Origin of the sequence: Paractinoplanes rishiriensis (assembly GCF_016862375.1) — a bacterium.
Classification (GTDB): domain Bacteria; phylum Actinomycetota; class Actinomycetes; order Mycobacteriales; family Micromonosporaceae; genus Actinoplanes; species Actinoplanes rishiriensis.
The window spans coordinates 112,377-167,232 of the sequence record NZ_BOMV01000071.1; the positions used below are offsets into that span (position 1 = coordinate 112,377).

Genomic DNA, 54,856 nt, shown 5'->3' on the forward strand with positions numbered 1-54,856 from the left:
GCGTCGGCGACCTTGGCGAGCTCGACGGCCTGCTCGAGGGTCTCGGCCACCGGCTTCTCGGTGTAGATGTGCTTGCCGGCCTCGATGGCCATCTGCAACGCCTTGACGCGGGCCGAGGTCACCTGCGCGTCGAAATATATCTGCATGTCCGGCCGCGCCAGTGCGGCTGGAAGATCAGTGGTCCACTCGGTGAGACCGTTCTTCTCCGCGATGTCGCGGAGCTTCGCCTCGCTGCGGCCGACCAGCAGCGGCTCGGGCCACAGTACTGACCCGTCCCGCAGCGGCAGGCCGCCGTCCTGGCGGATGGCGAGCACCGAACGAAGCAGATGTTGCCGTAGCCCCATCCGCCCGGTGACGCCATTCATCACGATCCCGATCGTTGTCCTGCCCATGCTGGTTAGGTCCTCCCACGAAAGCCTTGAGGTAAGCGCTTTCCTAGACCGTAATGGGCGTGCCGCCATCCGGGCAAGAGCGGCAGCGGTATCCTGCCCGGGCAAGGTGCGGCAAGAGGTGCCGCCAACTGACGGGAGGGCGGCGACCGATGGCCACCTTGGCGGATGTCGCGCGCCACGCGGGGGTCTCCACCGCGACCGCATCCAGGATCATCAATGGGAGTTCCAAACCGGTCGCCGAGGCCCTCCGGCAGCGTGTCCTGGCCGCCGTCGCCGAGCTCAAATACGTGCCCAACGCGCACGCCCAGATGCTCGCCCGCTCGCACCGCAGCGCCGTCGGCGTGATCGTCCACGACGTCTCCGACCCGTACTTCGCCGAGATCACCCGGGGCCTGCAGCGGGTCGCCGAGGCCGACGGCCGCCTCGCGATCATCTGCAACAGCTACCGCCAGCCGGACCGCGAAATGGAGTACATCGATCTCCTGCACGCGCACCAGGTGGCCGCCATCGTGATCGCCGGCTCCGGCTACGCCGACGAGGCCACCGCCGCCAGACTCGACGACCGGCTGCGCGCCTTCGAGTCGTCCGGCGGCCGCATCGCCGTGATCGGCCGCCACGAACACACCGGCGACGCGGTCCTGCCGGACAACGAGGGCGGCGCCTTCCTGGCCGCCTCCCACCTGTTCGATCTCGGACACACCGAGATCGCGGTGATCGCCGGCCCGCCCGCCCTGACCACGACGATCGACCGCCTCGACGGCATCGGCCGCGCTATCCGCAAGTACCGGGCAAAAGTTCCAAAATCGCGAATTATGCACTCTGACTTCACCCGCGACGGCGGCGCCGCCGCCACCACCCAGTTGTTCACCGACTTCCCCGAGGTCACCGCGATCGCCGCCCTGAACGACTCGATGGCCGTCGGCGCCCTGGCCGCCCTGCGCAACGCCGGCCGCCGCCTCAACGTGATCGGCTTCGACGACATGCCGATCGCCCGCGACGTGACCCCGTCCCTGACCTCGGTCCGCCTCCCCCTCACCGAACTGGGCGAACGCGCCATGCGCCTGGCCCTGGACACCTCGAGCGAGGGCCCCCGCACCGAGCGGGTGAGCGCCGAACTGGTCCCCCGCGAAAGCACCTGGGCGATTTAGGCTCGTCGACGCCGCACGATCAAGAGCATTACCCCGAGCGCGTACGCGAGCAGCACCGCCAAGCCGGCCCACCACGGCAGCGGGAAATAGCCGGCCGACGGGGCGTAGTGCGCGATCACCTGCGGATACTCGACCTGCGTCTGCTTGATCGCGAAACCGGCGGCCGGGGTCAGCCGCAGCAGCCACTCGGAGACCGGGTCGGGCAGCAGCGGGAACGCGGTCACGGCGTACGGCAGCACGATCAGCGACAACCCGGCCAGGATCGCCAGCCAGCCGCGGCGCAGCCAGGCGCCGAGCCCGAAAGCGACGACCGCGCTGAGGGCGTACACCACGGCCACCCCGCCGATCACCCGCGCGCCGGTCAGCGCCGGCACCGGCTGGACCGGTATGCCGTTGCCCTTCATGATCGCGAGGCCCACCGGGACGACCACCCCGACGGCGACCAGGCCGGTGACAAATCCGGCCGCCGCGACCACCGCCGGGCCGCGGCCGGCGCCGGTGCCGTAGCGGGCCGCGACCACGACCACCACGATCAGCCCGATCACCAGGCCGGTCAGGAGAAGTTCGACGCTGCGGAGGCCGTCCTCGCCGACCGGTCCGATGTCGCCGGTGCCGCTGACCGTGACGACGCCGTCCTCTTCCTCGGCGCCGGAGGGCTGGTGGTACTTCTCCCAGTCGGTGTGGTTCATCTCGCCGACCGAGTCGCTGCGCCACGGGCCGGCGCCGCCGCCGGTCACGGCCACGTTGTCGAACACGCCCACCGCCTGGGTGAACCGGACCTGCTCGATCGCGCCGCCCAGGCCGACCTCGCGCAGCGTGAGGTCGCCCGGCGAGGTGGCGAACATCCCGACCTGCACGGTGTCCGGCAGGCCGGCCAGCTCGGCCGTCCCGGCGGTGTGCCACTGCCGGCCGTCGGCCGACTCGGCGCCGGTGATCGTGTCGCCCGAGCGGGTCAGGCGCAGCCAGCGCGGGGACTGTGCCGCCACGCTGCCCGGCCGGCCGGCGACGTCGTGCCGGTAGTCGTGCTGGAACCGCACCCCGTGGCTGCCGGTCATCATCAGGGCCGCGTACGACGAGCCGGGCCGCACGCCGTCCTTCACGATGATCCCGGTCTTCGCCCACGGCACCAGCCCGGCAACGATCTCGTCGTGGTCCGGCGGCGGATAGGTGATCGTCCCGGTCATCGCCGTCAGCCGTACCGTGATGCTGCCCTCGCGGCCGAGGTCCCGGTGCCAGAACCAGAACCGGTCGCTCACCACCGAGCCGTCGGCGGCGACCGGTATCACCGGGCACGGACCGTCGCAGGACGAGCGGCTGCCGAAGGCGGGCAGCAGACCCAGCGCGATGACGGCGAGCGCGGCCACGGCCATGGCGATCAGGCGGCCGGGACGGCGGAACGCGGTCCACTCCCGGCGCAGGGATTCGATGGTCGACATGCCGCCGGTTCTACCGAGCCGCCGGTAACACCGCGCCAACCGTGGCCGTCATGCCGCTGTTAGGCCGGTCCCGCCGGTCGCGCCGCACCCTTCGTGACCGGCAGGACCGGCCCCGGGTCGCCGCCGGGTATTGACGGGACCCGATCTCCCGCCTAACTTCCGCAGGAAAGGCCTTACCTAAGGGAGTTCCGAATGCACCGTCGCAAGTTCCTCGAGTTGGCCGGCGGGTCGGCTGCCGGTGTTCTCGTTGCCGCCGGCGGTGCCGCACCGGCCGCCGCCGCCCCAGGCCGGCGGCCGTTCGCCGTGGTCGCCGCGGACGGCAGCGGTGATTTCGCCACCGTGCAGGCGGCCGTCGACGCGGTCCCGGCCGGCAACACCGAACGGCTGACCATCGCGATCCGCCCCGGCACGTACCTGGGGCAGGTCATCGTTTCCTCGACCAAGCCGTTCATCACGCTGCTGGGCACCGGGCGCAACCCCGAGCACGTGGTGGTCGCCGACAACCGGGCCAACGGCACCCCGAAGCCGGACGGCAGCGGCACCTGGGGCACTTCCGGCAGCGCCTCGGTCACCGTGGACGGCGCCGGTTTCACGGCCCGCAACCTGACCTTCGCCAACACCTTCGACGAGGTGGCCAACCCCGACCTCAGCGGCAAGCAGGCGGTCGCCATCCTCACCCGCGCCGACAAGCTGGAGTTCGAGCGGGTCCGCTTCATCGGCAACCAGGACACGCTGTACGTGAACAGCAGCGCGGCCGGAGTGATCGCGCGGGCGTACTTCCGGGACTGCTACGTCGAGGGCGACGTCGACTTCATCTTCGGCCGCGGCACCGGCGTCTTCGACCGCTGCCGCATCCACTCGCTCAACCGCAACACCACCCCGGCCGGGTACGTGACCGCGCCCAGCACCGACATCGCCAACCCGCACGGCCTGCTGTTCAACCGCTGCACGCTCAGCTCGGACGCCCCGGCCGGCTCCGTCTTCCTGGGCCGCCCGTGGCACCCGAGCAACGACCCGAACGCGATCGGCCAGACGATCATCCGGGAGTCGTGGCTCGGTGAGCACATCGGCGCCACGCCGTGGAGCAACTTCGGCACCTGGCCGTGGCAGGACGCCCGGTTCGGCGAGTTCCACAACCGGGGCCCGGGCGCCCTGGTCACCGCCGACCGCCCCCAGCTGACCGACGAGCAGGCCGCCACCGCCACCGTGGCCGACTTCCTGCGCGGCACCGACAACTGGCGCCCGGAGTCATGCCGCTAGATCCTCGATCCGGTCGGCCCACCTCCTGATCAGGACGGCGTCGTGCGACACCAGCAGGACGCCGAGGCCCGCGGTCTCCCTGATCACCTTCGCGACGTGCGCCTGCGTCGAGGCGTCCAGCATCGTGGTCGCCTCGTCGCAGAGCAGGTAGCGCGGCCGGTGCGCCACGGCGCGGGCCAGGCAGGCGCGCGCCACCAGCCCGTCGAAGATCAGCGACGCACCGTCGGTCCCGTACCCCAGCACCGGGTTGAGCGTGTCCGGCTCCCCCGACGTGGCCACCACGAACGTGTCCGCGTCATCGCGCGCGGGCGTCTGCCCACATCCCGCCAATGAGCAGACGGGCAAACGGCATCCCTGCGACACCTCACTATCTAGGAGGTCCGGTAGCCGCCATGCTTACCTAATTGCCATTAGTTTGCAATAAGGTCTCCTGCATGGAATTCTCCGACGTCCTGCGCGGCCGCCGCATGGTCCGCAACTACCGCACCGACCCCATCCCCGACGCCACCGTCGACCGCATCGTGCGGATGGTGCACCGGGCGCCCAGCGCGGGTTTCGCCCAGGGCCACCGCATCGTCGTGGTTACCGATCCGGCCCGGCGTGCCGCCTTGGCCGCGGTGGCCGAACCCTGGTATCTGGAACACGGCTTCGAGCCCTGGATCTCCCGCGCCCCCGTGCAGCTGGTGCTGGGCGTACGCGAGGCGAGCTACCACGAGCGCTACCAGGAGCCGGATAAATTGGACGCTGGCGAGGAGATCCCGTGGCCGGTCCCGTTCTGGTGGTTCGACGCCGGCGCCCTGCTGGTCCTGCTCCAGCTGGCCGCCGCCGAGGAAGGCCTGGCCACGGGTTTCTACAGTCCCGCCGCGCCCGCTGAACTGGCGTCCCTGGCCGAGATCGCCGGTCTTCCCGCCGACGTGGCCGTGACCGGCGTGCTCACCGTGGGCCACCCGGCCGACGACCCGAGGCACGACCCCGCAAAACTGGCCGGCCGCCGCAAACCCACCACCGACCTGGTGACCTGGCTCCACTGACGGGAACGCCCCGGCGGCGCTGGATCATCGCGTGCCGGGGCATCCTCCGTTGCGGGTTGTCGACGCCCGTCCGGACCGGAGCCGGGCAGGACCACGCCTGACCAGCACCGCCCGCCCATGCTCCCCTAATTGCAAACTCCTGGCAACAACGGCGCCCTCGAACCGCCGTCCCGGATTTCGGAACCCATCACCGCATATCGAGCCGCGATCCCGAATCGTGGTCACCTTCCCGTTTCATGGAAGCCCGTTCCAAATCCAGTCTCCCTGGCCACCGTGGGACCGGCTATCAAGGCGGGTTGGGAACCCGAACCGGCCGACATGCCCCGAGGCGCCGCACAGATCCGAACGCACCATCGCCAGTCGGTCGATTTACCGGGCAGGCGGGTGCCGACGTTGTCGAGTTACCGTCCGCCCGGAACTGTCCGCCTGGAACAGCGGCTACTCAAGATCTGCGCCGGCGCTCGCAAGGAGGCCCCGCGAGGGGCCCCATACCCTTCCCCGCGCCCATCACCGCAGCGGCTACGCACTCACGCCGAGATCTACAGTGAGTCCCTCGGCGAAGGCGGCGCGACGGCGGGCGCGCGTGCGCGGGACAGACCCGCCGCATTTCCGGGCGACCTCGACCCGCCAACCACCGGCCAGCCAGCAGCCCCCAGCCACAATGTCGCCACCGCCCACCGCCCACCGCGCGCCGCCAGCCGCCCACCGCGCGCCGCCAGCCGCCAGCCGCCCGGCGGGAGATCTTGACGCCGACACCACCCAAGGAGTCTTCTTCACGGCGCGGTGGCCCCGCGGTGTCAGTCCGCCCGGCCATACGTCGCTCATCCAGCCCTTTTGCCGCAAACGTCCCCGCTGGCGCTCCTCCGCTACGCGATGTTGTCGAGCCGCTGTTCCGGAATGGCCGCAGATCGCCAAGATCCAAGGCGAGCGGCCTATCACCGTCGGGTTAAAGCATTATCTATCGGATATATCGCCGACGGGCTGCCGCATCAAGGGACGCCAGGGCCGGGATGGGGTCCGCCATCGGCAACGGATTCGGGTCCCGCCACAAGCAGGCGTCACCGTCTCGATAGCGCCCGCTCAGACCGGCCTGCCGTTCTGTCCAGTTCGCGGCATCGGCCCCGCTATCGGCAGGTGGCCCTCCGGCGCCGCGAGCAGGCTCCTCGGCGAGTCGACCTGATGCCTTCCGTTCAGCGGAATGACAATTATCTGGAAGCGGACGAACACCCGTCCCGGACCAACCCGCCATCGCCCATTGATCAGGTGCGGAAACCGGCCGCCGCGCCGAGCCGTCCATCCACGACACCAGTGCCGGACATGCCGGTCGTGACCACCATAAACAGCCTGTGGCACGGACCACGACCACCCGCCGGCAAACCACAGCAAATCCCCCGGAGCAGCAGAGAAGACCGCCGGCCTGGCAGCGGGGCCACGGCGTGCCAAAGAAGACCCACGCCGGTAACCGCGCTGCAAAAAACCTGCGTTGTCACACCCATTGACTGCATTCGACAAGCATGTGAACGTAGCCAGGCAAGCGCTTTCCTGGTGCTAACGACGACTCAGCCCAAGTCGTCTGAGGAGATATACAGCTATGCCCGCAGCTTCCACCACCGCCGCAGCCGTCCTCATCGCCGTCGCCACGCTGGGGATAGCCGGCCCGCCGCAGGCCGCCACGGCCAGCGCCGCTCCCCCGGCGGGTGCACCCGCACCCGCCGGGGTGACCGCGGAATCGCTGCAGGCCAAAGGCCAAGGCCCGTCCGCGGCGGCCCTCCGGATGGCACGCCAGACGCTCCCGGCCGGTGACGGTTGGGCGGCCGAAGGGACCGGCACCACCGGCGGTTCCGCGGCCGACGACGCGCACGTCTTCGTGGCGCGCAACCGCTCGGAACTGATCGCCGCGCTCGGCGGCGACGCCCTCACCAACGGCACCAACGCCACTCCGAAGATTGTCTTCGTGAGCGGCAAGATCGACATGAGCTCGGACGCCGGCAACAAGCCGATCGGCTGTGACGCGTACGCCGACCCGGCCTACTCGCTCGACGAGTTCCTGGCCACCTACGACCCGGCGGTCTGGGGTCGCGCGGCGAAGCCCTCCGGACCGCTCGAGGACGCCCGGGTCCGCTCGGCCAAGAACCAGGGCGACAACATCAAGCTCAACATCGGCAGCAACACCACGCTGATCGGCATCAACAACGGCCGGATCACGCACGGCAGCCTGATCCTCTCCGCGGTGAACAACGTGATCATCCGGAACCTGGAGATCACCGACGCGGCCGACTGCTTCCCGGCCTGGGACCCGACCGACGGCTCGGCCGGCAACTGGAACTCGCTGTACGACCTGGTGTCGCTCACCTTCGCCAGCACGAACGTGTGGATCGACCACAACACGTTCAGCGACGGCAACAACCACGACGCCGACCAGCCGGTCTACTTCGGCCGGCCGTACCAGGTGCACGACGGCGCCACCGACTTCATCCGCGGCTCCGACCTGATCACGGTGTCCTGGAACGACTACTACGACCACGACAAGACCATGCTGATCGGCTCGACTGACACCCCGGGCGTGGACGTCGGCAAGCTTCGCGTGACGATCCACCACAACCGGTTCGGCAACGTCATCCAGCGCGCGCCGCGGGTCCGCTTCGGCCAGGTCGACGTCTACAACAACCTGTACGTGGCCACCGACGAGGAGACCTACCAGTACTCGCTGGGCGTCGGCGTCGACTCGGCCATCTACGCCGAGAACAACTACTTCCGGCTCAGCGCCGACGTCCCGGCGTCGAACATCACGAAGTACTGGAAGGGCACCAGGATGACCTCCACCGGCAACCTGGCGCAGACCTCCGGGCGCCCGCCGGTGCCGGTCGACCTGGTCGCCGCGCACAACGAGGCCTACGACCCCGACCTCGCCCCGGACGCCGGCTGGACCCCCACCCTGCGCACCCGGGTCGACCAGGCCCGCGCCGTCCCCGCCGTGGTCGCGTCCGGCGTCGGAATCCGCCGCCTGGGCCTCTGAAAATCTGAACGCACGATCTGACGCATAGATAACGCGGCCCCCAACCGAAAGGTTGGGGGCCGTGCCTGTCAAACCCCTCAGAACACGTTCGTCCAACCGTCCCGGGTTCCCGTGTACGCCACCCCGTCCGCCTTGATCCCGCGCGCGTCCAGCAGGGTGATCGTCCCGCCGCTGTTGCCGAGCTGGACCGGAACCGCCACCGGAACCCGGACCGCCGCACCGGCCGCATCCGCTCGCGGTGGAAGAGGTGCGCGAATTCGTCGGCCGCCAGGTACAGCAGGTCCGGCGACTCTGCTGGGACCGCACCTGCCACCCGCGATAACAACTGCCACAATCCGGCCGTTCCGGCTTCCCCCCGCGACCCGGCCGGGCACGCTGGACCCATGCACATCGGCGTCATCGGAGCAGGACGGCTCGGCGCGACCCTCGCCGAGTGGTGTGTCGAAAGCGGCCACGACGTGGCCGTCACCTCCCGTCACCCGGAGCGGCTGACCCCGCTGGTCGAGCGGCTGGGCGGCGACCACGTGACCGCGATGCCCGTCGCCGACGCTGCGGCGTACGCGGATGCCGTGCTTTTTGCCCCTGCCTGGTCCTCCGCCCGGGAAGCCGTGGATCTCGCCGCCGGCGGCCTGGACGGCAAGGTCGTCATCGACGCCACCAACCCGCCCGAGGCCGTCCCGCACGGACTGAGCGGGCTGGAGACGCTGATGGGCTGGGCACCGGAGGCGCAGTGGGTGAAAGCGTTCAACACCCTGCCGGCCACCGTGCTCTCCCGGCGCCGCGGGCACGATCCGCTGCTGGCCGAGTTCGTCTGCACCGACCTGACCGACGCCCGGCGGACCGCGTCCCGGCTGATCGCGGACCTCGGGTTCGCGCCGTTCTACGCCGGTGGCGCCGAGACGGCCCGCCTCACCGAGACCGGCGGGCCGTTGCAGATGACCGAGGTCAGCGTGCAGGACGCCACCCAGATGCTGGCGTACGCCCTGGCCGAGCGGTAGTCGTCAGACCGCCGCGGTCACGTACTTCTTCCCGGCGAAGTTTGTCACCTGCACCGCGGTGACCTGCGCCGGGTCGAGCAGCGCGCTGCCGTTCAGGGTCGTCCCCGCGCTCTCCCCGGCCGGCGACACCAGCCAGCTGCCGGCCAGCACGACCTCGCCGTTGCGGCCGACCACCTCGAGGCGGCACTTCTCCCCGGCCGGGATGCCGTTGACCGTGGCGGTGACCCGGACCCAGCCGACCGCGGGCGTGACCGTCGCGTTCAGCCGGACATTTGTCAGCGGGTCGACGGCCGCGGCGGTCCTGGTGCCGGGCGCCGTCGAGACCTGGGCCGAAGCCTGGGCCTGCGGGGTGCCGCCGGTGGAGGGTGCGGTGCCGCGGCCGAGCAGCACGCCGCCGCCGACCGCCACCGCGAGCACCGCGGCCGCGGCCGTGGTGAGCACCGCGAGGCGGCGCAGCCGGCCGCCGGACGACTCCTGCCGCACCTGCCGAAGGGTGCGCTGGAGCAGCAGGTCGGCGTCCTCGGGCGGGCCGTCGAGCAACATCTCGTCGGGGATCTCGCGCAGGGCGGACGACCACTCCTGGAGCGATTCGATCTCGTCGCGGCAGGCGGCGCAGGCCGTCAGGTGGCCGTCCGCCCGGCGCTTCTCGTCGGGGGTGAGCATCTCCATCAGGTAACCGGCCATGTCGACGTGGTCGTTGGTCGGGTTCTGGCTCTCCGGCGTACTCATGATGCCAACCGTTCTCTTCCGGCCTCGCGTAGGGCCCGTAACGCATAGTAGGACCGGGACTTCACCGTTCCCGGCGGGATGCCGAGCGCCTCGGCTGCCTCGTTGACCGTGCTGCCGTGCAGATAGACCTGTTCGAGCACGGCGCGATGCTCAGCGGAGAGTGTGCTCAACGCGTCGACCACGACGATCGAGTTCACCACGCGCTCGGCGTGATCACCTTCGACCGCGGCGTCCGGCGGGCTTTCCCGCACTTCGGGGGGCCGTCTGTTGCGGGCCCGGATCTGGTCCAGCACGATGTTGCGCACCACGGTGAGCAACCATCCGCGGACCGAGCCCCTGGAGCTGTCCAGGCTTTCGGGATGCCGCCAGGCCCGGACGAGTGCCTCCTGCACCACGTCCTCGGCGGCGGCGCGGTCCCGAGTCAGCTGCGTGGCATACGCAAGCATGGCCCGGCCGTGTTCCTGGAACAACGATCTGACCAGTGCTTCATCGGCCACCTCCCGGCGCGGTCTGGTCCCTGTCGACGGCATCACAACTCTCCCCGCGGCACTCATCGTGCCGCTCCGGTCCGGGTCCGGTCCCGCCCAGGGGGCACGGACTCGCCGAAGGCGACATCGATGAACGTACTGTGCCGCAGCTACCAGAGATACGTGCAGGTCGCCCACCTGGATCAAAGATCTTGGCAAGTTGGCACTCCGGAGTGAACCACCCTTGCGCGCGCGGCGTGTGGACGTCATAACCGGCAGAAGGAGCAGCCATGACGACGCGACGCAGGACCATCACCATCGTGCTGACCGCAGCCGCCCTGGTGGGCCTGACCGCGTGCGGCACCCGCGAGAATCCGCCCTCGTTGGACAGTATCCCGCTGCCGGTGGCACAGACCCGCTCGGCCGATCCGTCCCCGACCCCCACGAAGGACACCCCGCCGGAGCAGCAACCCGTCCCCGAGCCCACCGTGGCCAAGAAGCAGAAGTGGGTCAAGATCTTCAGCGGACCGTCGGCCAAGGACATCGTGCCCAACGGCGACAAGCGCAAGGGCAGCAACAAGGTCGAGCTCAACGCCGTCGAGAATGAGCAGATCGGCACGTATGTCACCGACGGCGCCGGCCGCACCCTCTACCGCTTCGACAAGGACAAGGCCAACCCGCCCAAGTCCAACTGCAACGGTGACTGTGCCAAGGCCTGGCCGCCGCTGCTGATCAAGTCGCCCGGCAAGATCTATCCCAAGGGGATCGACCCCAAGCTGATCGGTTACGTCGAGCGCAAGGACGGCACCTGCCAGGTGACCATCGACGGCTGGCCGGTCTACTACTTCATCTCCGACAACGAGCCCGGCGACCTCAACGGCCAAGGCGTCAACGGCGCCTGGTTCGCCATCGCGCCCAACGGCGACCGCACCAAGCCGATCCCCGGATTCCCCAACAACTAAAAGCTTTGGAGGTACGGGCGGCGGCCGGTCCACGGTGCGCCGGACGGCTGGGCGCGGGGTCACTCTCCGCGCCCAGCCGTCCGGGCTGTGCCCGTCGGGTCGCGGTCAGATCTTTCCGGTGCCGGCGCCCGCCGTCACCGTGGCCTTCACCTTGTTGTTGGCCTCCGGCGTGTACGCGTACGGGATCGCCGCGACGCTGGCGCCGTTGCGAACCTGCTCGGTACCCGAGTTCACCTTGTAGTTGTTGAGGACCTTCAGGTTGCCCGCGGCCGACTCACCGGTCGACGTCACGGTCGGCTTCGCGACGTTCTCGAAGTAGTTCCGCTCGACGAAGACGCCGGCGTTCATGGTCGAGGCCACCCCGTACGAGCCGATGTTGCGGTAGTAGTTGTTCAGCACGTGCACCGGGTTGGCGAACCGCACCCGGGGGTGCCGCTGGCCGGTGCCCTCGAACCAGTTGTGCACATAGGTCACCCGGAGCTTGCCGGTGTCCTGCGAGGCGTTCGCGTCGTCGTGGCCGAGCAGCATCGACTTGTCGTGGTTGTGCAGCTTGTTCCACGACACCGTGATGAAGTCCGAGCCGCGCTTGATGTCGATCAGCCCGTCGTAGCCGCTGGCCAGGTCGTTGTGGTCGACCCAGACGTGGGTGGTCCCGTCCTGGATGTTGATCGAGTCGTCGCTCGCGTTCCGGAACACCATGTTGCGGATGCGCACGTTCTTGACGCCGGACAGGTTCAGGCCCCCGCCGGTGATGCCGGACCCGGATCCGACGCCGATGATGGTCTTGTTGGACGCCACCTTCAGCATCCCGGACACCGAGATGAGGCCGGACACCCGGACGGTCTGCGAGGTGCCCGAGCTGATCGCCGACGCGAGCGCGGACGACGACGTGACCGTGACGACCGTGCTGGCCGAACCGCCCGGCGTGCCGCCGTTCATGCTGGCGTAGCCGACCGGGCTGGTCTCGGCGGCCGAGGCACCCATCTGGGTGACGGCCAGCGTCGAACCCACGACCGCCGCACTGGCGACGGTGGCGACGGCGATGACCGCCCGGCGGCGACGACGGGAACGTGTTTCAGACATGTGGGTCTACTCCCCTTGTGGAGCGGGTGGAGCCGCCCGTGGGCGGCAGTGGGCGGAAGTGCATTCGGCGAGCGCTCGTCCCGGAGACGAACACAACGCCGGCAGTGCATTCCGGCCGACGCCGACCCCGTGCAAGGAGGCGTGCCGGTGATGCGCCACGGCCAACGCCTGCCCCGTGCATAGCAGACGCCGGTTTTCAAGCCCGGCCGTCGCCCACCCCGTGCAAAGCGGACGACCCGGTGGTGCACCGTCAACCTTCGACGGCCGGCGCCGGAGCCCCGCGCCTGCCCGGTGGATGGGAGGCGAGGAGGCGGCGCCGTTCCGGAAAGCGCCGACCGTGCGGCCCGATGACCTCGCGGTAAGCGCTTAACCGATGCCGAACCTAAGCCAGGTATCGGTAACTGTCAATCTTGTCGAATTCAACCGCAAAGGTTTGCAGGTAAGCGCTTGCCAGGGGTCCGGCGCCGGCCCGGCGCGGCCACAGTGGATCCCCCCGGGTTGACACATCGGCGTTTCTGGATTGGTCTGGGGTCCGGAAGGTCACAACGACGTCGCCGGCCGCCGGGAGGGGTCATGCGCCGAGCCCTGGGAACCATCGCCACCGCACTAGCCGCCACACTCTGCGTCCCACCGGGCCCCGCAATCGCCGCCCCGGTCGCACCGGTGGCCGGCCACCTCACCACCGCCGGCAGCGCCCCCAGCGCCGCCGGCAGCGCCCCCAGCACCCTCGCGCAAACCGGCCACGATCACACCGCCGGCGCCGCCCTCCCACCCGGCGGCCACCACCCCCATCACCCGGTCGTGCGGACCGACCGGGGGCTCGTGCGAGGTCTCCGGGATGGTGGCGTCGACAGCTTCCTCGGGATTCGGTATGCGGCGGCGCCGGTCGGTGAGCTGCGATGGCGGGCGCCGCGACCGGCCCAGCGGTGGGACGGGGTTGCGGACGCCACCGCGTACGGGGACCGGTGTGCCGCCACCGCCAGCGGGAACGGGCCCCGCACCGAGGCCGAGGACTGCCTCTTCGTCAACGTGCAGCGGCCGGCGCGCGGCAGCGGGACGTTGCCGGTCTACGTGTTCATCCACGGGGGCGGGCTCACCAACGGCAGCTCCAACCAGGCCGACATGGCGGCGATCGTGCGGCAGACCGGTGTGGTCGGCGTGTCGTTCAACTACCGGCTGGGGGTGCTCGGCTTCCTCGGGCATCCGGGGCTCACCGCGGAGAGCGGCGAGTCGGGCAACTACGGGTTCCAGGACCAGCAGGCCGCGCTCGGGTGGGTGCGGCGCAACATCGCGGCGTTCGGGGGCGATCCGCAGCGGGTCACCGTGGGCGGCGAGTCGGCCGGCGGCTGGTCGGTATGCGGGCATCTGGTCGCACCGGGCTCGCAACGCCTGTTCGCGCGGGCGATGATGCAGAGCGGCTCGTGCCTCACCCGTACCCTCGCCGCGGCCGAAACCGCCGGACAAGCGCTGGCCGCCGCAGTGAGCTGCACCGACGTCGCGTGCCTGCGGCAGTTGCCGGCCGGCACGCTGATCGACGCGCCGTCCGGACAGGTGGCCGTGGTACGCGGCACGCCCACGCTGCCGCCCGACCCGCGGCAGGCGGTGGCCGCCGGACAGTTCGCGCGGGTGCCGATCGTGGTGGGTGCGACCCGGGACGAGGGCCGGACGTTTGCGCAGGGCTTCATCGGCGCGACCCGGCAGACCTACGAGGCCTGGGTCGGCGACGAGAGGGTTCTCGCCCGCTATCCGTGGCCGGCGGAGAGCGACCAGTTCACCGCCGCCTACCTGGCCGGCGCCGTGATGACCGACTCGGGGATGATCGCCGGCATCGGCGGATGCGCGCAGCGCCTGCTCACCCGGGACTTCGCGCGGTGGACGCCGACCTGGGCCTACGAGTTCGCGCACCGCACCGGACCGGGCCTCACGCCGATCCCGGGCTACGTCTGGGGCGCGGGACACGCGGCGGAACTCGCCTACCTCTTCCCGAGCTTCGACAACGGCACGCCGATCGCGCCCACCTTCGACGCCGGTGAGCGCCGGCTGGCCCGGGACATGAAGAACCACTGGGCGTCGTTCGTGCGCGGACAGGCACCGTGGCCGCGCGGCGGGATTCTCTCGCTGCGCGCGGGCGGGCAGAGCCGGATGATCACCGATGCGCGGTACGCGGCGCAGCACCAGTGCGGGTTCTGGACGCCTTGAGTATCAGGGCTCAGGTCCACCGCGCCGGGGACCGGAAGGATGTGCCCATGACACTCGTTCGCGCCATCGTTCTCGCCGCCGCCACCGTGGCCACCTGGGCGGCGTGGTTGTCCTGGGAGACCGGCTACCGGACCGACGCCGACGGAGCGGTCAGCGGCCCCTACTCGTGGTGGCAGGTCGCCGGCTGCGTGCTCACCCTGGCCGTGGTGACCGCCGTGGCCGGCCGCTTCCTCCCGCTGCTCGTGGTGGTGCCGGTGGTGGCGATCTCGTTCACCGCCGCCTGGTCGGTGCAGGCCGCCTCGGCCGACGAGAGCGGTCTCTGGCCGGTCGGGGCGTTCCTGGTGCTGCTCGGCACGGCGGTGGGCGCGGCCGTGGTGGCGGGGGCGGTGAAACTGGTGACCGGCCGGGGTTTCGCGTCCTGAGCGCGGTCACTAACCTGAGCTGAATTCACCTTTGCTGGGAGGTTCGCTCGTGGGTGCGCTGCCTGAGTTTCCGGCCGGCTTCGTCGTGGGGGTGTCGACCGCCGCCTATCAGATCGAGGGCGCGGTCGACGCCGGCGGACGCGGGGCCTCGATCTGGGACACCTTCTCGCACACACCGGGACGCACCCGCGACGGCGACACCGGCGACGTGGCCTGCGACCACTACCACCGCTGGGCGGAGGACCTGGCGCTGATGGCGGAACTCGGCGTGGACGCGTACCGCTTCTCCGTCGCCTGGCCACGCATCCAGCCGGACGGCACCGGCAAGCCCAACCCGGACGGCCTCGCGTTCTACGACCGCCTGGTGGACGGCCTGCTCGCCCGGGGCATCGCGCCGGTGCCCACGCTGTTCCACTGGGACCTGCCGCAGGCCCTCGAGGACCGGGGCGGCTGGCTGGCGCGGGAGACCGCGGAGCGCTTCGCCGAGTACGCGGGACACGTGGCCGCCCGGCTCGGCGACCGGGTGCGCCGCTGGATCACGCTCAACGAACCGGTCGTGCACATGGCGCAGGGGTACGCCTGGGGCACCCACGCGCCGGGCCGGCAACTGCTGCTGGACGCGCTGCCGGTCGCGCACCACCAACTGCTCGGGCACGGGCTGGCCGTCCGGGCCCTGCGCGAGCACGGCGCCGCCGAGGTGATGATCACCAACAACTGCACGCCGGTGCTGCCGGCCTCCGACGACGAGGCCGACCAGGCGGCGGCCGCGGTCTACGACGCGTTCCACAACCGGCTCTTCAACGATCCGGTGCTGCTCGGCACCTACCCCGACTTCCTTTCCGCCGGCCTGGGCGACGTGCTCCGGGACGGCGATCTTCAGGTGATCAGCACGCCGCTGGACGCGCTCGGCATCAACTACTACAACCCCACGAAGGTCGGCGCTCCCCCGGCCGGCGCCGACCTGCCGTTCGAGATGCGGACGATCGAGGGCGTGCCGACCACCGCGTTCGGCTGGCCGGTGGTGCCGGACGGCCTGCACGACCTGCTCACCGGGCTGCGCGAGACCTACGGCGGGGCGCTGCCGCCGATCTACATCACCGAGAACGGGTGCTCGACCGCGGACGGCACCGCGGATCAGTTCCGGGTCGACTACCTGGACTCGCACCTGCGGGCGGTGCACCGGGCCATCGGCGGCGGGGTCGACGTACGCGGATATTTTGTCTGGTCCCTGCTCGACAACTTCGAATGGGCCGAGGGTTACAGCCAGCGGTTCGGCCTGGTGCGGGTCGACTTCGAGAGCCAGCAGCGGACGCCGAAGAACTCCTACCACTGGCTCCGCGCGCAGTTGGCTAGTCGGGCGTGACGCCGTTATCTCTCAGTGCGCTTCGGTGAGCACACGATCGATAGTCCTGCCTTGCGGCGGGACGGTCCCGGTCTGACCGACTGGCGTCGTGCCGGGTTCACGCTTCACTGCCACCTGCCCGCGTGCGCGGGTCTTCTGGTCGGCTCCACGTGCTGCCACCGGGCCACTCCCGGCGGTGGCGTACTCGGCCGCGAGAGCGACCAGGTTAAGCGCGGCATTGTGGTCCCGGTCGCTGACCAGAGCACACACCTCGCAGGTGTACTCACGCTCGGAAAGGGCCAGCTTGGTTTTCACCGCGCCGCAGCCTGAGCAGGTCTTGGAGGAGGGATACCAACGATCGGCCACAAGTAGCCGCCCACCGTTCCACCCGGTCTTGTATGTCAATTGCCGCCGGATCTCCGCGAACCCGGCGTCGGCAACGTGTCGGGCCAACGTGCGATTGGCCAGCATCCCGGTCACGTTGAGGTCTTCGACGACGACGGTGCCATACTCGCGGGTGAGCCGGGTGGTGAGTTTGTGCAGGCCGTCGCGGCGCAGGTTCGCCACCCGGGCATGCGCGCGGCCGAGCCGGGCCACCGACCGCTCCCAGCGTTTCGAGGCACGGCGGCCGGTACGACGGTCCGGGCCGTTCTTACCCGACGTCCACCCCGACCACCGAGACGGGGCGGGCCGGGCGCCGTTCAGCGCGTTCGATCTCGACGGTGAATGCGACGTGCCAGCGCCCGCCGTCACGTCGTACGGTCGCGGACATGATCCGCGCCGCGCCCGCTTCGAGGCGGCGGGCGAGCTTGCGGGCCGACCCGAGCGGCTCCGACATGAGCGAGGACATCGCGTTCCTGGCCGGATTTGAGGTCGAGCGCGAACCGGTACGCCTGGATCGTCTTCACGCCAAGTCGCTCCCGGTGGCCTCGCGGTCGACGACGAGCTTGCGGCCCGTGGCCCACACGGTCACCCAGGCGACCTGCCCGTCCAGGCCGGCATCCTGATCGGCCGACGACACCGGGCATACACCACGGTCCTCCCGGCCTCGGCCGGCGTACCGGTCAGCGGTTCACCGACCATGATCAGACGGCCGAGACGTAACGGGAACGGGAGGCGTCCCGGACTCGTAACGCCGACGTGCCGTCGCGTACGAGATGCCGGTCTTGCCGCAGCCCATCCCTTCAGGTTCACGATGCCGGCTATCGCCGATTAGCGAGCACATATGACGACCCTTACGCCCGGAAGTTGTTAACCCTCCCGGTCGCCGTAGCGTTTGCCGCCGAACTCCTCGTGCAGCCGGTCGTCCAGCTCGTCGGCCAGGCCGGTCATCACCTGCACGGCCAGCAGCAGGTGGGCGGCCTGCAGGTTGCGGCCGAAGACCGGCACCGAGGCCCAGACCGTGTCCTCGGCGTGGTACAGCCGGCCGATCTGCATCCGGTGGGTCAGCTCGCCCAGCCGGGCGTACAGCGGCTCGGTCGGCTCGATCGCGGTGAGCACCGGCGAGAACACCTCGACCAGCGGCGGGCTCTGCTTCACCCGCACGTAGACCACCGCCGAGCCGGCCCGGATCGCGAGGTCGCCGTCCGTCTCGTGGTCGATCCGGCCGGCCAGCACGGTGCGCACCTGCTCGTCGAGCGGCGCGTCCGGGGCCTTCGGCACGTAGCGGGGCGTCGGCAGGTCGCCGGTCAGCCAGGTGGCCTCGGGCGCGCGGGTCAGCAGCCCGGCGGGCAGCAGTACCTCGGCCACGGTGCCCTCGTCGCGGCGCAGCAGCACCCGGATGCCGTGCCGGCCGGCCAGCCGGGCGACCACCACCAGGCCGAGGCGGTCGGCGGTGGCGGCCGGGTCGACGAGCAGCCGGTTGAGCCCGGGAAGGTCGCCCGCCGGGATGCCGGCGCCGCTGTCGGCGATCGTGACCAGCGCGTCCGCACCCTCCCGGCGGGCCGTGACGGTGACCCGGCTGCCCTTCTCGGAGAACACGGTCGCGTTGTCGAGCAGCTCGGCGACCAGCCGGACCACGTCGTGCACCGCCACCGCGGCCACCGCGAGCTCGTCGTCGACCGTCTCGACGTCGATCCGGTCGTACTGTTCCACCTCGGACTGGCCGGCCCGCAGCACGTCGACCAGCGACGTGTCCGCCCGGCGCGGCGGCCCCGGTTCGGCGCCGGCCAGCGTCAGCAGGTTTTCGTCGTAGCGGCGCATCCGGGTGGCCAGCTGGTCCAGCTCGAAAAGCTGGGCCAGCCGGTCCGGATCCTCCTCGTCGCGCTCGATCCGGTCCAGCGCCCCGATCATCCGGTCCGCCAGCGCCCGCGACCGGAGTGCCAGGTCGATGATGCCGGGCGCAACGGGCGCGGGCGGGCGAAGCCTCTGGAGCAGCGCGGTGACACGTACGGGAATCAATATTTACCGTCCACTGTGACCTCAGTCATACCTGGCAGCATAGGCCGTGATCAGCGGGCGTACACCTCCAGTTCGTAGGCCGAGAAACCGTAGGTCGTCGCCCTGGTCTGGCCGGTCAGGCGAAGGTACCGGGCCGTCCGCGCGGGGAAGACGACGGTGTCCAGGCCACCGTTGCCGCCGCTCACCGCGGCGGCCTGGGTCCAGGTGGTGCCGTCGGCCGAGGTTTCTATGCGGTACGCGGTGGCGTACGCCGACTCCCAGCGGACCAGGACTCTCGACACCGTTCGCGCGGTGCCCAGGTCGACGCGGACCCACTGGTTGTCGGACCAGTCGCTGGCCCAGCGGCTGGTCAGGCTGCCGTCCACCACGTTGGTGGCGGGATGGCCGCTCTGCGCGCTGGACGACGTGACCGGTTTGGCGGCGGCCAGGTTGCTGATGTCGTCACCGCGCTTCGCCGGGAACGACACCACCTGCTGGTAGGTCGGCCGGTTCTGCCACGGGGTCAGGGTGTGCTCGATGCCGCCCAGCGGTGACTGCAGGACGGCGTCGGCGCACCACTGGTTGCCGGCCGCGCAGTGGTCGTCGGCCGGGTAGGTGGTGGCGGCCGGCTCGGCCAGCGCCCCGGACAGGCTGGTGAGCAACGCCGTGCGGCAGGCGCTCAGGGTGCCGGCACCACAGTGCTTGCGCGGCCAGTTCGGCACCGCGTCGCCGAGGGTGGCCCGCAGGTCCTTGTCGACCCAGCCCCACCAGCCGTACTGGAACGCCGAGCCCTTGTGCGCCTGGGCCTCGTTGGCCGAGGTGGGCAGGGTCGACATCGGGCCGGTCTGCTTACCGGACGGTGACTCGTTGATCTGCAGCGTGTTGACCAGCGACTGGAACAGGTCGTTGCCCAGGCTGGACTGGAACTGGGCCTGGACGAGTCGCGGCCACCAGGCGTCGAAGTTCCGGATCGCCTCGGCGTGCTGGTAGGTCTTGCTGTTCGCCGACGTCTCCACCCGCTTGGCACCGGACTGGAGCCAGGAGCGCAGCCTGGTCACCGCGGCGGCCTGGGCAGAGTCGGTGACGGTGGCCGTGTCGATCACCCGGAGCAGGTCCGGCAGCACCTCGGCGCCACGCAGGTCGACCACCGCCGCGTTCTGCACCAGCTTGAGCAGCGCGGCCCGGTCGTACTTCTGGCCGGCCGCGATGCCCGCCTTGAGCGGCCGGTCGAGCAGGTCGCCGCGGTGCACCGCGGAAAAGCTGAAGTTGCCGTCGGCCGCGCTGTAATTGGCCGCCTGCTTGTTGTTCCAGCTGATGAAGTAGTCCTGGTTGACCGCCTGCGGGTGGGCCGACCGGACCTGGTAGGTGGCGGTGTTCGGGATCGGGTCCCAGCCCGCCCACTCGTACGCCGGCTCGGCCCGGTTGGGCAGGTTGGGGTCGGCGCCGGACGCCCGGACCGGCTGGGCGCCCGAGGTGAACATCGCCGAGTCCGCCGAGTTCACGTAGAACCAGTTGAACGCGAACGCGATGCTCGCCGCCGAGTTGGTGAACGCGGCGACCGTGCTCATCTGGTCGGGCTCGTTGAACATCTGGAACCCGATCGCCGAGTCGGCCTCGTGCTGGTAGGTCGAGCGCAGGCTGGTGAACGCGGTCGGCGCCCCGCCCACCAGGCCGCGCCAGGTGACCAGGCCGTACCGGGTGCGCTGCACGGTGAGCCGGTACGAGCCGGCCGCAGTGGAGTCGGCCGTGGTCGGTGCCCACGCGTTCTGCTGGGTCAGGTTCTCCATGGCCAGGCACTGCCCGTGGTACACGTACCCGGTGGAGGCCAGGGTGGCGGCGCTGCCGTCGGTGTTGCAGAGCTTGACCGCGTAGGTGTCGGTGATGTCCTGGATCGACGAGGTGGCGCTCCACGCGTAGTCCGGGCCGCGGCCGATCAGCGTGTAGAGGTTCAGGCCGGAGAACGCGATGCCCCGGCTGCTGATCCCCGGTCCCTGCAGCTCCTGGAGCATCAGCAGCTGCGGGGCGAAGTAGCCGGTCTGCGGCCCGAACACGGCGACCGGGTGCCCGGTGGCCGAGTGCGCGGCCGACACCACGGCGGCGTTCGACATGCCGCGGCTGGCGCTGTCGAGGGTGAGCGTGCCGAGCGAGTCGGCGATGGCGCTGGTGCCGCTGGCCGCGGTCGCCGCCGAGCCGGTCTTGTCGAAGACAATCGGCTGCGGGGTGGCGGTGCCCGGGTCCGGCATGGCGACGCCCGCCGCGTCCGGGTTGCCCTGCCCGTACGGGAACGACTGTCCGTTGTGCAGGGTGAGCACGGCCTCCGGGTCGTTCTGCGCCCGGAACTGCTGCCAGACCTGGTCGCCGACGGCGTTGCCGTACTTGGCGCGGGACGCGATACGCACCAATGCAGACTGCATCTCGGTGCCGCCACCGCCGCCGAACAGACCGCCGATCACGCCGGCGATCGCTACCAGGTCGGTGATCACGAAGTCCTCGGGACCGCCCACGTTGGTGATCGAGTCGAGGTGACCGGTCAGCACGTACTCGCCCGGGCAGTCCCGCGCGGCCATGCAGTCGTCGATGTACTTGTTGATGCCGGCCAGGTAGCTCTGCACGTCGGTGAAGAGTTGTGCGCCCCGGGTGCCGGACGCGCGCAGCCGGTCGACCTGGGCCTGCAGGTCCGCCTCGGTGTACGGCGAGTTGCGCCAGACGCTCTGCTCGAGCGCCCGGTTGCCGGCCGCGCCACCGGCGAACGGGGTGAGCTTGCCCCGGGCGACGTGCCGCATCAGGTCCATCACGAACAGCCGGTCCTGCGCGCCCGCGTATCCGGCGCCGTACATGGTGCCGGCCCGGGTGGTGCCGGTGATGTGCGGGATGCCGCGCTTCTTGTCGCGCACGATGGTCACGTCCGAACGCGGGGACTTGGTGCTCTCCACGTCGGCGGCGGCCACGCCGTACGAGCTGTCGTTGAAGAAGTTGTTGATCTGGTCGCCGGTCAGGCCGGTGTAGTTGTAGACCAGGTTCGCGTACGGGGCGAGCTGGTCGTCCGAGTGCGGTGGCTTCGAGCCGAACGCCTGCGACGCCAGGATCTGGAGCAGATCGGCGTCGCCGTTCTCGCCCGGCGGCAGGATGTCCGAGCACTCGCCGAGACAGTAGTCGTTGGCGGCGAACGCGGCGGCGGCCGGTAGCGCGGCGCCCGGGGCGAGGACGGCGGCAGCGGCCAGAGTGGTGGAGGCAAGCAGGGCGCTCAGCAGAGAACGGCGTCTGCGCATGGGGTTCCCTTCGGGGAAACGCGAACGCGAAATTGTTTCGTAGATGCTAAGACGTCGATGCCTTGCTTGGCTACTGTTCAGTAGGTTCACGGACGGCGAGCGGTCAATCGCCGGGGTGCACCACCACTTTGAGGCCCTCCCGGGCGGCAGCCGAGGCCATCGCGGTGGCCACCTCGGACAGCGGGTAGGCGGCCGACACCAGCGGGGTCAGATCGACCTTCCGGCGCGCGGCCAGGTCGATGGCGCGCGGGTAGACCTCGCCCATCCGGCGGGACATCACCAGCGTGAGGCCCTTGCGCCGGGCGATCGCGGCCGGGAACGAGGTGCGGTCGCCGTCCGGGATGCCGACCAGCACCACCCGGGCGCCGGGCTTGGCCAGACGCAGCGCGGTCGCCACCGCCTCGTCCGAACCGGACACCTCGAAGACCACGTCCGCCTCGCCGGCGTCCGCGTCGCCGGCCGGCTCGGCGCCGAACTTGCCGGCCGCCTCGAGCCGGTGCGGCAGGGGCTCGACGGCCAGCACCCGGGTGGCGCCGGCCAGCCGGGCCAGCTGCACCAGCATCAGGCCGATCGGGCCGCAGCCGACGACGCCGACCGTGCCGGCCATCCGCAGGTGCCCGAGGTCGAGCGCGTGCAGCGCCACGCCGAGCGGCTCGAGCAGCGCGCCCTCGTCGGCGGTCAGGCCCGCGGGCAGCCGGTGCAGGCGGTGGCTGGGCCAGGCCATGAACTGGCGCAGGCCGCCGTCACAGGTGCCGTGCCCGGCGAAGACGACCCGCGGGCACAGGTTCGGGTAGCCGTCCCGGCACTGTTCGCAGGCCAGGCAGGGAATCGCCGGGTCGATCGCGACCGGGGTGCCGTCGGCCGGCCCGCCGCGGACCACGCCGGCCATCTCGTGCCCGAGCACCAACGGCCGGGACAGCACCGCGTCGCCGATCGCGCCCTCGGCGAACCAGTGCAGGTCGGAGCCGCACAACCCCACCGACGTCACCTCGACCAGCGACTCGCCGTCGCCGGGCCGGGGGTCGTCCTCGTCGAGCACCCGGACGTCGCCGGGTCCGTGCAGCCGGGCGACGCGCATGAGGGTCTCCTGTTCGACGGATATGTTAACGATAACAGCGGCCAGCTTGCCCGGCCGTGGTCGAATGGTCGCGATGATTGCCACTCTCGTCGCCGCGACACTGCTCGCCGCCGGACCGCAGCAGGTGTGCGGCATCACCGACAAGCGGCTGTCCGAGATCTCCGGGCTGGCCGCCACCGCCACCGGCTACGTCGTGGTCAACGACGGCTCCGACGACGCGGACCGGCGGCGCATCTTCTTCCTGGACCGCGACTGCGAAGTGTCCCGGACCGTGAAGTACCCGTCGCGGCCCCGGGACACCGAGGATCTGGCGGTCGGCCCGGACGGCACGGTGTGGGTGGCCGACATCGGCGACAACAGCCGGACCCGTACGACCATCGCTCTGTGGCGCCTCGAACCCGGCGGCCGGAAGCCGGAACTGATCCGGATGGCCTACCCGGACGGCGCGCACGACGCGGAGGCGATGCTTTCAACCCCAGGTGGTACGCCGATCATCGTGACCAAGACGGCGGGGTCGGCCGGTGTGTACGTCCCGGACGGTCTGCTGAGCACCGGGAAGACGACCACGCTGCGCCTGGCGGGCTCGGTGTCGTTGCCGTCGACCGCCACCAGCAACCCGTTCGGGCTGCCGGGACGAATGGTGATCACCGGGGGCGCGGTCAGCCCCGACGGCCGGCGCGCGGTGCTGCGCACGTACGCCGACGCCTTTGAATTTGACGTGCCGGACGGGGACGTGGTCGAGGCGATCACGAAGGGCAAGCCGCGGGAGACGCCGCTGCCGGACGAGCCGCAGGGTGAGTCGATCGCCTACAGCCCCGACGGGACCTCGCTGCTGACCGTCTCGGAGGTCAACCAGCCGCCGGCGAACGTGCTGCGGTACCCCCTTATTGTCCCTTCTCCGCCCGCTTCACCGGCCCCCGTGGCGGTCGTCGCCCCGCCCGATCGCAGTCCCCGCTTCCCCGCCGGAGCGCTGTTTACCGGCGGGGTTCTGCTGCTGGCCGCCGCGGCGCTCGCCGTGGGACTCATCCTGCGGCGACGTCGCTGATCGCCTTCTCGATCAGGGCGGCCGTCTCGCCCGGGTCGAGGCAGCGCCCGCTCAGCCGCCCGAACTCCGCGCGGTGCCGGTCTACCTCCGCCGGCTGCCGCCGATAGCGCCGATCCTCGTAGACGACGTCGAGGTCGGTGGACCTGCCGAACTCGAGGACGGTCACCGGCAGGCCCAGCATCGGGTGTTCCCCGGCGCCGAACGGCAGCACCCGCAGCGACACGGTCGGCACCCGCGTCATGACCAGCAGGTGCCGCAGCTGACCGGCCATGACCCGCGGTCCGCCGATCACCCGGTGGATCACGGACTCGTCCACGAGCGCCGTCAGCACCAGCGGATGGTCATCGGTGAGCCGCCGCTGCCGCTCCGCCCGAAGCTCCACCTCCCGCTCCAGTTCGGGCCGCTCACCCAGCGCCGCCAGGGCCCGGTGGTAGGCCTCGGTCTGCAGCAGCCCCGGCACCACGGTCGGCTCCCAGGTGCGCATGGCCGACGCCTCGGCCTCGAGCTCGATGAACGAGTCGGCCCGCATCAGATCGCGGTACGGCGCCCAGCGGTCGGCATCCCGGTCCCGGTTGGAGCGGGCCAGCGCCACCAGCGCGTCGTCCCGGACCCCGTACAGGCTGAGCAGGTCCCGGACGTCACGCGGGGTGACCGCCACCCGCCCGTTCTCGATCCGGCTGACCTTGGCCGGGTGCCATTCGAACCCGCGCGACACCGACTCCTGGGTGAGCCCGGCCGCCTCACGAAGCCGGCGCAGCTCGGTCCCCAGCCGGCGACGGCGCAGTGTCGGCCCTTCCGCGGACAACCGGACCTCCTACCTCAGGCTTGGAATCCTACGCAGCTCAGGCACGCGTAGACCTCCTGGGTGGTCGCGGGGCCGGCAGATGGCGTGCAGAAGTCTCCGAGGCGGAGAGTAACTCTTCCAGCCGGCGGGAGCCTGTCCGCCTTGCGGGAGGCGGATCCCGGTATGCGGTTGCGATGGCCATTGACTGGGAAACAATGCCTCGCAGGTAGCAGAGTGGCGCGCTCCCCGGCGGATAGCGGAGCCGATTCCTGGAAGCTGACCGTTTATGTCTCGTCAGCTCAGTGTCGCGGCCTGGATGTCGACGTTGCCGCAGCTGGAGTTGAAGGTCTCGGCCGTCGTCCAGGTGATGGACAGGTTGGTGCCGGCCGCCGCGCGGAAGCGGATCACGAACCGGGCCGTCGTGGTGCTGGCATCCCGGTCGGTCACGCTGCCGCTGACCGTCTCGCCGCCCAGCCGCGCCGTCAGCTGGCCGCGCGCCAGCCACGCGCCCGCGTAGAAGTGCAGCGTCCGGGTCGTCGGCGAGGCGCTCACCTGGAGCGCGAAGTTGCCGCCCGCCCCGCACGTGTAGACACCGGTCGGGGTGCCGCTCGCCGAACCCGTCGGGGTGCCGCCGGACCAGGAGAAACGCTGCGGGTTGGTGTCGTAGCGGCCGCGGCTCGTGCCGCCCAGGTCACGGATCGCGCCGCTGCCGCCGCTCTTGCGGTTGAGGCTGCGGGCGTTGGCCAGGCCCCAGTGCACCCAGTCCAGGCTGCCCTCGGCGGACAGATTGACCGTGGCGGGCACCGCCGTGGTGGCCAGCGTCAGCAGCGGGGTGACCTGCTGCGGCGGCTTCGCGGTGCCGGTGCGGGCGGGTGGCGTGGTCGGTGCGGGTGGGTCGGCCGGCTCCGTGGTCCCGGCGGCCGGGGGCGCGCCGGACGGGGCCGCCGACGACGGCTGCACGTACGAGGCCGGCGCCGTGGTGGTGAAGATCGGCTGCGGCGACGCAGCCGGCGACAGCGGCGCGACCGACACCGGGTCGGTGCCGCTGTCGGTGGCGAAGCTGATGACCACGCCGGCGACGAACAGGGTCACCGCGATCGCGGCCGCCAGCAGCCACCGCCGCGGATTCTGCATCCGGTGGGAGGCGATCCGCGAGCCTGCGGACGGCGGCGCCGGCTCGGCGGAGGCACCGGCCGGCCGGGACCGGGCCGAGATCGGTTTGTCCGGCGCCGGGGCGTTGTTGCTCAGCCAGCCGCCTATGCGCAGCCGGCTGGCCCGCTGCTGCCTGTCGTCCGGGCCGCGCATACCGGTGCTCCCCACGTAAGCCAACGGTGATCTTCACGAAACGGGGACCCAGGCTATCCCCAAGCACCGGTGGGCTGGAAGAACACGAGACGGCGAAGCGCTCGGAGATTTACCCGTCGAGGCGGCCGGCCGCGCGCAGCACGGTGAGCGCGTCGGCGGTGACCCACGGGTTGGCCCGCCGGGTGCTGGTGCCGCCCCAGTCCACCCAGTCGTGGTGCATCGCGACCTCGTTCGACGGGCGGTAGAAGCGGGCGTGGGCCGGCCAGCCGTCCGCCACCCGCAGCGACTCGAGCAGGTCGAGGGCGTCGGCGCAGCGCGGGTCGCCGAGCAGGCCCAGTTCGGCCATCCCCTTGAGCCCGGCCAGCACGTCGTAGTGCCAGTACAGCGGGTAGTGCAGCTTGGCGAATTCGGCCCGGATCAGCTCGCCGGTGCTCCGCCGGAACGCCAGCCGGCGGGTCAGGAAGACCTCGGCCGCCCGCCGGGCCGCGTCCTGCACGCCGCACCGCCAAAGCCCCCGCATCGGCAGCAGCGTCTCGCAGAACGAGGACGAGGCGGCGGACGGGTCGAGGTCGCAGTTCCAGCCGCCGTCCGGCCACTGCCAGCGCAGCAGCAGGCCGGCCAACTCGGCGCAGCGCTCGTCGGCCAGCCCCAGGGTGACCAGCGACCACAGCGCGTTGCCCTGCTGCGAGGCGTGCGCGCGGTGCCGGCCACGGATAAGGGCAACACCCTTGTGGCGGTACGCCGCGGCTTTCGTGGCCACCTCGACGTCCTTGCGGTAGGTCTCGTCCAGCCAGGTGGCGAGGACCTGTTCGCGCAGCGGGTGCAGGGCCGGGTCGCCGGGCGGGTAGCCGAGGTCGGCGAGCGACGCCAGCACCCAGTGCGGGCCCTGCCATTTCGCATAGGTCCCGGGGCGTTCGGCGGCATGCAGCAGACGCCGTACGACCGGCGAGTCGCGGACCTCGTCCCGGCCGTCCGGTTCGCCGAGGACGCCGGCGCGCACCTTCCACCGGATCGCCGGCTCGGGCGAGTCGAGGAGCCGCTCGACGATCGGCCCGTACACCGGTCAGACCTCGTGGCCGAGTTGCGCGGAGACCCGCCGGGCGGCGGCCAGCAGGTCGTCGACGATCGCCGGGTCGCGGTCGGGCCGGAACCGCAGCGCCGGCCCGGCCACGCTCAGCACCGCCACCACATGACCGTCGTGGTCGAACACCGGCGCGGCCACCGCGGCCGCGCCGACCTGCCGCTCCCCCAGCGACGTGGCGTACCCGCGCCGGCGGATCACGGCCACCTCTTCCCGGAGTCCCGCCGGGTCGGTGATGGTCCGATCGGTGATCGCCGTCAGCGGGTGCCGCAGGTACGCGTCCAGTTCGTGCTCCGGGACGAACGCCAGGAACGCCTTGGACGCGCCACCGGCGTGCAGCGGGAACGGGATGCCGACCGCCACCTCGAGACGCAGCTCCTGATCCGGGACGACCTGGTCGGCGTACCACCTCATGTCGCCACGACGCAGCGAGAGGGTCGCGGTCTCCTGGCTCCGCTCGGACAGGAATTTGAGTTCCCGCGCGGACATCGCGCGCACGTCGGTGCGCGCCAGATAGGCCTGGCCGAGCGCGACGGCGGCGTGCCCCAGCGTGTAGCGCCGGGTGACCGGGTCGACCGCGATGAGCCCGCGGCTGCGCAACGCCGTGAGGATGCGGTGCACCGCGGCCTTGGTGAGCCCGAGCGCCGCGGCGATCTCGGTGACCCCCAGATCGGGCTGTTCGCTGCGTCCGAAATAGAGCAGGACGTCCATGGCGCGCTCAACGGCGGCGACCGTGCGGGACTGGCTCTCCTCCGCGGCCGGCCGGATCGACGGAGCGGTGCGAGTGGGCACTGCGGACTCCCCCGGAAACGTGATCGATACAACCCTCGCGAGAGCCTAACCTCCGCTTTCGCCAGAATGACTGCTATGAGCGCCGACGACCTGCGAGCCTTGCTCGCCGCCGACCACGTCACCCACGTGCCCGGCATCTACGACCCGGCCACCGCGGCGCTCGCCGTGCGGGCCGGGCACCGGGCCGTGCACCTGTCCGGCGCGGCCGTGGCCGCGCTCAGCCTGAGCCGTCCCGACCTGGGCTTCGTGCCGCCCAGTCAGCTCGCCGACCGGGCCACCACGCTGGTGCCCGAGCTGTCCGGGGTGCCCCTGCTGGCCGACGCGGACGGCGCCGATCCCCAGCCGCTGCACGCCGTCTGGACCGCGTGGGCCTACGTGCGGGCCGGGATCAGCGGCCTGATCCTCGACGACGGCGCGCAACCCGGCCTCGCGGCCGCCAAGGTGGCTGCCCTGGTCACCCAGGTGCCGGAGGTCGCGGTCATTGCCAAAACCAGCGGGTACGCGACCAGCGGCCTGCCAACGGTCATCGAGCGCTGCCGCGCCTACGCCGGCGCCGGTGCAGACGCCGTGTTCCCGGAGGGTCTCGACCGCCTCGACGATCTCGCCAAGCTGCGCCAGGCCCTGCCCAAGGTGCCGATCGTGGTGAGCCGCTCGGAGGCCGCCGCAACCCGCGTTCCGGCCTCCGACGCCGACCTGGCCGCCGTGGGCGTACGGCTGATCCTGCACCCGCTCTCGGCCGCGCTGGCGGCGTTGCGGGCGGTGTCGCTCACCTATCGCGCGATTCTGGACGAGGGCGACGCGGGGCCGGTGGACCGGTTGCCGTGGGCGGCCTTCACCACGCTCGTGAGGCCCGAGGAGAAGACACCGGACGCGCGCTACGTGCCCAACCGGTTGGAGACCTGACCGGCGACGAGAATAGCGCCGTGGACGAATACGTATTGCGGGCCGTGGGCCGGGTCGAGTCGTCGCTGACCGATCTCGCCGCCGCCCCGAAACAGGGCGACGAGGGTGCGCCGGAAGCGTGGCTGGTCTTCGACGACACGGTGGCCGAGGCGCTGCGCGACCTGGCGGCCGGCGCCGAGGTGCTGGTGCTCACGTGGCTCGACCGGGGCCGGCGGGACGTGCTGTCCGTCCAGCCCCGGGACGACCGTACCCGGCCTGAAATGGGGGTTTTCAGCACCCGCTCGCCGGACCGGCCCAACCCGATCGGGCTGCACCGCGTCACGATCCTCGAGGTCGACGGCTTGCGCCTCCGGGTCGACCGGCTCGAAGCCGTCGACGGAACGCCGGTCCTCGACCTCAAGCCGGTCCTCGGCGACGTCGGCGACCGCTGAGGCCGGCGTGACGTGATGGCCGAGGTTTGCGCGTGACGCGATGATCCTGGACCGGCGTCACGTGACGAATCGGGCAAGGGCGTGACGTCTAGAAGACCGGGAGGCCGTCGATGCTCGCGCCGTTCTTGACACGGCGGTATTCGGCCAGGTCGTCGTCGTTGCGGCGCTCGTGGGCGCGGATCAGCAGGTCGCGGTCGCCCTCGTAGGTCATCAGCGGCACCGAATAGCCGCACGAGTCGCTGACCCGGTGGACGTCGACGTCGATGATCGAGCGGGCGCCGTGGGCGTCGGGTGGCTCGGGGAACTCGGCGAGGAGGTCGGCGTACCCGGGGTGGGTGACCGGGACGGCTCGGCCCCGGCCGTGCAGGCGGACGATGTTGGGCGGGCCCTGGAAGGCGCAGAACATCAGGGTGATCCGTCCGTTCTCGCGCAGGTGGGCAATCGTCTCGGCGCCGCTGCCGTGGAAGTCCAGGTATGCCACCCGGTGCTCGCCGAGCACCACGAACGTGCCGGTCATGCCCTTGGGCGAGACGTTGACGTGGCCGTCCGCGCTGGTCGGGGCGGTGGCCACGAAGAACATCGGCTGACGTTCGATGAAGTCCCGCAGCCTGCCGTCGATACCCGCATGCACCTTCATGGGCTCCATGCTGCCGATCGAGGGCCACCCTGGTCGAGGCGGATTCGGGTCACAATGAACGCCATCGCGGCCGTACGGGGAGGTAGACGCGATGACCACACCGGAAAGACTTGCCGCCGAACTGCGCGCGTTACGCGCCGCAGCCGGGCTCACGCTGCGCGAACTCAGCCTTGAAGTGCACGTCAGCGACTCATCGCTGTCCCGCTACTTCAGCGGTCAGGCGCTGCCGCCGTGGCCGGTGGTGGCGGCCCTGGCCGACCTGGGTGGCGGTGATCACACCGAGTTGCGCCGGCTGTGGGAGGGCGCGCAGCGGGAACGCAGACGGTCCCGCTGGCCGGCTCCGGCAGCGCCGCCGGAATGGCGGATGGGCCTGATCGGGGTGGCCGCGCTGATGGCCGCGTCGGGCGCGGCCGGCTGGTTGCTGGCGCACCGCTTCCCGGGATGTTCCCGAGAAGCGTTTCCCCTGGCCCCGGAGTTGCGGCCGGCGGCACGCTGAGGTCGGCCCGGCTGGCGGGCCGACGTCGGACGGGGGAAGACCATGAATGCATACGTACGCCGGGGCATCGTCGTGCTGGGTGCGGGCGCCGCGGGGGTGGCCGCACTGCTGCTGGGCCTGAGCGCCGGCGGCACGGCACAGGCCGGCAAGGGCCCCACGGTCACGGTGGCCGGCACCAACTGGGACTTCGCCCCGGCCGCGTGGGCGGGACCGACCGTGAGCGGCGACGGCTGGGCGGGCCCGACGGTGACCGGCGACGGCTGGGCCGGACCGACCGTCGTGCGGGTCTGACGTGCGGGTCTGAGGTGCGGGTCTGACCAGGGTGCATCCCCGGCCGGGCGGGCTACGCTCGGGCCGGGGTGATCTGGATGAGTGATCTCGACCGGGACTACGCCGCCGCCGGATTCGCGCGGCGCCTCGGCTGGGGGCGGCGGTCCGCGGTGCTGCTGATCGATCCGGTGCGCGCGTACACCGAGCCGGGCTCGCCGCTGTGCCTGCGCACCGGTCCGGCGGCGGCCGCGGCCATGGGACGGCTGGCCGGCGCCGCCCGGGAGCGCGGTCTTCCGGTGGTGTGGACCAGCGTGCGCTACGCCGACGAGTCATGCAGCGAGGCGCCGCTGTTCGCCGCCAAGGTGCCGGCCCTCACGGTTTTCGCGGCCGGCAGCCCGCTCGGCGAGTTCACCGCGCCGCTCGCCCCGGCCGCCGGGGAACTGGTCGTGGTCAAGCACTACGCCAGCGCGTTCGCCGGCACGTCGCTGGCCGCCTGGCTGTCCTCGAACGCGGTGGACACGCTGGTCATCGGCGGCTATTCGACCAGTGGCTGCGTACGCGCCTCGGCCCTGGACGCGCTGCAGCACGGGTTCCGGCCGATCGTGGTGCGCGACGCCTGCGCCGACCGGGACGGCGGCCCGCACGAGAACAACCTGTTCGACCTGGACGCCAAGTACGCCGACGTGATCGCGCTGGACGAGGCGCTGCCGGCCCTCACGAGGTCGCCACGCTGACCACCCCGGTGCAGGTCATCGCCGCGCCGAGCAGCACCACCATCCCGGCCGACACCAGCGGCAAACGGTTGAGCAGCACCGGGTTCCGGGCCGGGCGCAGTCCGGCGAACGCGTCCCGCGCCGTCACCAGCACCAGCCCCAGGCCGACCACGACCGCGGCCAGGCCCAGGCTGAACGCGACGATCATGGCGAGGCCGAGCGCGGTGCGGTGCAGGCCGACCGCGAGGATCAGGATGCCCGACGCCTCGGGGCACGGCACCAGCCCGCCGGACAATCCCGCGGCCGCCAGTTCCCGCCATCCCCGGGGCCGGCGGTGCTCGTGGTCGTGCCGGTCGTGCCGGGCCCGCCAGCGGCGCCGCACGATCCGCACGCCGAGCATGAGCACCACCGTGCCGGCCACCAGTTCGAGCGCCGGCACCAGCACGCCGGGCAGCACGTAATGGCCGGCCACCAGCACCGCGACGCCCAGGATCAGCACCGATGCGGTGTGCGTCGCGGTGATCATGCCGCCCAGCGCGACGGCCTGGCGCGGGGTGCCCTTCGTGCCGACCAGGTAGGCGGCCAGGAACGCCTTGCCGTGCCCGGGGGTGAGCGCGTGCAGGGCGCCGAGCAGCGCGCAGACGGCGATCAGGACGAGCAACGCCCACGGCGAGGTGAGCGGTTCGCGCAGCGCGGCCAGAGCCCGGTTCTCCGAAGGGGTGGGTGGCGGCGCGGGCGCGGCCTGCACCGGGGCGGCCAGTTGGACGGTCAGGGTGCGGCCCTCGTCGCGACGGACGATCTCCCCGGCCGGTCCGGTCACGCTCATCTGCACCGCCGTCTTCTGATACGGGCGATAGGCGTCCCGGAACTCGATGCGCTCCGCCCCGGGCGGCAACGGCGCGGTCGCGTACAGGGAAATGGCGGAACCACCGACGGCCAGTAACTTGCGGTCGGGGTAGCTGGAACCGGTGACCGTGAGCGGCACCGGCGCGCCGTCCACGGTGAGGGTCAGGCTCCGGGCGACGACGGCCATGTGCGCGGCGGTCTCGGACGGACCAAAGGTGCCGTCGCGGTTGGTGTCGATGCCGGTGGTGTAGCCGCTGGCCACCATCGCGCCAGGGGTGAGCACCACCTCGACGTCGAGCGCCCCGGCGGCCGGACCCAGGTAGACCTGCTGGAGCACCTCGTCCACCGCGTGCGCCTGCGCCGGACCGGCCGCGAACAGGGCCATGACGAGAGCGAAGGCGGCGGCGATCGCGCGGCGGCCCATCACAGGCTCGCGCCGTAGTCGTTGCCGAGTTCCCGGTAGATCCCGTGGATGTGGGTGACCCCGCCGGCGTTGGCGCCCTGGCCCTGCTGATGAGCAAATTCGATCACGTACGACGGACTCGTGATCCGGTAGTAGACGGGGTGACCGATCGTGGTGTCGCCGTACCAGGCGAAGTAGGTCTGATCGAGTTCCCGCGCGGCGGTGGCCAGCTTGGCCCTGGCCGCGACCGGGTTGACCGCCCCGATCCACTCGGTGAGCAGGTCGGTGAGCAGGGTGCGCTGCGCGTCCGTGAAGGTGGCGGCGCGGACCCCCTCGTTCGCGATGCGCTTGCCGTCCTGGCCGGCGCCCAGCACGATCTCGCTGACCGCGGTGTCCAGGACGGCCGCCCGCTGCTGGGGCGCGTCGAGGCCGCCGATGAGAGCGAACGCCTTGCGGGTCTCGCCGCCGAGCGGTTCGCTGGTGGAGCCGCCCGCGGTGTAGGACGCCGGCTGCGCGCCCCAGAACGTGGGCGCGATCGTCATCCGGTCGCCCCTGACCGTCATGTTGACCGCGAGGTGGTGCCCGCCGTACTGCACGGTCCAGATCCCGGTGGCCGCCGGCGTGCCGAGAATGCGTACCCAATAATGGTCTGCGCCGAAATCCAGATTCATCTGCGCCGAGGCCGCGAGCACCCCGTCGGCCGTCGTGATACCGGCGACCTGATTGAATCCCTCGGTGCTCAGCCCGGAGCGCAGAATTTTGCGGACGCCACCCTTCTGGTCCTCGGAAAGGGCGTCCATCCGCAGTCCCGCGCGCGGAAACAGCTGGTCCGGCAGGTTGGACCACTGGGCCAGGTTCGCCGGGGTCCGCTCGGCCAGCACCGTCTGCTTCTGGGCGGCGTCGAGCGAGGCCAGGAAGTAGTTCGTGGCGCTGAGCAGGGCCGACGGCGACCCGGACGCGTCGACGGACGCGGCCGGCGGGACTGCCGCCGAGGCCGCAGTGGTGGTGGCACCGGTGTCCTCACCGCCCGGCCCGCAGCCGGCGGCCAGCAGCAACAAAACCGCCGCCGCGATACGGGGCGGGGTGCGGACAGGCATAATCGACTCCCGGCGGAACAGCGATTGAATGGGCGCAGAATTGGCCGATCGGAATATGCGCCGAACGTAGGTAGATCCGAGTTTCGCTGTCAAGCCGACGCGCACGCGATGCGCTTTCGAGTGAATATCCTCAATTCGCGCGCCGAACCAGACACCTCAACCCGGAAGCTCGCTAACCGGCACGCCGGGGCAGCACCGCCCCCGCCACCAGCAGCGTGCCCAAGCACAGGGCGGACGCGCTGATCGCCAGCGACCAGTGCATGCCCACCACGCTGCCGAACAGCCCCACCGTGATCCCGCTGCCGAACCGCAGCCCGTGTGACGCCACCCCGTACACGCCGATCACCCGGCCCCGGTCGGCCGGCGGCGCCAGCAGCTGCACCAGGGTCTGGCCCACCGACATCGAGGTCAGGTTGGCCACGCCGCCGACCACGAGCAGCAGCAGCGCCAGCGGATAGTTGCCCACCACCGCGAACAGCAGCGTGCTCAACCCGTAGGCGAACGTGCTGACGACGGCGGACGACACCGTGGCCGGGATCCAGCCGGTCGCCTCCAGCAGCAGGCCGCCCAGGACTCCACCGGCGCCGTGGGCGAAAAGCAGGATGCCGTACGCGAGACCCGCGCTCCCGGCGCCCAGGTCCTGCGCGAAGATCGGCATCACGGTCTGCAGGGACGCGCCGACGAAGAACGAGCCCAGCCCGCCCAGCGCGATCATGCTGACCAGGGTGCGGTTGGCCCGGACCGCGCGCAGCACCCGCAGCGAGTCGAGCGCGCCGACCCGTTCGCGCCGCACCGGACGGCCGTCCCGGGTGTGACCGGTGAACTTCGTGCGGAACAGGAAGATGGTCAGCGGCAGGTAGACCAGCACGTTCACGAAGATGCCCGCGGTGTGGCCCAGCCCGAGGAGCAGCGCCGAACCGATCACCGGGCCGAACAAAATCCCCAGACTCCGGAACGTCGCGTTCAGGCGTACGGCGCTCGGAAGCTCTTGATCTCCGACGAAGTCGTGCAGCATGAGCTGCTCGCCCGGACCCCACAGCGCGCCCGCGATGCCGTGCAGCATGAGCAGCACGCAGGCCGACCAGATCTCCAGCGAGTCGGTCAGGAACAGCACGCCCCACGCCACCGACACGGCCATGAACAGGAACTGCGCGGCCTGGATCACCCGCCGGCAGTCGAACCGGTCGGCCAGCCCGCCGAAGTACACCGAGAACAGCAGAAACGGCACCCAGTGGCTGATCACCTGGAAGCCGGCCAGCGCCGGCGAGTGGAACTTCTCCCAGAGGATCCAGTACGTGATCACGTGCTCGACGTTGTCGGCCATCATCGCGAGCGCCGCGCCGAACAGATACGGCCGGCAGTCCGGGTTCCGCAACGCCGCGAACCGCCGGAAGCCACCAGGGGAGCTCATCTGTTGATCATGGCCCAGGGCGGAGAACATTAGAAGATTTCACAAAACCCCGGTGGAGGTACGTTCCATCGGTCCTGGACGGCCCCGCTCCGGCCCGGTGCTTGTCTCACCCTTCCGCTCGGCACCACCTTTCCAGTTCCGGGCGGATCCCGGCTCACCGCTCGAAGTCCTGGCCGTCACCATGCCGCCCTGGCCGGTCGGCAGTACCACTGAGGGGTCGGCAGAGCCGCGATGCTGGTCAACTATTCGGGTCGCGGCGATGCCGGCGTCTGACAAATCGCTCCATCGACGACGTTGAGGTCTAGGACGCCTGGCGGACGGCCGTGTCGGCCAGCCATACCTCGGCCAGATCGCTGAGCGGCACGTCGAGGGCCTGGCTGAGGCCGACTACCGTGCCGAACGCCGGCGCCGGCAGGCGGCCCGCCTCGATCTTGCGCAGCGTCTCGGGTGAGATGCCGGCCGCCAGGGCCACCTCGACGAGACTGCGGCCGCCCCGCGCCGCCCGTAATGCGACGCCGAGGCGCTGACCTGCGGCGATCTGTTCGGCGGTGAGCGGGTGGCGAACCATGCGAGGAGGATAGCCGACCGCCCGTGGTATAAAAATACCGCTCAGGAAAGAGGGAGGCTGTCGTGATCGAGCTCAAGTCCGCCGAGGAGATCGGCCGGATGGCGGTGACCGGCCAGTTCGTCGGTGAACTGCTCGCCGAGCTGGGCGGCGTCGCCGCGGTGGGCGTCAACCTGATGGACATCGAACACCACGCCCGCCGCCGGATCGCCGAACGCGGCGCCGAGTCCTGCTACTGGGACTACGCCCCGTCGTTCGGCCGCGGCCCGTTCCGCAACGTGCTGTGCCTGTCGGTCAACGACGCGGTGCTGCACGGCCTGCCGCACGACTACGTGCTGCGCGACGGCGACCTGCTGAGCATCGACATGGCGGCCGCCATCGACGGCTGGGCCGCCGACTCCGCGCTCTCCGTCGTCGTCGGCTCCCCCGACCCGGCCGACCTGAGGCTGATCGAGGCCACCGAGATGGCCCTGGAGGCCGGCATCGCCGCGGCCCAGCCGGGCGGCCGGCTGGGCGACGTCTCGGCCGCGATCGGCGAGGTGGCGCACGCGTACGGCTACCGGGTGAACGGCGAGTTCGGCGGCCACGGCATCGGCCGCACCATGCACGAGGCCCCGCACGTCCCGAACAGCGGCCGCCCCCGCCGCGGCATGCGGCTCGACCCGGGCCTCACCATCGCGATCGAGCCCTGGCTCTGCCAATCCACCGACAAGATCAAGTTCGACGGCGACGGCTGGACGATCCGCTCCGCGGACGGCTCCCGCACCGCCCACTCCGAACACACGGTCGCCGTCACGGCCGCCGGCCCCCAGGTCCTGACCCGCCGGCCCGGCGCACCGGTCACGACGCCATCAGATCCAGGTGAAAGCCGTACCCGAAAAGCATGAGCCCGGCGATCCGGAAGTAGTGGTCCGGCCGGGCCTTGCCGACGGTGAGGAACACTCCCCGGAGCCGGACCTGATGCAGCGCGGGCACCGTCTGGACGATGTAGCCCACCCAGCGGCGCACCGGTCAGTCCTCTTCGGTCTCGGCCACCGAGCGTGGGAAGCGGGTCGGCGCGAAGTGCATCGCGCCGGCCGGGACCATCCACGGGAAGACCCGGACCGCGAAACGGCCGGCCTTCACCGCCGGATCGGCCTCCTTGAGCAGGCGGGCCCGTTCCGGGTCGACCGCGAGGATGGACAGGCCGCGGAACTCGCGGTCGGGCGGTCCGAGGAGCGGGCCGGCGGCGAGCAGGTGGCCGGCCTCGTGCAACTCCGCGAGGTGCGCCAGGTGGGCGTCCTGCAGAGCCTCGGCCGCCACGTCGTCGAGTTGCGGCGCGTCGGGCCGCAGCACGAGCAGAGTCACGGTGAACGTGTCGAACTGCACCGGCGGATGGTAGCGGGCTTTACCCGCCGCCGTGGACCGCCGAACGGATGCTCCGCGTCAGCACGGGGATCATCACCGCCGCGACGAGGTGCAGCCCGACTAGCGCCGCCTTGGCGGCCGGGTCCGCCCCGGACAGGAACGGCGGGACCAGCGAGATCACCGTCAGCGACACCGCCGTCCACACGAATCGCTCCGCGGGGCGGGCGGCGACGAAACCCTCTGAGGGCCAGCATGACCCGGCCTATTCCGTGCCGTCGGACGGCAGCTGCGAGGGCAGGCCGAGCCGCGGGAACTGGTCGGCGTGGAATGTGGTGATCTCGGCGATCGCCCCGCCGGTGACGCGCAGGACGTCGAGGGTCAGCGGGAGGTACGGGTCCTCCGGCCGCTGCCGGTGGTAGTAGGCGACGGCCGGCTGCCGGTTCACCGCGGCCGGTACGGCGCGCAGACCCGTCATGTCCTCGAAGCCGCTCTCGATCCACTCGTTGACCACCGCGTCGCGGCCGACCTGCAGGCCGGGCGTGGGCGGCATCGAGCAGCGGACGTCGGCCCGCAGCATCGCGGCGATCGCCGGGATGTCGGTGGCCACGCTGGCCTCGGTGTAGCGGCGTACCAGCTCCCGCGTCGCGGTGTCCTTCTCGCCGCCGGTCCAGTCCTGCCGCTCGGCGGGCAGGTGCTCCCGCATGCCGGCGCGGGCCCGCTGCAGCGCGCTGTTCACCGAGTTGACGGAGTCGCCGAGGAGCTCCGCGACCTCCTTCGCCGGCCAGCCGAGCACATCCCGCAGGATCAGCACGGCCCGCGGGCGCGGCGCGAGGTGCTGGACCGCGACCAGGTACGCCAGCTCGATCGTCTCCCGCGCGACGGTGACCGTCTCCGGCTCGTCCGCGTCACCCGCGGGCAGTTCGTCGAGCAGCCGGTCCGGGTAGGGCTGGAGCCACGGCACCTCGCCGCCGGTCGCCGGCTCCGGGCGCTGCCGGGCGAGCCGGTCCAGGCAGGCGTTGGTGGCGATCCGGTACAGCCAGGCCCGGAGTGTCGACCGTCCCTGGAAGGTCTCGCGCCGCCGCCAGGCCCGCAGGAACGTCTCCTGCACGGTGTCCTCGGCGTCCTCGAACGACCCGAGCATCCGGTAGCAGTGCACGTGCAGTTCCCGCCGGTGCCGCTCCGCCAGCCCCGAGAACGCCGGCTCCTCCAGCCGCGTGTCCGCACTCATCACGTCATCCTCCCGCCTCGTCGTGTCCTGTCGTAGGTAAGACGGGTGCGGGCGCGACAACTCATCACTTGCGGGTGCGGTCAGACTGACCGGGTGAAGCTCGTCGACGAGATCGCCCGGATCGCCGGGCCGGCGCTGCGGTCGGTGATCCTGCACGGATCGCTGGCCGCCGGCGGATACCGGCCGGAGCGCAGTGACATCGATCTGCTCGCCGTGGTCGAGGGCGGGCTCAGTGACGACCAGATCGCGGCGCTCGTGGCGGCGGTGCGGCGGTCGGACGGCCGGATCGATCTGCAGGTCGTCACCGCCGCTGTTGCCGCGGCGCCGTCGCCGGAGCCGGCGTTGGAGCTGCTGGTAGGGCGGCATGACGAATCGGCCGAGCTCGAGGTGGAGATCCGGGTCGACCGGGCGCCGGACCTGCTCGCCGAGCTGTCGATGGCCCGGGCGGACGGGCGGGCCCTGGCCGGCGCGCCGCCGCACGAGGTGCTCGGCGAGGTGCCGGCCGCCTGGGTGGTGGCGCGCGGGCGGCACTGGCTCGGGGTGTGGCGCGGGCTCACCGACGACGCCGGGCACGCCGCGTTCATGGTGCTCACCGCGTGCCGGATCTGGCGGTTCGCGGTCGAGGGCCGGCACAGCCCCAAGATCGAGGCGGCCGAGTGGGTGCTCGCGCGCCGTCCGTCCCTCACGGCCGTCCGTCAGGCAGTTCGGCAGTACGAGGACCAGCCGGGCGCTCCGGTCGACCCGCGGGGCATCGCCGACGTGCTGGACGAGGCGGATCGAGCGACACGCTTGTCAGGTGCGTGAACGGCGGGCCCGCACGTTCGACACTGATCTTGTGTTTCCCGAGCCGATCGTCGCGCCGCGCCGGCAGTGTGCCCGGTGCGGGCACCTGACCCGGGCCGATCGGATGGTCAAGGGGTTCGGGCGGGACTGCGCGGCGCAGCTGGGGCTGCTGGGGCGCAGCGTGGACGTCGGCCAGCAGGGGGCCGACCTGTTCGACGCCATGGACGAGGAGATGTGCGACGGCTGGGACCGCTGAACTACCACCGTGTACTTCTGCTGGAGATCTTGCCGCTGACCTGCGGCGATGTCATGGTCGAAAAGAGGTGGGGGGCACGCCACCGGCGGAAGTATGCGGCTTAACTGGGTAGCCATCCGCACTCGCCGGAGCGGGCTCCCCGTTTCTGCGCGTACAGCGCGGCGTCCGCGTGGGCGTACAGCGCCGGGAAGTCGTCGCCGTCGCGGCCGCGGACCGCGGTGCCGATGCTGGCCCGGGTGCGCTCCGCCAGCGCTACCCGCAGCCGCTCCGCGACCGGCTCCGGGTCGGGCGTCGTCAGCAGCACCGCGAACTCGTCGCCGCCGAACCGGCCCACCACCGACGACCGGTCCAGGTTCGCGGTCAGCGTGCCGGCCACCCAGCGCAGCAGGTCGTCGCCGGCCTCGTGCCCGTGCCGGTCGTTCACCTGCTTGAAGCCGTCCAGGTCGAGCACCAGCACGGCACGGTGCGCGGGCGCCACGGCCTGCTCGAATCCGCGCCGGTTCAGCACCTCGGTGAGCGGGTCCTGCCGGGACAGGACGGTCAGCCGGCGGCGCCGGCGACCGGCCGCCCGGCCCTGCACCGCGCACACCGCGCAGACCAGGGCCGTCCCGCCCAGGTTCATCGCGACGAACCACGCGCTCGAGGCGCCGAACAGCACGGCCACCGCCACGTACATGGCCGCGAACAGCGCCCCGATCGGCAGAAACACCCGTAGCGGGCTGGTCAGCGCCACCAGCGGCACCGGGCAGAGCAGCGCCAGCGCGCACACCCCGGTCACCCCGCCGTCCAGCGCCGCCATCCCGCCGATCACGACCACCTGCCCGCCAGCCAGCCCGAAGATCACCTCGCGGGCCCGGCGCAGGCGGCTGAGCCGGCCCGCCGCGGCGACCATGAACGCGCCGGCCAGCCCGAGCACCGTCGCCAGCACGCCGACCGCCAGCCGGTGCTGTTCGCCGAAGACGACCGTGTAGAGCAGCCCGCAGGCGGAGCCCAGCATCGACATCCAGCCGACGTCGGCCACCGAGCGGTGCCGCCGTTCCCCGCCGGACACCCGCACGGCGGGCCGCATCCCGGCCTCGACGGCCGCGGCGACCGCGCCGGCCGAGGGCGGGCGGCGGTCCCGGGACTGCTTGTCGGCGTACACCCGGGCGTCGGCGGCCCGGCGCAACTCGTCGAGCGTGCTGCCGTCGGCCGGGAAGCACGCGTGGCCGATGCTGGCGGGGGCCAGCCCGGCCAGTTCGGTGCGCAGGCGCGCGACCACCGCGGCGGCCTCGGCCGGGCCCAGGCCGGCCAGCACCGCGGCGAACTCGTCGCCGCCGATCCGGCCGACCGCGTCCGGAGCGCGCAACTCCCGGCCGAGCCGGTCCGCCAGCGCGGCCAGCAGGTGGTCGCCCGCCTGGTGGCCGTACTGGTCGTTGACCTGCTTGAACAGGTCGAGGTCGGCGAGCAGCAGGGTCATCGGGCGGCCGGTGCGCTCGGCGTCCGCCAGGTCGCGGGCCAGCCGTTCGTCGAAGCCGCGCCGGTTCAGTGCTCCGGTCAGCGGGTCGGTGACCGACACCCGGGCGAGGCGGCGGCGCAGCGAGGCCAGCGCGGTGGTGTGTTTCAAGCAGAGGTACGCGACCCCGCCGAACCCGAGCAGGCAGGCCGGCGCGTACCCGGGCGGGCCGGGGTCACCCAGGAACCAGATCATCCCGTACGCGCCGGCGCCGACCACGGTGACGGCCCCGAACGGGCCGGGGCGCACCGCCCGCAGCGCGACGATGACCAGGGCGAACAGGACCAGCGACCCGGCCGGGCTGCCGACGCCGCCGTCCAGCAGGCCGAGCGCGGCCGCGCCCAGTAAGTGGAGCATCGTTCCGGCCGGCCCGGCCAGGCGCAGCACCCGGGGCGCGGCCAGGACCGGCGCCTGCCACCAGGCCAGCCCGGACAGCGCCAGCATGACGACCGCGACGGCCAGGGTGACCGGGCGGTTCGGTGCTCCGGATGTGGCCAGCGCGTAGACCAGGAACAGTCCGGGGACCAGCATGTCGTTCCGGGCACCGGCGCGGATGAAACGGACGCGCGGCACCGGGTGCGGACGGCACCCGTGCCGGATCCGCACGAGCCACTCCCGCGCTGTCACCGCCGGATGATCGTCAGTCCGGTGCGCCGGTTGAGCACTTCGCCGGGACGCTGCGAGAATGGGGGGCATGGACGACGCGAAACGCGACGCGGAGGATGTTCGGGACGCCGGCCGGATCACCCGGCGGGCCCTGTTCGGCCGGGCGCTGGCGGTGGTCGGCGGTTCGGCCGCGGTACTGGCCCTGTCCGGCTGCCCGGGCGGCGATCAGGACGACGACGATGGCGACGACGAGGACGACGACTAGGTAGCGACGCGCTACGACTATCGGCTCGGCGGCAGGGGCGACCCTTGCCGCCGAGTTTCTTTTCAGCGCAACGCGCTACCCTCCGAAGAACTTTCGCAATTTTGAATAGGGGGTTCACATGGCTCGACGGTGCGGGCGCCGGCGATGACCCCCACTCAGTTGCGCGCCTACTCGGCCGTGGTCCGGCTCGGCTCGGTCAAGCAGGCCGCGGCCGAGCTGTCGGTGTCCGAGGCGGCCATCTCGCTGCACATCGGCCAGCTGCGCAAGGAGCTCGGCGACCAGCTGTTCTCCCGCACCGCGGCCGGCCTCGCGTTCACGCCCGGCGGCCTGCGGCTGGCGAGCCGGGCCGCCGAGCTGCTCGGCCTGCAGGACATCACGGTGCTCGAGGTGAGCGCGGCCGGCCGGGGGCGGCGGCTGCTGCGGGTGGGCGCGTCGAGCCTGTTCGCCGAGCACGCGGCGCCCGGGCTGATCGAACTGTTCGCGGGGCGCGCCGACGATCTCGACGTGGAGCTGAGCGTGCGCAACCCGGGCTCGTTCGAGACGCTGCTGATGACCCGCAGCATCGACATCGCGATCGGGCCGCAGCCGGCCGCCGACGGGGCGCTGCAGTGCCGGCCGGTGATGAACTACCGGATCGTCCTGGTCGCCGGCCCCGAGCATCCGCTGTCCGGGGTCCGCGCCTCGGCCGCCCAGTTGCGCGACCAGACCTGGCTGCTGGGGCCTTCGGCGGCGGCCGACATGGGCGCCATCCCGACCCTGCTGCGCCGGTTGGCGGTGCCCGAGGAGCACCAGCAGATCTTCCAGAGCCACGCGGCGGCGCTCGAGGAGGCCAAGCGCGGTAAGGGGGTGGCGCCGGCGCTGTCGTTCACGGTGGCGCCGGAGGTCCGCAAGGGCCGGCTGGTGCAGCTCACCGGGCCCTACGCCGGGCTCGAGGCCGGGTGGCACAGCATGACGCTGACCGAGCCCGGTGGCCGGGCGTCGGCGGCGGGCGAGCTGGCGCGGTTCGCGGCCACGCCCCGGGCCATCCAGGCGATGATGCGCGGCGCCGGGGTCAGCGTCGGGCACTTCAAGCCGCAGGTGCACGTCACGCTCTGGAGCTGAGCTCCTGCAGGCGCCGGGCCGCGCCGGCCAGGTCGTCGAACGTCGCGGCCGGCAGCAGCAGGTCGCAGTGCGGCAGGGCGGCCGCCATGGCGGCCACGCGCGGGGTGAAGCCAGGCGCGCCGGCGCGGGGATTCAACCACAGGATGGCGTACGCGCGGCGGCGCAGCCGGGTCATCGCGGCGGCCAGGCGGACCGGCGGATCGCTGTCCCAGCCGTCCGACGCGACGATCACGACGGCACCGCGCACCGCATTGCCGTGGTGCGAATCGAGCAGCGCGGACACGCTGGTGGCGATCCGGGTGCCGCCGAACCGGTCGGTGACCTGGGCGGTGGCCTGCGCGATCGCCTGCCGGGCCGAGGTGTGCCGCAGCGCCGGGGTGAGCCGGGTCAGGCCGGTGCCGAAGGCGAACACCTCGGCGTCGGCCACCAGCGTGAACGCCCGCATCAGATGCAGGTACGCGGTGGCCTGGCTGCGCATCGACTCGCTCACGTCGCACAGCATCACCACCCGCCGGGGCCGCCGGACCGGGCGTTGCCGCACGACGGTCACCGGCTCGAAGGCGGTGCGCCGCGCCCGGGCGATGGTGGCGCGCAGCGCGACGCGGCGGCCGGCGGGGTCGGTCTCGTGCCGCCTCGACCGCCGGGTCGGCCAGGTTGTCAGGGTGTCCCGCAGCGCCCGGCCGAGTTGTTCGGCCTGGATCGCATCGAGGTCCTCGAACGGCTGGGCGGCCAGCTGAGCCAGCGCGCTGGGGCGCAGTTCGGGAATGTGGAGCGCCTCGTCCCCGGCCTCCGCCGGTGCGACGGCCGGCGGGAGGCTCGCCCACGGCAGGCCGCCGCCCGCGGTCACTTCGTCGCCGCCGGCCGGTACCGGCACGTGCACGTCGTTCCGGCCCGGCGGTCCGGCGGCGGCCCGGGTCAGCGGCAGCGGCGGCGCGTCGTCGAAGACGGCCGCGAAGACCCGGTCGAACGCGGCCACGTCAGCCTGCCGCCGGACGGTTGCGATCCGGGTGGTCCAGTAGAGCGCACTCCGCGACACCGGCGGGCTGGCGTCGAGGGCGCGCACCAGGGCGTCCACCTCGGTGAGGCCGGCCGGCACGCCGGCGCCGCGCAACCGGCCGGCGAAGGCCACCGCGAAGGCGGCCCGGTCGGCGCCGCGCAGCAGGACCGGGGCCGGGTCAGCCCCGGACAACGAGCCAGGCGATGACGGCGCCGGCCACCACCACGCCGACGGCGACCGGGATCGCTCGCTTGTAGATGGACGAGCCGGCGATGCCCATCAGGTCGAGGGGCGCGGGTTCCTCCGGACCCGCGGCGGGTGCCTGGGCACCCGCCGCGGGCGTTGCCGGCACCGTGGGCGCCGGCGGTTGCTGCACCGGCACGGGGGACGCCGGAGCAGCAGGAGTGGAGGTATTTTCGGCGGCCAGGGTTTCGGCGGCTGGGGTTTCGGCGGCCAGTTTTGCTTCCAGGTTGGTGACGAACTGGGCCAGCAGCTTGCTCGACACTTCCTTGATCATGCCGCTGCCGAACTGGGCCAGTTTGCCGCTGATTTTCAGGTCGGTGTCGACGCTCACCCGGGTGTTGTCGCCGTCCGGGGTCAGCACCGCGGTGACCAGCGCGGCCGCGTTACCGGCCGAGCGGGCGTCGCGGCCCTTCGCGTCGATCACCGCACGGTACCCCGCCTCGTCCCGCTCGGCGAATTGGGCGATGCCCGCGAACTCGGAGATCACCGGGCCCACCTTGACCCTGACCTTGCCCCGGTAGACCTCGCCCTCGACGCCGGTGAGCTGGGCACCCGGCATGCACGGCGCGATGCCCTCCAGATCGGTGAGGACCCGCCAAGCGTTCTCGATCGGGGTTTTGACGGTGAACTCATTCACGATTTTCACGGTGACTCCTGATGTGCGGCGCCCGCGACCACCAGGCGGTCGTCGGGCGTTTTGGCGATCGTGCCGAGGGTGCGCAGCACGTCGTCGGGGGCCAGTTCGGTGACACCGAGCGCGGCGAGCGCCGACACCCAGTCGATGGTCTCGGCGAGTCCGGGCGCCTTGTCGAGTTCCAGCCGGCGCACCCGGCCGACGAACTCGGTGGCGCTGCGGATCAGCGGGTGGCCGGCCCCCGGCACGGCCCGGCGGACGATCGCGGCGGCCCGCTCCGGGGCCGGGAACTCGATCCAGTGGTAGAGGCAGCGGCGGCGCAACGCGTCGTGCAGTTCCCGGCTGCGGTTCGAGGTGAGCACCACGACCGGCGGGTGCACCGCGGTGAACGTGCCCAGTTCCGGCACGGTGATCGCGGCCTCGCCGAGGAACTCGAACAGCAGCGCCTCGAACTCGTCGTCGGCCCGGTCGATCTCGTCGATCAGCAGCACCGGCGGGGTGGGGCCGCGATGGCGTACGGCTCTCAGAATTGGCCTTTCCTGCAGGAACTCCTCGGTGAACAGGTCGGCGTCGCCGAGCCGCTCGTGCCGTGCCTCGGCCAGCCTGATGGCGAGCAGTTGGCGCTGGTAGTTCCACTCGTACAGGGCCTCGCCCGCGGTCAGCCCCTCATAGCACTGCAGCCGGATCAGCGGCGTGTCCAGCGCGGCGGCGAGAGCCTTGGCGGCTGCCGTCTTGCCCACTCCCGGCTCGCCCTCCAGCAGCAGCGGCTTGCCCAGGCGCAGCGCCAGGAACACGGCCATGGCGAGGCCGTCGTCGACGAGGTAGTCCACGGCGTCGAGCCGCCGCCGCACCTCCTGGGGCTCGTTCACCGCGCTCCGCCCGCGAGCAGCCGCCAGTAGTCGTGCCGGGTGTCCACGTCGATCGGGACCGGACCGGCGCACCGCACCTCGGTCGCCGGGAAGCGGCCGGAGTGCAGCAGCTTCCAGACGGCCTTGTCGCCGTGCAGGGTGGTGAGGTCGCCGAAGACCGGCCGGCGGAACAGAAGCGGGTGCCCGAGGCCGTCGTCGTAGCGGCAGACCGCGACCGGCGTCTCCGCCGCCGCCAGCCGCCGGACGTCGGCCGGGTCGATGCCGGGCTGATCGCCGAGCAGCAGCACCACGGCGTCCCCGGCGATCTCCGCCGCCGCGGCCCGGATCGACGACCCGCAACCACTCGAAAAGTCCGGATTGTCGACGACCGTGCAGCCGCCGAGGTCGACGCGGCCGCGAATCTCGCCGGCCGACCCGCCGAGCGTCACCAGCAACTGATCGAACCCGCAGGCCCGGGCCACGTCCAGGGTGGCGTCGAGCAGCGTGCGTCCCCGGTAGGGCAGCAACTGCTTGGCCTCCCCGAGCCGCAACGACCCGCCGGCCGCCAGCACCAGCCCGGTCAGCATCAGGCCGCCGCGAACCGGTCGCGGCACCCTACACAGCAGAACCAGTGCTCCACCCCGTCCACAACGGCATGCGGCGTGTCCGCACCGACCACCACGGTCATCCCGCAAACGGGATCGACGGCCTGCCGGGGCACGGCGGCACCGGCGGCATGCCCGCCAGCCGCACGCCCAGCCGCGCCGCTAGCCGCACGCCCAGCCGCCTCACGCCCGATCCCGCCGCCCGCCTCATGCCCCGGCGCAGCCCCTTCCTGCCGGATATTTCGCACGATTTCCGACAAGACCGATAGCGCGATCTCCTTGGGCGTGCGGGCGCCGATGTCGATCCCCGCGTGCGGATGCACCCGCGCCCGTTCCGCCTCGGTGAGGCCCATGCCGTCGAGGACGGCGGCGCCCCGGGTGCGGCTCGCGATCAGCGCGATGAACGGCACCCCGGCCTCCAGCGCGTCCCGGATCGCCCGTTCCTCGTCGCGGCCCAGGCCGGCCACCACCACCGCGCTCGCTCGTTCGCCCGGAGCGGTCACCTCGAAGTCCAGGAACGCCGCCAGTTCCGCCACCGCCGCACCGATCGGGGTGCCGGTGCCGGCCACCCCGAGCAGCGGGCGGGGCAGCACCGGCCGCAGGAAGATCTCGATGGCTCCGCCGGACAGGCACGGGTTGACCACGACCAGCGCGCCGGGCGCCTCCGGGAACTCGGCCGAGCCGTCCGGCAGCACACGCAGCAGCAGCGTGGCGCCGTCCCGCAGGGTGCCGAGCGCCGCCGCCCGCACCGAACTCTCGGCACACACCCCGCCGACGAAGCCCTCGATGGACCCGTCGTCGAGGATCACCGCGTCGTCGCCCGGCTGGGCCGAGGTGGGCGCCTGGGCCCGTACGACGGTGGCGTGCACGAACGGGCGGCGCAGGCCGGTGAGCTCCCGGGCGCGCTCGGCGATGCTGGTCGTCAACGCGTACCTCCTAAATCGGGGGTGTCGCCTGGCCGCGCATCGCGTCCCAGACCCGGGACGGGGTGAGCGGCATGTCGGCGTGCCGGACGCCGAACGGTTTGAGCGCGTCCACCACCGCGTTCACGATGGCCGGTGGCGAGCCGACGGTGGCCGACTCCCCCACGCCCTTGGCCCCGATCGGGTGGTGCGGCGACGGCGTGACCGTGTATCCGGTCTCCCAGTCGGGCACCTCGAGCGAGGTCGGGATCAGATAGTCCATGAGGGACGCGCCGAGGCAGTTGCCGTCCTCGTCGAACGCGATCATCTCCATCAGCGCCATGCCGACGCCGTCGGTGAGGCCGCCGTGGATCTGGCCCTCGATGATCATCGGGTTGATCCGGGTGCCGCAGTCGTCGACCGCGATGAACCGGCGCACCTTGACCTGAGCCGTGCCGGGGTCGACGTCGACCACGCAGATGTACGCGCCGTGCGGGTAGGTGAGGTTCGACGGGTTGTAGCAGATCTGCGCCTCGAGTCCGCCCTCCATGCCGTCCGGCAGGTCACCGGCGCCGTGCGCGCGCATCGCGATCTGCTGGATCGTCACCGACTTGCCCGGGTCGCCCTTGACCTGGAACGCGCCCTTGACCCAGTCCAGGTCGGCCACCGTCACCTCGAGCATGGCCGAGGCGATCAGCTGCGCCTTGTCGCGCACCTTGCGGGCGACCAGGGCGGCCGCGGCGCCGGAGACCGGGGTGGAGCGGCTGCCGTACGTGCCCAGGCCGAACGGCGTGTTGTCGGTGTCGCCGTGCACCACCTCGATGTCGGCCGGCGGGATGCCGATCTCCTCGGCCACGATCTGCGCGAACGTGGTCTCGTGCCCCTGGCCCTGGGTCTTCACCGACAGGCGTACCACCGCTTTTCCGGTGGGGTGCACCCGCAGCTCGCAGCCGTCCGCCATGCCCAGCCCGAGGATGTCCATGTTCTTGCGCGGGCCGGCGCCGACCGCCTCGGTGAAGAACGCGATGCCGATGCCCATCAGCTCACCCCGGGCCCGCTTCGCCTCCTGCTCCCGGCGCAGTTCGGCGTACCCGGCGATGTCCATGGCCAGCCGCATGGTGGGCTCGTAGTTGCCGGAGTCGTACACCCATCCGGTTTTGGTCTCGTAGGGGAACTGCTCCGGCCGGATGAAGTTCTTGAGCCGCAGCTCGGCCGGGTCCATGCCGAGCTCGTGGGCCAGGCAGTCGACGATCCGCTCGACCAGGTAGACGGCTTCGGTGATCCGGAACGAGCAGGCGTACGCGACCCCGCCCGGTGCCTTGTTGGTGTAGACGGCGGTCATCTTGCAGTACGCGGCCTGGATGTCGTAGCTGCCGGTGAAGACGCCGAAGAAGCCGGCCGGGTATTTCACCGGGGCCGCGGTGCCGTTGAACGCGCCGTGGTCGGCCAGGACGTTGGTGCGGATCGCCAGGATGCGGCCGTCCCGGGTGGCCGCGATCTCGCCGCGCATGATGTAGTCGCGGGCGAACCCCGTACTGATCAGATTTTCCGACCGGTCCTCCATCCACTTCACCGGCTTGCCGGTAAGCAGCGAGCCGACGATCGCGCAGACGTAGCCCGGGTAGATCGGCACCTTGTTGCCGAAGCCGCCGCCGATGTCCGGCGCGATCACCTGGATCTTGTGCTCGGGCAGGCCGGCCACGATGGCGTAAAGCGTGCGATGCGCGTGCGGGGCCTGGGTGGTCGACCAGAGCTTCAGCTTGCCCTCGACCGGGTCGAAGTCGGCGACCGCGCCGCAGGTCTCCATCGGCGCCGGGTGCACCCGCGGATAGACGATGTCTTCCTGCACCACCACGTCGGCGGACGCGAACACCGCCTCGGTTTCCGCCTCGTCGCCGGTCTCCCAGTCGAAGCAGTGGTTGTTGGTCTTGCCGTCCAGGTCGTCGCGGATCAGCGGCGCGTCCGGCTCCAGCGCCCGCCGCACGTCAATGACCGGATCCAGTACGTCGTATTCGACGTCGATCAGCTCGAGGGCGTCCCGGGCCGCGTAGCGGTCGGTGGCCACCACGAAGGCGACCTCCTGGCCCTGGAAGCGCACCTTGTCGGTGGCCAGCACCGCCTGCACGTCGTTGGACAGGGTCGGCATCCAGGCCAGGCCCTTCTCGGCCAGCATGGCGCCGGTGACCACCAGCCTGACGCCGGGCGAGGCCTCGGCCGCGCTGGTGTCCACGCTGACGATCCGGGCGTGCGCGAACGGCGAGCGCAGGATCGCCAGGTGCAGCATGCCGGGCAGTTGCACGTCGTCGGTGAACCGGCCGCGGCCCCGCAGCAGGCGCGGGTCCTCCTTGCGCAGCATCCGGCCGTAGCCGACCGGCTTCTGGTCGTTGTCGTCGAAGGCGGTGAACTTCGGCTCGTGCACAGTGGTCATTTCGCTGCCTCCGCCGCCTCGTGCACGGCCGCCCAGCGCACCGACCGCACGATCGTCGAGTAACCCGTGCACCGGCAGATCTGGCCCGAGATGGCCTCACGGATCTCGGCGTCGGTCGGGTCGGGGTTGTGGTCGAGCAGCGCCCGGCAGGTCATCATCATGCCCGGCGTGCAGAAGCCGCACTGGAGCCCGTGGCACTGCATGAAGCCCTGCTGGATCGGGTCGAGCTCGCCGTTCTGGGCCAGGCCTTCGACGGTACGCACCTCGTGCCCGCCGGCCATCGCGGCCAGCACCGTGCACGACTTGACCGGCTCGCCGTCCAGCCAGACCACGCAGGTGCCGCAGTTGCTGGTGTCGCAACCCCAGTGCGTGCCGGTGAGGCCGAGCGTGTCGCGCAGGAAGTGCACGAGCAGCAGCCGGCCCTCGATCTCCCGGGTCACCTCTTCGCCGTTCACGATCATCGTGACCTGCATGCTCAGCTCCTCGCCCTTGCCACCGCGGCCCGCAGTGTCCGCCTGGTCAGCTCGTTGGCGAGGTGGCGCTTGTAGTCGGCGCTGCCCCGCTGGTCGGTGGCCGGGTCGCAGCTGCCCGCCGCGATCTCGCCGGCCTGCGCGTACAGCTCCTCGGACGGCTCCCGCCCCCGCGACATCTCCGAGATCTCGGGAATTCCCGTCGTGTTCGGCCCGACCGCCGCCAGCCCCACCCGGGCATCCACGATCCTGCCCTCGGCCAGCCACACGGCGGCACCGGCGGAGACGACCGCCCAGTCTCCCGCCCGGCGTTCGACCTTCTCGTAGGCGCTGCCCGCTCCGGGCCGGCGCGGCAGCCGGATCTCGACCAGGATCTCGTCGTCGGCGACCGCCGTCTCGTACGGCCCAACATGGAACTCCTCCATGCCGACCACCCGGGTGCCGCCCGGCCCCCGGATCACGCAGCTGGCGTCGAGCGTGGTGCAGACCGCGGAGAGATCCTCGGACGGGTCGGCCTGGCACAGCGAGCCCCCGAGGGTGCCGCGATTGCGCACGACCGGGTCGGCGATCACCCGTTCCGCGTCCCGGAAAATCGGGAACGCGACCGCGAGATCTTCCGATTCCAGCAGCTCCCGATGCCGGGTGAGAGCGCCAATTCGCACCTCGTCCGCGGCCACCCGGATATAACCGAGCTCGTCATGCAATGGATTGATATCGATGAGATATTCGAAATTCGCCAGCCTCAGCTTCATCATCGGCAACAGGCTGTGGCCGCCCGCCACCAGGCGCGCTGAGCTGCCCAGTCGTTCCAGTAGTCCAATGGCCTGATCCACCGTGGTGGCGCGTTCGTACTCGAACGGAGCCGGCACCTGCACGCTGCACCTCCCGAAATCCCGGTGAATCTCGCGCGCCCCGCCGGCAATGTCAACAGCCGGTTAAGGGATGACTTAACTTGTCGTTGACGAGGCCACCCATGATCAAGGACGCTACGGCAATGCGGGACATCGCGGAGGGGCTGATCGGCTGGCGTGCGGCCGGGATCTCGTTCGCGGTGGCGACGGTTGTGCGCACCTGGCGGTCGGCGCCGCGGCAGCCCGGGGCAGCGATGGCCGTGAGCGAGCAGGGCGAGGTGCTCGGCAGCGTGAGCGGCGGTTGCGTCGAGGGCGCGGTCTACGCGGCGGCCGAGGAGGTCATCCAGACCAAAAAAGCTCAAATGCACACGTACGGCGTGAGCGACGGCGACGCGTTCGAGGTCGGGCTCACCTGCGGCGGCACCATCGAACTGCTGATCCAGCCGGACGAGTCGCTGGTCGAGATCGACGCGGTCCTGGCCGCCATCACCGCGGGCCGGCCGGTCGCCACCGTCTCCGCGGCCGACAGCCAACTCGTCGTGTGGCCGGACGCCCTGACCGCCGGCACCCTCACCCCCGGCACCCTGACCCCCGGCACCCTCACCCCCGGCACCCTGACCCCCGGCACCCTGACCGCCGGCACCCTGGGCGACGCCGGCCTCGACTACGCGGCCGCCCAGCAGGCCACCGGGATGCTGGCCGCCGGCGCGAACGGCACCATCCACCTGGGCGCCCACGGCGAGCAACGGATGGACGAGTTCGAGGCGTTCGTCCAGTCCTACCTGAACCCACCCCGCATGATCGTGTTCGGCGCCATCGACTTCGCCGGCGCGGTGGCCCGGATCGGCCGCTTCCTCGGCTACCACGTCACGGTCTGCGACGCCCGTCCGGTCTTCGCCACCCGCAAGCGCTTCCCCGACGTCGACGACCTGGTCGTGCAGTGGCCGCACAAATACCTGGAGGCCACCGCGGTCGACGAACGCACCGTCCTGTGCGTCCTCACCCACGACCCGAAGTTCGACGTGCCCCTGCTCGAGGTGGCCCTGCGCACCCCCGCCCGCTACATCGGCGCAATGGGCAGCCGGCGAACCCACGACGACCGGATGCGCCGCCTGCGCGAAGCCGGCCTCCCCGAGGAGCAACTGGCCCGCCTGTCCTCGCCGATCGGCCTGGACCTGGGCGCCCGCACCCCCGAGGAGACGGCCGTGGCGATCGCGGCCGAGATAGTCGCGAAGGCCTGGGGCGGCAGCGGCCTGCCCTTGACCACCCTGGATGCCCCGATCCACCGGCAGCCGTAGCAGGCCGCACGCCGCGATCTCGGCGAGCGGGTGCTGCGGCCCACCGGCCCGGATGGGCACTCAGCCGCCCGCTCGGCGCGAACCGGCAGCGCGGCCCAGCCGCTCGTCAACCTGGCCCTCTCCCCGCGACGAGATGGTGTCGAGTTCCTGTTCCTGGAAGACAGAGTGACAGCAGATCGCCAAGATCTGGACGCGGCGACCCGACCTGCGCCCGGTCAGGACGGATTTATCGGGTATATCCCCCGGGTAAGCCGGAGCCGTCCGGTCAGCGGGCTCCGTCGGCCGCCTCGGCAACCACCGGCCGGGTGGCGGCGCCTTCGGCAGAGGTATCGGCACCAGGGACGGCGCCGGTCGCAGAGCCCGCCCCAGGAGCGGTGCCGGCACCAGGCGCATTGCCCGCCCCAGGCGCATTGCCCGCCCCAGGCGCATTGCCCGCCCCAGGCGCAGAGCCCGCCCCAGGCGCAGAGCCCGCCCCAGGAGCAGAGCCCGCCCCAGGAGCGGTGCCAGGACCGGGCTCGGCGCCGGGATCGGGATCCGGGGACGCTGTCGTGAGGGCGACGGCGGTCGCCTCGGCCGGGATGTGCTGGGGCGTTGCCAGCGCGGCCAGGCGGTCGAGGCCGACCACCACGGCGCCGAGGATGCCGAAGATCGCGCCCAGTTGGAGGAACTGGCCGGCCACCCAGTCGTAGCCGCGCTCGGACGGGTCCAGGAAGAAGTACGGGTAGCGGGTGGGTGCGGCCGGCAGCAGCACCGCGCGGATCTCGATGATCAGGCCGTAGCCCAGCGGGAACGCGACCCACAGCGGGATGTCCCGCCAGCGCACCACGCGGTGCGGGCCGAACGCCACCCAGTCGATCAGGATCATGGCCGGCACCACGTAGTGCACCAGGAACGCCGACCAGTTCCGCAGCGCGGCGACCGGGTCTTCCGCGGCCAGGCCGGGCAGCGGGTTGGCGCCCTTGCTGAGCAGGAAGTGGGAGATCAGGCAGGTGATCAGGATCCACAGTGTGACCGCGCCGCGCAGCCGGGGTGCGGCCGGTTCGGCCGAGTTGCGGTGCACCATCCAGTAGAGCAGGCCGGCGAAGTAACCCAGCGCGATAATGTTGCTCTGCGCCGTGAAATAGAGGATCCGGTGCTCGGTGGCCAGCAGACCGGCCACGGCGCACAGCACGATGCCCGCCCGCCACCAGAACTGCGGACGCGTATAGATCGACATGGAACCTCCGTACTCGCGAGTAGCGAGTATGGCCGATGACCCGGGGATCGGCCAAGATCACCGTGGCGGCTACCGGTAGGCTGCCCCGTTCATGGAGACCGACGCGCCGTTCGTGTTCACGGCACAGCTGACGCAGGACCAGATCCGCGCCGCCGTGCGGCGCGCCGCCCGCAAGTTCATCCGCTTCAGCTGGTGCGCGGGCGTCCTTTTTGTGCTGTACGGGGTGACGCTGTGGGCGATCGACCCGGGCTCGCCGTGGGCGGCGCTCCTGTTCGCCGCGGCCGGTGCGGTGATCGGGTTCGGCGGCCCGATGCTGCAGCTGAAGGTGGCGGTGGGCCGGGCCACCCGGACGCTGGACCAGCCGACCGAGTACCGCTTCGACACCGAGGGCGTCCGCTCGGCCAACCAGCTGGCCGACTCGCTCGTCCGCTGGCCGCTGATCGGCCGCGCCGAACAGCTCGACGACCTGCTGCTGCTCTGGCTGGGCAAAGGCCAGGTCATCCCGGTGCCGGTGGGCCGGCTGCCGGCCGGCACCCGCGCGGCGCTGATCGCATTCGTCGAGGAGCGGCGCGCCGCGAGGCCGGCCGACGCGGCTGCCGTGCGCCCGCCGACGCCGTAACGGCAGTCAGCGGGCGCCGGGTTCAGGCAGCCGCACTAAGACGGCTGGGTCAGGCGGCCCGCGGTCGGACCGCCGGGGTCAGGCGGCCGGGGTCAGGCAGCCGGGGTCAGGCAGCCGGGGTCAGGCAGCCGGGGTCAGGCAGCCGGGGTCAGGCGGATGGCGGTCCAGGACACCGGCGGCAGGGCGGCCTTGAGCACGCCGTCGGACACCTCGGCCCGCTCGGCCGGGTGCGGCACGACGCGGTCCGGGTGCTCCTCCGTGTTCGTGGCGGTCAGGTCGTCGTCGGCTAGCGTCCACGCCTCGGCCACCCGCAGGTCGCCGGCGAAGCCGGCCAGCGACACCGCCAGGTCGGCGGCGCCGGACTGGTGCCGGTTGACGACGAAGACCGTGACGTCGCCCGACTCGGCGTCGTGGGTGGCCACCGCGTCCAGCACCGGTACGGCGCCGAAACGCTTCGTCTCGTACGTGGGGGCCTGCAGCTCGACCCGCAGCACCTCGCCCCGGGCCAGCCGGGACGTGATCGCGAACGGGTGGAAGATGGTCTGCCGCCAGGCCGGGCCGCCCGCCTCGGAACGGATCGGGGCGATGACGTTGACCAGCTGGGCCTGGCAGGCCACCGGCACCCGGTCGCTGTGCCGGAGCAGCGAGATCAGCAGGTTGCCGACCACCACCGC

The 54,856-nt window shown here is 71.7% G+C and carries 57 protein-coding genes and 1 pseudogene (2 of these 58 only partly in view); 22 read left to right on the top strand and 36 right to left on the bottom strand.

The features are described from left to right. Window positions 1-392, bottom strand: partial view of a Gfo/Idh/MocA family protein gene (locus Ari01nite_RS33775; protein WP_203786296.1) — the 5' end (the start) only. Its footprint begins 760 nt before the window's first position; 392 of the gene's 1,152 nt are visible here — the first part of the coding sequence; the start codon lies at window positions 390-392; its stop codon lies beyond the left edge, outside the window. A 149-nt stretch (window positions 393-541) separates the two neighbouring features. On the opposite strand from Ari01nite_RS33775, the gene Ari01nite_RS33780 reads away from it, so the two are divergent. Next, window positions 542-1,540 carry a LacI family DNA-binding transcriptional regulator gene (locus tag Ari01nite_RS33780; protein WP_203786297.1) on the top strand — a complete coding sequence of 333 codons (999 nt, stop codon included), beginning with the start codon at window positions 542-544 and terminating at the stop codon, window positions 1,538-1,540. Here Ari01nite_RS33780 and Ari01nite_RS33785 read toward each other — a convergent pair. Then, the gene (locus tag Ari01nite_RS33785) at window positions 1,537-2,976 is read right to left on the bottom strand and encodes a DUF1349 domain-containing protein (RefSeq protein WP_203786298.1); all 1,440 of its coding nucleotides are present in this window, start codon (window positions 2,974-2,976) and stop codon (window positions 1,537-1,539) included. The genes Ari01nite_RS33780 and Ari01nite_RS33785 overlap by 4 nt on opposite strands. A gap of 192 nt (window positions 2,977-3,168) precedes the next feature. Between Ari01nite_RS33785 and Ari01nite_RS33790 the strand changes: the two genes are divergently transcribed. Beyond that, a complete protein-coding gene (locus tag Ari01nite_RS33790; RefSeq protein WP_203786299.1) occupies window positions 3,169-4,236 on the top strand; it encodes a pectinesterase family protein in 1,068 nt (355 codons plus the stop codon). Here the strand turns inward: Ari01nite_RS33790 and Ari01nite_RS33795 are convergent. Beyond that, entirely contained in the window at window positions 4,225-4,518 is a 294-nt protein-coding gene (locus tag Ari01nite_RS33795; RefSeq protein ID WP_203786400.1) for an ATP-binding cassette domain-containing protein, read from the bottom strand. The two genes, Ari01nite_RS33790 and Ari01nite_RS33795, sit on opposite strands and share 12 nt — an antisense overlap. Before the next feature lie 152 nt (window positions 4,519-4,670). On the opposite strand from Ari01nite_RS33795, the gene Ari01nite_RS33800 reads away from it, so the two are divergent. Both Ari01nite_RS33800 and Ari01nite_RS33805 read left to right on the top strand, forming a co-directional pair. Then, the gene (locus Ari01nite_RS33800; protein WP_203786300.1) at window positions 4,671-5,267 is read left to right on the top strand and encodes a nitroreductase family protein; all 597 of its coding nucleotides are present in this window, start codon (window positions 4,671-4,673) and stop codon (window positions 5,265-5,267) included. A 1,591-nt stretch (window positions 5,268-6,858) separates the two neighbouring features. Then, window positions 6,859-8,283 carry a pectate lyase family protein gene (locus Ari01nite_RS33805; protein WP_203786301.1) on the top strand — a complete coding sequence of 475 codons (1,425 nt, stop codon included), beginning with the start codon at window positions 6,859-6,861 and terminating at the stop codon, window positions 8,281-8,283. A gap of 77 nt (window positions 8,284-8,360) precedes the next feature. Here Ari01nite_RS33805 and Ari01nite_RS51050 read toward each other — a convergent pair whose 3' ends face one another. Next, window positions 8,361-8,483, bottom strand: a complete 123-nt coding sequence (locus Ari01nite_RS51050) for a hypothetical protein (protein ID WP_275410900.1) — start codon at window positions 8,481-8,483, stop codon at window positions 8,361-8,363. Window positions 8,484-8,666: 183 nt separating this feature from the next. Here Ari01nite_RS51050 and Ari01nite_RS33810 point away from each other — a divergent pair, with 183 nt between their 5' ends. Next, window positions 8,667-9,281, top strand: coding sequence for an NADPH-dependent F420 reductase (locus Ari01nite_RS33810; RefSeq protein ID WP_203786302.1), 615 nt, complete (start codon window positions 8,667-8,669; stop codon window positions 9,279-9,281). A gap of 3 nt (window positions 9,282-9,284) precedes the next feature. On the opposite strand, the gene Ari01nite_RS33815 is transcribed toward Ari01nite_RS33810, so the two are convergent. Together Ari01nite_RS33815 and Ari01nite_RS33820 are read right to left on the bottom strand one after the other, a co-directional pair. Continuing rightward, complete coding sequence (locus Ari01nite_RS33815) at window positions 9,285-10,010, bottom strand: anti-sigma factor family protein (protein WP_203786303.1); 726 nt, start codon at window positions 10,008-10,010, stop codon at window positions 9,285-9,287. Continuing rightward, the gene (locus tag Ari01nite_RS33820) at window positions 10,007-10,540 is read right to left on the bottom strand and encodes a sigma-70 family RNA polymerase sigma factor (protein WP_203786390.1); all 534 of its coding nucleotides are present in this window, start codon (window positions 10,538-10,540) and stop codon (window positions 10,007-10,009) included. Before Ari01nite_RS33820 ends, Ari01nite_RS33815 begins: the two co-directional genes overlap by 4 nt. Window positions 10,541-10,767: 227 nt before the next feature. On the opposite strand from Ari01nite_RS33820, the gene Ari01nite_RS33825 reads away from it, so the two are divergent. Next, window positions 10,768-11,439: a hypothetical protein gene (locus tag Ari01nite_RS33825; RefSeq protein WP_203786304.1), complete on the top strand. Its 672-nt coding sequence runs from the start codon at window positions 10,768-10,770 to the stop codon at window positions 11,437-11,439. A 105-nt stretch (window positions 11,440-11,544) separates the two neighbouring features. On the opposite strand, the gene Ari01nite_RS33830 is transcribed toward Ari01nite_RS33825, so the two are convergent. Beyond that, entirely contained in the window at window positions 11,545-12,522 is a 978-nt protein-coding gene (locus Ari01nite_RS33830; RefSeq protein WP_203786305.1) for a pectate lyase family protein, read from the bottom strand. Between the two features lie 573 nt (window positions 12,523-13,095). Between Ari01nite_RS33830 and Ari01nite_RS33835 the strand changes: the two genes are divergently transcribed. Genes Ari01nite_RS33835 through Ari01nite_RS33845 form a run of 3 tightly spaced genes read left to right on the top strand, consistent with a single transcriptional unit; the run spans window position 13,096 to window position 16,506 of the window. Continuing rightward, window positions 13,096-14,721 (top strand): carboxylesterase/lipase family protein, encoded by a 1,626-nt coding sequence (locus Ari01nite_RS33835; protein ID WP_203786306.1) that lies wholly within the window; start codon window positions 13,096-13,098, stop codon window positions 14,719-14,721. 47 nt (window positions 14,722-14,768) lie between these two features. After that, complete coding sequence (locus tag Ari01nite_RS33840) at window positions 14,769-15,143, top strand: hypothetical protein (RefSeq protein ID WP_203786307.1); 375 nt, start codon at window positions 14,769-14,771, stop codon at window positions 15,141-15,143. A gap of 58 nt (window positions 15,144-15,201) precedes the next feature. Continuing rightward, window positions 15,202-16,506, top strand: a complete 1,305-nt coding sequence (locus Ari01nite_RS33845; protein WP_239163271.1) for a GH1 family beta-glucosidase — start codon at window positions 15,202-15,204, stop codon at window positions 16,504-16,506. 12 nt (window positions 16,507-16,518) lie between these two features. On the opposite strand, the gene Ari01nite_RS33850 is transcribed toward Ari01nite_RS33845, so the two are convergent. From Ari01nite_RS33850 to Ari01nite_RS33870, 5 genes are all read right to left on the bottom strand, one after another. Continuing rightward, entirely contained in the window at window positions 16,519-17,082 is a 564-nt protein-coding gene (locus Ari01nite_RS33850; protein ID WP_203786309.1) for an RNA-guided endonuclease TnpB family protein, read from the bottom strand. A 55-nt stretch (window positions 17,083-17,137) separates the two neighbouring features. Beyond that, window positions 17,138-17,335, bottom strand: coding sequence for a hypothetical protein (locus tag Ari01nite_RS33855; protein ID WP_203786310.1), 198 nt, complete (start codon window positions 17,333-17,335; stop codon window positions 17,138-17,140). A 401-nt stretch (window positions 17,336-17,736) separates the two neighbouring features. Then, window positions 17,737-18,885 (bottom strand): T3SS (YopN, CesT) and YbjN peptide-binding chaperone 1, encoded by a 1,149-nt coding sequence (locus Ari01nite_RS50300; RefSeq protein ID WP_239163259.1) that lies wholly within the window; start codon window positions 18,883-18,885, stop codon window positions 17,737-17,739. A 50-nt stretch (window positions 18,886-18,935) separates the two neighbouring features. Then, the gene (locus Ari01nite_RS33865) at window positions 18,936-22,133 is read right to left on the bottom strand and encodes a penicillin acylase family protein (protein ID WP_203786311.1); all 3,198 of its coding nucleotides are present in this window, start codon (window positions 22,131-22,133) and stop codon (window positions 18,936-18,938) included. A 103-nt stretch (window positions 22,134-22,236) separates the two neighbouring features. Continuing rightward, window positions 22,237-23,211: a zinc-dependent alcohol dehydrogenase gene (locus Ari01nite_RS33870; RefSeq protein WP_203786312.1), complete on the bottom strand. Its 975-nt coding sequence runs from the start codon at window positions 23,209-23,211 to the stop codon at window positions 22,237-22,239. A 73-nt stretch (window positions 23,212-23,284) separates the two neighbouring features. Between Ari01nite_RS33870 and Ari01nite_RS33875 the strand changes: the two genes are divergently transcribed. Further along, a complete protein-coding gene (locus Ari01nite_RS33875; protein ID WP_239163260.1) occupies window positions 23,285-24,256 on the top strand; it encodes an NHL repeat-containing protein in 972 nt (323 codons plus the stop codon). Here the strand turns inward: Ari01nite_RS33875 and Ari01nite_RS33880 are convergent. The 4 genes from Ari01nite_RS33880 to Ari01nite_RS33895 form a co-directional block, all read right to left on the bottom strand. Then, the gene (locus Ari01nite_RS33880; RefSeq protein ID WP_203786313.1) at window positions 24,234-25,061 is read right to left on the bottom strand and encodes a helix-turn-helix domain-containing protein; all 828 of its coding nucleotides are present in this window, start codon (window positions 25,059-25,061) and stop codon (window positions 24,234-24,236) included. The genes Ari01nite_RS33875 and Ari01nite_RS33880 overlap by 23 nt on opposite strands. A gap of 273 nt (window positions 25,062-25,334) precedes the next feature. Continuing rightward, a complete protein-coding gene (locus Ari01nite_RS33885) occupies window positions 25,335-26,360 on the bottom strand; it encodes a hypothetical protein (RefSeq protein WP_203786314.1) in 1,026 nt (341 codons plus the stop codon). A 94-nt stretch (window positions 26,361-26,454) separates the two neighbouring features. Further along, window positions 26,455-27,405 carry a hypothetical protein gene (locus Ari01nite_RS33890; protein ID WP_203786315.1) on the bottom strand — a complete coding sequence of 317 codons (951 nt, stop codon included), beginning with the start codon at window positions 27,403-27,405 and terminating at the stop codon, window positions 26,455-26,457. Between the two features lie 3 nt (window positions 27,406-27,408). Then, window positions 27,409-28,218 (bottom strand): IclR family transcriptional regulator, encoded by an 810-nt coding sequence (locus tag Ari01nite_RS33895; protein ID WP_239163261.1) that lies wholly within the window; start codon window positions 28,216-28,218, stop codon window positions 27,409-27,411. A 75-nt stretch (window positions 28,219-28,293) separates the two neighbouring features. On the opposite strand from Ari01nite_RS33895, the gene Ari01nite_RS33900 reads away from it, so the two are divergent. Beyond that, window positions 28,294-29,121, top strand: coding sequence for an isocitrate lyase/PEP mutase family protein (locus Ari01nite_RS33900; RefSeq protein ID WP_203786316.1), 828 nt, complete (start codon window positions 28,294-28,296; stop codon window positions 29,119-29,121). 20 nt (window positions 29,122-29,141) lie between these two features. Then, window positions 29,142-29,552 (top strand): tRNA (N6-threonylcarbamoyladenosine(37)-N6)-methyltransferase TrmO, encoded by a 411-nt coding sequence (gene tsaA, locus Ari01nite_RS33905; protein ID WP_203786317.1) that lies wholly within the window; start codon window positions 29,142-29,144, stop codon window positions 29,550-29,552. Window positions 29,553-29,640: 88 nt separating this feature from the next. Here the strand turns inward: tsaA and Ari01nite_RS33910 are convergent, their stop codons facing one another. Then, on the bottom strand, window positions 29,641-30,189 hold the full coding sequence (locus Ari01nite_RS33910; protein ID WP_203786318.1) for a pyridoxamine 5'-phosphate oxidase family protein: 549 nt from the start codon (window positions 30,187-30,189) through the stop codon (window positions 29,641-29,643). A gap of 91 nt (window positions 30,190-30,280) precedes the next feature. Here Ari01nite_RS33910 and Ari01nite_RS33915 point away from each other — a divergent pair, with 91 nt between their 5' ends. The 3 genes from Ari01nite_RS33915 to Ari01nite_RS33925 all read left to right on the top strand — a co-directional run bounded on the left by Ari01nite_RS33915 (window position 30,281) and on the right by Ari01nite_RS33925 (window position 31,689). Continuing rightward, window positions 30,281-30,685, top strand: coding sequence for a helix-turn-helix domain-containing protein (locus Ari01nite_RS33915; protein WP_203786319.1), 405 nt, complete (start codon window positions 30,281-30,283; stop codon window positions 30,683-30,685). A 42-nt stretch (window positions 30,686-30,727) separates the two neighbouring features. Continuing rightward, window positions 30,728-30,976 carry a hypothetical protein gene (locus Ari01nite_RS33920; protein ID WP_203786320.1) on the top strand — a complete coding sequence of 83 codons (249 nt, stop codon included), beginning with the start codon at window positions 30,728-30,730 and terminating at the stop codon, window positions 30,974-30,976. 77 nt (window positions 30,977-31,053) lie between these two features. Next, complete coding sequence (locus Ari01nite_RS33925; RefSeq protein ID WP_203786321.1) at window positions 31,054-31,689, top strand: isochorismatase family protein; 636 nt, start codon at window positions 31,054-31,056, stop codon at window positions 31,687-31,689. Here Ari01nite_RS33925 and Ari01nite_RS33930 read toward each other — a convergent pair. From Ari01nite_RS33930 to Ari01nite_RS33945, 4 genes are all read right to left on the bottom strand, one after another. Beyond that, on the bottom strand, window positions 31,670-32,938 hold the full coding sequence (locus tag Ari01nite_RS33930; RefSeq protein ID WP_203786322.1) for a nickel/cobalt transporter: 1,269 nt from the start codon (window positions 32,936-32,938) through the stop codon (window positions 31,670-31,672). The genes Ari01nite_RS33925 and Ari01nite_RS33930 overlap by 20 nt on opposite strands. After that, the gene (locus tag Ari01nite_RS33935; RefSeq protein ID WP_203786323.1) at window positions 32,938-34,014 is read right to left on the bottom strand and encodes a DUF3500 domain-containing protein; all 1,077 of its coding nucleotides are present in this window, start codon (window positions 34,012-34,014) and stop codon (window positions 32,938-32,940) included. Before Ari01nite_RS33935 ends, Ari01nite_RS33930 begins: the two co-directional genes overlap by 1 nt. A 172-nt stretch (window positions 34,015-34,186) precedes the next feature. Beyond that, the gene (locus tag Ari01nite_RS33940) at window positions 34,187-35,425 is read right to left on the bottom strand and encodes an MFS transporter (protein WP_203786324.1); all 1,239 of its coding nucleotides are present in this window, start codon (window positions 35,423-35,425) and stop codon (window positions 34,187-34,189) included. A gap of 301 nt (window positions 35,426-35,726) precedes the next feature. Beyond that, on the bottom strand, window positions 35,727-35,993 hold the full coding sequence (locus Ari01nite_RS33945; protein WP_203786325.1) for a helix-turn-helix domain-containing protein: 267 nt from the start codon (window positions 35,991-35,993) through the stop codon (window positions 35,727-35,729). Window positions 35,994-36,055: 62 nt separating this feature from the next. On the opposite strand from Ari01nite_RS33945, the gene map reads away from it, so the two are divergent. After that, on the top strand, window positions 36,056-36,877 hold the full coding sequence (gene map, locus Ari01nite_RS33950; RefSeq protein ID WP_203786326.1) for a type I methionyl aminopeptidase: 822 nt from the start codon (window positions 36,056-36,058) through the stop codon (window positions 36,875-36,877). Here map and Ari01nite_RS33955 read toward each other — a convergent pair. The 4 genes and pseudogenes from Ari01nite_RS33955 to Ari01nite_RS33970 form a co-directional block, all read right to left on the bottom strand. Then, window positions 36,831-36,998, bottom strand: coding sequence for a hypothetical protein (locus Ari01nite_RS33955; RefSeq protein WP_203786327.1), 168 nt, complete (start codon window positions 36,996-36,998; stop codon window positions 36,831-36,833). The genes map and Ari01nite_RS33955 overlap by 47 nt on opposite strands. A 3-nt stretch (window positions 36,999-37,001) precedes the next feature. Continuing rightward, window positions 37,002-37,358, bottom strand: a complete 357-nt coding sequence (locus Ari01nite_RS33960) for a YciI family protein (protein ID WP_203786328.1) — start codon at window positions 37,356-37,358, stop codon at window positions 37,002-37,004. A 19-nt stretch (window positions 37,359-37,377) separates the two neighbouring features. Continuing rightward, window positions 37,378-37,554, bottom strand: a pseudogene (locus Ari01nite_RS33965) (DUF6069 family protein); the annotation flags it as partial. 45 nt (window positions 37,555-37,599) lie between these two features. Further along, a complete protein-coding gene (locus Ari01nite_RS33970; protein WP_203786329.1) occupies window positions 37,600-38,625 on the bottom strand; it encodes an RNA polymerase subunit sigma-70 in 1,026 nt (341 codons plus the stop codon). Between the two features lie 33 nt (window positions 38,626-38,658). On the opposite strand from Ari01nite_RS33970, the gene Ari01nite_RS33975 reads away from it, so the two are divergent. Then, a complete protein-coding gene (locus Ari01nite_RS33975; RefSeq protein ID WP_203786330.1) occupies window positions 38,659-39,369 on the top strand; it encodes an aminoglycoside adenylyltransferase domain-containing protein in 711 nt (236 codons plus the stop codon). Then, the gene (locus Ari01nite_RS33980) at window positions 39,362-39,604 is read left to right on the top strand and encodes a hypothetical protein (RefSeq protein WP_203786401.1); all 243 of its coding nucleotides are present in this window, start codon (window positions 39,362-39,364) and stop codon (window positions 39,602-39,604) included. The genes Ari01nite_RS33975 and Ari01nite_RS33980 overlap by 8 nt, the downstream gene beginning before the upstream one ends. 100 nt (window positions 39,605-39,704) lie before the next feature. On the opposite strand, the gene Ari01nite_RS33985 is transcribed toward Ari01nite_RS33980, so the two are convergent. After that, window positions 39,705-41,726 (bottom strand): GGDEF domain-containing protein, encoded by a 2,022-nt coding sequence (locus Ari01nite_RS33985; RefSeq protein ID WP_203786331.1) that lies wholly within the window; start codon window positions 41,724-41,726, stop codon window positions 39,705-39,707. A 67-nt stretch (window positions 41,727-41,793) separates the two neighbouring features. Here Ari01nite_RS33985 and Ari01nite_RS33990 point away from each other — a divergent pair, with 67 nt between their 5' ends. Continuing rightward, a complete protein-coding gene (locus Ari01nite_RS33990; RefSeq protein WP_203786332.1) occupies window positions 41,794-41,970 on the top strand; it encodes a hypothetical protein in 177 nt (58 codons plus the stop codon). 144 nt (window positions 41,971-42,114) lie between these two features. Further along, entirely contained in the window at window positions 42,115-43,071 is a 957-nt protein-coding gene (locus Ari01nite_RS33995; protein ID WP_203786333.1) for a LysR family transcriptional regulator, read from the top strand. Here the strand turns inward: Ari01nite_RS33995 and Ari01nite_RS34000 are convergent. From Ari01nite_RS34000 to Ari01nite_RS34035, 8 genes are read right to left on the bottom strand one after another with little or no spacing between them, the layout of a single operon-like run. Further along, complete coding sequence (locus tag Ari01nite_RS34000; protein WP_203786334.1) at window positions 43,055-44,260, bottom strand: vWA domain-containing protein; 1,206 nt, start codon at window positions 44,258-44,260, stop codon at window positions 43,055-43,057. The two genes, Ari01nite_RS33995 and Ari01nite_RS34000, sit on opposite strands and share 17 nt — an antisense overlap. Next, window positions 44,247-44,957, bottom strand: coding sequence for an SRPBCC family protein (locus Ari01nite_RS34005; RefSeq protein ID WP_203786335.1), 711 nt, complete (start codon window positions 44,955-44,957; stop codon window positions 44,247-44,249). Before Ari01nite_RS34005 ends, Ari01nite_RS34000 begins: the two co-directional genes overlap by 14 nt. Then, window positions 44,954-45,814 carry an AAA family ATPase gene (locus Ari01nite_RS34010; protein WP_203786336.1) on the bottom strand — a complete coding sequence of 287 codons (861 nt, stop codon included), beginning with the start codon at window positions 45,812-45,814 and terminating at the stop codon, window positions 44,954-44,956. Before Ari01nite_RS34010 ends, Ari01nite_RS34005 begins: the two co-directional genes overlap by 4 nt. After that, the gene (locus Ari01nite_RS34015; protein ID WP_239163264.1) at window positions 45,811-46,407 is read right to left on the bottom strand and encodes a nucleotidyltransferase family protein; all 597 of its coding nucleotides are present in this window, start codon (window positions 46,405-46,407) and stop codon (window positions 45,811-45,813) included. Before Ari01nite_RS34015 ends, Ari01nite_RS34010 begins: the two co-directional genes overlap by 4 nt. After that, window positions 46,380-47,324, bottom strand: a complete 945-nt coding sequence (locus Ari01nite_RS34020) for an XdhC family protein (RefSeq protein ID WP_239163265.1) — start codon at window positions 47,322-47,324, stop codon at window positions 46,380-46,382. Before Ari01nite_RS34020 ends, Ari01nite_RS34015 begins: the two co-directional genes overlap by 28 nt. A gap of 10 nt (window positions 47,325-47,334) precedes the next feature. Next, window positions 47,335-49,728 carry an aerobic carbon-monoxide dehydrogenase large subunit gene (locus tag Ari01nite_RS34025; RefSeq protein WP_203786337.1) on the bottom strand — a complete coding sequence of 798 codons (2,394 nt, stop codon included), beginning with the start codon at window positions 49,726-49,728 and terminating at the stop codon, window positions 47,335-47,337. Beyond that, on the bottom strand, window positions 49,725-50,201 hold the full coding sequence (locus Ari01nite_RS34030; protein ID WP_203786338.1) for a (2Fe-2S)-binding protein: 477 nt from the start codon (window positions 50,199-50,201) through the stop codon (window positions 49,725-49,727). The genes Ari01nite_RS34025 and Ari01nite_RS34030 overlap by 4 nt, the downstream gene beginning before the upstream one ends. Window positions 50,202-50,203: 2 nt before the next feature. After that, window positions 50,204-51,073 (bottom strand): FAD binding domain-containing protein, encoded by an 870-nt coding sequence (locus Ari01nite_RS34035; protein WP_203786339.1) that lies wholly within the window; start codon window positions 51,071-51,073, stop codon window positions 50,204-50,206. Between the two features lie 119 nt (window positions 51,074-51,192). Here Ari01nite_RS34035 and Ari01nite_RS34040 point away from each other — a divergent pair, with 119 nt between their 5' ends. Continuing rightward, entirely contained in the window at window positions 51,193-52,347 is a 1,155-nt protein-coding gene (locus Ari01nite_RS34040; RefSeq protein ID WP_203786395.1) for an XdhC family protein, read from the top strand. A 265-nt stretch (window positions 52,348-52,612) separates the two neighbouring features. Here the strand turns inward: Ari01nite_RS34040 and Ari01nite_RS51055 are convergent, their stop codons facing one another. Then, entirely contained in the window at window positions 52,613-53,563 is a 951-nt protein-coding gene (locus Ari01nite_RS51055) for a Pr6Pr family membrane protein (RefSeq protein WP_203786340.1), read from the bottom strand. 91 nt (window positions 53,564-53,654) lie between these two features. Between Ari01nite_RS51055 and Ari01nite_RS34050 the strand changes: the two genes are divergently transcribed. Further along, window positions 53,655-54,182 (top strand): hypothetical protein, encoded by a 528-nt coding sequence (locus Ari01nite_RS34050; protein ID WP_203786341.1) that lies wholly within the window; start codon window positions 53,655-53,657, stop codon window positions 54,180-54,182. 134 nt (window positions 54,183-54,316) lie between these two features. On the opposite strand, the gene arfA is transcribed toward Ari01nite_RS34050, so the two are convergent. Further along, window positions 54,317-54,856: the final stretch of an arabinosylfuranosidase ArfA gene (gene arfA, locus Ari01nite_RS34055; RefSeq protein WP_203786342.1), read on the bottom strand. The gene runs 987 nt beyond the window's last position; the window shows 540 of its 1,527 coding nt (coding positions 988-1,527); its start codon lies beyond the right edge, outside the window — the gene reads right to left on this strand; the stop codon is at window positions 54,317-54,319.

Excerpts from the sequence above, each read along its gene's own strand:
- Ari01nite_RS33780 (WP_203786297.1), top strand. The coding sequence starts at position 542 with ATGGCCACCTTGGCGGATGTCGCGCGCCACGCGGGGGTCTCCACCGCG.
- Ari01nite_RS33785 (WP_203786298.1), bottom strand. The coding sequence starts at position 2,976 with ATGTCGACCATCGAATCCCTGCGCCGGGAGTGGACCGCGTTCCGCCGT.
- Ari01nite_RS33790 (WP_203786299.1), top strand. The coding sequence starts at position 3,169 with ATGCACCGTCGCAAGTTCCTCGAGTTGGCCGGCGGGTCGGCTGCCGGT.
- Ari01nite_RS33800 (WP_203786300.1), top strand. The coding sequence starts at position 4,671 with ATGGAATTCTCCGACGTCCTGCGCGGCCGCCGCATGGTCCGCAACTAC.
- Ari01nite_RS33805 (WP_203786301.1), top strand. The coding sequence starts at position 6,859 with ATGCCCGCAGCTTCCACCACCGCCGCAGCCGTCCTCATCGCCGTCGCC.
- Ari01nite_RS33810 (WP_203786302.1), top strand. The coding sequence starts at position 8,667 with ATGCACATCGGCGTCATCGGAGCAGGACGGCTCGGCGCGACCCTCGCC.
- Ari01nite_RS33815 (WP_203786303.1), bottom strand. The coding sequence starts at position 10,010 with ATGAGTACGCCGGAGAGCCAGAACCCGACCAACGACCACGTCGACATG.
- Ari01nite_RS33820 (WP_203786390.1), bottom strand. The coding sequence starts at position 10,540 with ATGCCGTCGACAGGGACCAGACCGCGCCGGGAGGTGGCCGATGAAGCA.
- Ari01nite_RS33825 (WP_203786304.1), top strand. The coding sequence starts at position 10,768 with ATGACGACGCGACGCAGGACCATCACCATCGTGCTGACCGCAGCCGCC.
- Ari01nite_RS33830 (WP_203786305.1), bottom strand. The coding sequence starts at position 12,522 with ATGTCTGAAACACGTTCCCGTCGTCGCCGCCGGGCGGTCATCGCCGTC.
- Ari01nite_RS33835 (WP_203786306.1), top strand. The coding sequence starts at position 13,096 with ATGCGCCGAGCCCTGGGAACCATCGCCACCGCACTAGCCGCCACACTC.
- Ari01nite_RS33840 (WP_203786307.1), top strand. The coding sequence starts at position 14,769 with ATGACACTCGTTCGCGCCATCGTTCTCGCCGCCGCCACCGTGGCCACC.
- Ari01nite_RS33855 (WP_203786310.1), bottom strand. The coding sequence starts at position 17,335 with ATGTCCTCGCTCATGTCGGAGCCGCTCGGGTCGGCCCGCAAGCTCGCC.
- Ari01nite_RS33865 (WP_203786311.1), bottom strand. The coding sequence starts at position 22,133 with ATGCGCAGACGCCGTTCTCTGCTGAGCGCCCTGCTTGCCTCCACCACT.
- Ari01nite_RS33870 (WP_203786312.1), bottom strand. The coding sequence starts at position 23,211 with ATGCGCGTCGCCCGGCTGCACGGACCCGGCGACGTCCGGGTGCTCGAC.
- Ari01nite_RS33875 (WP_239163260.1), top strand. The coding sequence starts at position 23,285 with ATGATTGCCACTCTCGTCGCCGCGACACTGCTCGCCGCCGGACCGCAG.
- Ari01nite_RS33900 (WP_203786316.1), top strand. The coding sequence starts at position 28,294 with ATGAGCGCCGACGACCTGCGAGCCTTGCTCGCCGCCGACCACGTCACC.
- Ari01nite_RS33910 (WP_203786318.1), bottom strand. The coding sequence starts at position 30,189 with ATGAAGGTGCATGCGGGTATCGACGGCAGGCTGCGGGACTTCATCGAA.
- Ari01nite_RS33915 (WP_203786319.1), top strand. The coding sequence starts at position 30,281 with ATGACCACACCGGAAAGACTTGCCGCCGAACTGCGCGCGTTACGCGCC.
- Ari01nite_RS33920 (WP_203786320.1), top strand. The coding sequence starts at position 30,728 with ATGAATGCATACGTACGCCGGGGCATCGTCGTGCTGGGTGCGGGCGCC.
- Ari01nite_RS33925 (WP_203786321.1), top strand. The coding sequence starts at position 31,054 with ATGAGTGATCTCGACCGGGACTACGCCGCCGCCGGATTCGCGCGGCGC.
- Ari01nite_RS33930 (WP_203786322.1), bottom strand. The coding sequence starts at position 32,938 with ATGGGCCGCCGCGCGATCGCCGCCGCCTTCGCTCTCGTCATGGCCCTG.
- Ari01nite_RS33935 (WP_203786323.1), bottom strand. The coding sequence starts at position 34,014 with ATGCCTGTCCGCACCCCGCCCCGTATCGCGGCGGCGGTTTTGTTGCTG.
- Ari01nite_RS33940 (WP_203786324.1), bottom strand. The coding sequence starts at position 35,425 with ATGAGCTCCCCTGGTGGCTTCCGGCGGTTCGCGGCGTTGCGGAACCCG.
- Ari01nite_RS33945 (WP_203786325.1), bottom strand. The coding sequence starts at position 35,993 with ATGGTTCGCCACCCGCTCACCGCCGAACAGATCGCCGCAGGTCAGCGC.
- Ari01nite_RS33990 (WP_203786332.1), top strand. The coding sequence starts at position 41,794 with ATGGACGACGCGAAACGCGACGCGGAGGATGTTCGGGACGCCGGCCGG.
- Ari01nite_RS33995 (WP_203786333.1), top strand. The coding sequence starts at position 42,115 with ATGACCCCCACTCAGTTGCGCGCCTACTCGGCCGTGGTCCGGCTCGGC.
- Ari01nite_RS34025 (WP_203786337.1), bottom strand. The coding sequence starts at position 49,728 with ATGACCACTGTGCACGAGCCGAAGTTCACCGCCTTCGACGACAACGAC.
- Ari01nite_RS34030 (WP_203786338.1), bottom strand. The coding sequence starts at position 50,201 with ATGCAGGTCACGATGATCGTGAACGGCGAAGAGGTGACCCGGGAGATC.
- Ari01nite_RS34040 (WP_203786395.1), top strand. The coding sequence starts at position 51,193 with ATGCGGGACATCGCGGAGGGGCTGATCGGCTGGCGTGCGGCCGGGATC.
- Ari01nite_RS51055 (WP_203786340.1), bottom strand. The coding sequence starts at position 53,563 with ATGTCGATCTATACGCGTCCGCAGTTCTGGTGGCGGGCGGGCATCGTG.
- Ari01nite_RS34050 (WP_203786341.1), top strand. The coding sequence starts at position 53,655 with ATGGAGACCGACGCGCCGTTCGTGTTCACGGCACAGCTGACGCAGGAC.